This window comes from Kitasatospora sp. NPDC001539 (assembly GCF_040298565.1).
Classification (GTDB): Bacteria; Actinomycetota; Actinomycetes; order Streptomycetales; family Streptomycetaceae; genus Kitasatospora.
This window is the reverse complement of sequence record NZ_JBEPAK010000001.1, coordinates 56,612-112,916: the sequence shown is the minus strand read 5'-3', so window position 1 is coordinate 112,916 and position 56,305 is coordinate 56,612. Positions and strand designations below refer to the sequence as shown.

General features: G+C 74.1%; 47 protein-coding genes, 1 tRNA gene and 2 pseudogenes. 23 read left to right on the top strand and 27 right to left on the bottom strand.

Translation table 11 applies throughout. The features are described 5' to 3' along the window. The first annotated feature begins 52 nt into the window (after positions 1–52). The gene (locus ABT247_RS00500) at positions 53–670 is read left to right on the top strand and encodes a TetR/AcrR family transcriptional regulator (RefSeq protein WP_350735609.1); all 618 of its coding nucleotides are present in this window, start codon (positions 53–55) and stop codon (positions 668–670) included. Between the two features lie 45 nt (positions 671–715). Here the strand turns inward: ABT247_RS00500 and ABT247_RS00495 are convergent, their stop codons facing one another. From ABT247_RS00495 to ABT247_RS00480, 4 genes are read right to left on the bottom strand one after another with little or no spacing between them, the layout of a single operon-like run. After that, positions 716–1,534 carry a methyltransferase domain-containing protein gene (locus ABT247_RS00495; RefSeq protein ID WP_350735606.1) on the bottom strand — a complete coding sequence of 273 codons (819 nt, stop codon included), beginning with the start codon at positions 1,532–1,534 and terminating at the stop codon, positions 716–718. Between the two features lie 25 nt (positions 1,535–1,559). Beyond that, positions 1,560–2,402 carry a carbohydrate ABC transporter permease gene (locus ABT247_RS00490; RefSeq protein ID WP_350735603.1) on the bottom strand — a complete coding sequence of 281 codons (843 nt, stop codon included), beginning with the start codon at positions 2,400–2,402 and terminating at the stop codon, positions 1,560–1,562. Beyond that, entirely contained in the window at positions 2,399–3,340 is a 942-nt protein-coding gene (locus ABT247_RS00485) for a carbohydrate ABC transporter permease (RefSeq protein WP_502892355.1), read from the bottom strand. Before ABT247_RS00485 ends, ABT247_RS00490 begins: the two co-directional genes overlap by 4 nt. After that, positions 3,337–4,596, bottom strand: coding sequence for an extracellular solute-binding protein (locus ABT247_RS00480; protein WP_350735600.1), 1,260 nt, complete (start codon positions 4,594–4,596; stop codon positions 3,337–3,339). Before ABT247_RS00480 ends, ABT247_RS00485 begins: the two co-directional genes overlap by 4 nt. 675 nt (positions 4,597–5,271) lie before the next feature. Here ABT247_RS00480 and ABT247_RS00475 point away from each other — a divergent pair. The 5 genes and pseudogenes from ABT247_RS00475 to ABT247_RS00455 all read left to right on the top strand — a co-directional run. Further along, positions 5,272–7,485: pseudogene (locus tag ABT247_RS00475) on the top strand (glycoside hydrolase family 31 protein); the annotation flags it as partial. Positions 7,486–7,681: 196 nt separating this feature from the next. After that, positions 7,682–8,554 carry an SIS domain-containing protein gene (locus ABT247_RS00470; protein WP_350735597.1) on the top strand — a complete coding sequence of 291 codons (873 nt, stop codon included), beginning with the start codon at positions 7,682–7,684 and terminating at the stop codon, positions 8,552–8,554. A gap of 22 nt (positions 8,555–8,576) precedes the next feature. Further along, the gene (locus tag ABT247_RS00465; protein WP_350735594.1) at positions 8,577–9,425 is read left to right on the top strand and encodes a class II fructose-bisphosphate aldolase; all 849 of its coding nucleotides are present in this window, start codon (positions 8,577–8,579) and stop codon (positions 9,423–9,425) included. A 48-nt stretch (positions 9,426–9,473) separates the two neighbouring features. After that, complete coding sequence (locus ABT247_RS00460) at positions 9,474–10,232, top strand: DeoR/GlpR family DNA-binding transcription regulator (protein WP_350735592.1); 759 nt, start codon at positions 9,474–9,476, stop codon at positions 10,230–10,232. A gap of 213 nt (positions 10,233–10,445) precedes the next feature. After that, positions 10,446–12,260: an alkaline phosphatase family protein gene (locus ABT247_RS00455; RefSeq protein WP_350735589.1), complete on the top strand. Its 1,815-nt coding sequence runs from the start codon at positions 10,446–10,448 to the stop codon at positions 12,258–12,260. Between the two features lie 76 nt (positions 12,261–12,336). On the opposite strand, the gene ABT247_RS00450 is transcribed toward ABT247_RS00455, so the two are convergent. Beyond that, a complete protein-coding gene (locus tag ABT247_RS00450) occupies positions 12,337–12,537 on the bottom strand; it encodes a hypothetical protein (RefSeq protein WP_350735587.1) in 201 nt (66 codons plus the stop codon). 122 nt (positions 12,538–12,659) lie between these two features. Then, on the bottom strand, positions 12,660–13,082 hold the full coding sequence (locus ABT247_RS00445) for a hypothetical protein (RefSeq protein ID WP_350735584.1): 423 nt from the start codon (positions 13,080–13,082) through the stop codon (positions 12,660–12,662). 212 nt (positions 13,083–13,294) lie between these two features. Here ABT247_RS00445 and selA point away from each other — a divergent pair, with 212 nt between their 5' ends. Beyond that, on the top strand, positions 13,295–14,827 hold the full coding sequence (gene selA, locus ABT247_RS00440) for an L-seryl-tRNA(Sec) selenium transferase (RefSeq protein WP_502892354.1): 1,533 nt from the start codon (positions 13,295–13,297) through the stop codon (positions 14,825–14,827). Further along, positions 14,818–16,506: pseudogene (locus tag ABT247_RS00435) on the top strand (GTP-binding protein); the annotation flags it as partial. The gene selA and the pseudogene ABT247_RS00435, both read left to right, overlap by 10 nt. A gap of 83 nt (positions 16,507–16,589) precedes the next feature. Here ABT247_RS00435 and ABT247_RS00430 read toward each other — a convergent pair. After that, a tRNA-Sec gene (locus ABT247_RS00430) sits at positions 16,590–16,685 on the bottom strand. Between the two features lie 122 nt (positions 16,686–16,807). On the opposite strand from ABT247_RS00430, the gene selD reads away from it, so the two are divergent. Further along, positions 16,808–17,812 carry a selenide, water dikinase SelD gene (selD, locus tag ABT247_RS00425; protein ID WP_350735578.1) on the top strand — a complete coding sequence of 335 codons (1,005 nt, stop codon included), beginning with the start codon at positions 16,808–16,810 and terminating at the stop codon, positions 17,810–17,812. Between the two features lie 35 nt (positions 17,813–17,847). Here selD and fdh read toward each other — a convergent pair whose 3' ends face one another. The 3 genes from fdh to ABT247_RS00410 all read right to left on the bottom strand — a co-directional run bounded on the left by fdh (position 17,848) and on the right by ABT247_RS00410 (position 22,982). Beyond that, positions 17,848–21,090: a formate dehydrogenase gene (gene fdh / locus ABT247_RS00420; protein ID WP_350735575.1), complete on the bottom strand. Its 3,243-nt coding sequence runs from the start codon at positions 21,088–21,090 to the stop codon at positions 17,848–17,850. A gap of 66 nt (positions 21,091–21,156) precedes the next feature. Beyond that, positions 21,157–22,065: an NrfD/PsrC family molybdoenzyme membrane anchor subunit gene (nrfD, locus tag ABT247_RS00415; protein ID WP_502892353.1), complete on the bottom strand. Its 909-nt coding sequence runs from the start codon at positions 22,063–22,065 to the stop codon at positions 21,157–21,159. A 47-nt stretch (positions 22,066–22,112) separates the two neighbouring features. After that, positions 22,113–22,982 (bottom strand): 4Fe-4S dicluster domain-containing protein, encoded by an 870-nt coding sequence (locus ABT247_RS00410; protein ID WP_350735700.1) that lies wholly within the window; start codon positions 22,980–22,982, stop codon positions 22,113–22,115. 179 nt (positions 22,983–23,161) lie between these two features. Here ABT247_RS00410 and ABT247_RS00405 point away from each other — a divergent pair, with 179 nt between their 5' ends. Continuing rightward, positions 23,162–23,485 carry a hypothetical protein gene (locus ABT247_RS00405; protein WP_350735569.1) on the top strand — a complete coding sequence of 108 codons (324 nt, stop codon included), beginning with the start codon at positions 23,162–23,164 and terminating at the stop codon, positions 23,483–23,485. A 26-nt stretch (positions 23,486–23,511) separates the two neighbouring features. On the opposite strand, the gene ddaH is transcribed toward ABT247_RS00405, so the two are convergent. Both ddaH and ABT247_RS00395 read right to left on the bottom strand, forming a co-directional pair. Further along, complete coding sequence (gene ddaH, locus ABT247_RS00400) at positions 23,512–24,339, bottom strand: dimethylargininase (protein WP_350735566.1); 828 nt, start codon at positions 24,337–24,339, stop codon at positions 23,512–23,514. A gap of 105 nt (positions 24,340–24,444) precedes the next feature. Next, positions 24,445–25,914, bottom strand: a complete 1,470-nt coding sequence (locus ABT247_RS00395; protein WP_350735563.1) for an MFS transporter — start codon at positions 25,912–25,914, stop codon at positions 24,445–24,447. 332 nt (positions 25,915–26,246) lie between these two features. Here ABT247_RS00395 and ABT247_RS00390 point away from each other — a divergent pair, with 332 nt between their 5' ends. Continuing rightward, a complete protein-coding gene (locus ABT247_RS00390) occupies positions 26,247–27,308 on the top strand; it encodes an iron-containing redox enzyme family protein (protein ID WP_350735560.1) in 1,062 nt (353 codons plus the stop codon). Here the strand turns inward: ABT247_RS00390 and ABT247_RS00385 are convergent. The 5 genes from ABT247_RS00385 to ABT247_RS00365 form a co-directional block, all read right to left on the bottom strand. After that, positions 27,282–27,554 (bottom strand): CDGSH iron-sulfur domain-containing protein, encoded by a 273-nt coding sequence (locus ABT247_RS00385; RefSeq protein WP_350735557.1) that lies wholly within the window; start codon positions 27,552–27,554, stop codon positions 27,282–27,284. The genes ABT247_RS00390 and ABT247_RS00385 overlap by 27 nt on opposite strands. A 16-nt stretch (positions 27,555–27,570) precedes the next feature. Further along, the gene (locus ABT247_RS00380; RefSeq protein WP_350735555.1) at positions 27,571–28,227 is read right to left on the bottom strand and encodes a HemK2/MTQ2 family protein methyltransferase; all 657 of its coding nucleotides are present in this window, start codon (positions 28,225–28,227) and stop codon (positions 27,571–27,573) included. Between the two features lie 125 nt (positions 28,228–28,352). Further along, entirely contained in the window at positions 28,353–30,923 is a 2,571-nt protein-coding gene (gene lanL, locus ABT247_RS00375) for a class IV lanthionine synthetase LanL (protein ID WP_350735552.1), read from the bottom strand. A gap of 1 nt (position 30,924) precedes the next feature. Next, positions 30,925–31,092: an SflA family class IV lanthipeptide gene (locus ABT247_RS00370; RefSeq protein ID WP_350735549.1), complete on the bottom strand. Its 168-nt coding sequence runs from the start codon at positions 31,090–31,092 to the stop codon at positions 30,925–30,927. Positions 31,093–31,336: 244 nt separating this feature from the next. Beyond that, positions 31,337–31,972 carry an NAD(P)-dependent oxidoreductase gene (locus tag ABT247_RS00365; protein ID WP_350735546.1) on the bottom strand — a complete coding sequence of 212 codons (636 nt, stop codon included), beginning with the start codon at positions 31,970–31,972 and terminating at the stop codon, positions 31,337–31,339. A gap of 90 nt (positions 31,973–32,062) precedes the next feature. Here ABT247_RS00365 and ABT247_RS00360 point away from each other — a divergent pair, with 90 nt between their 5' ends. Further along, a complete protein-coding gene (locus ABT247_RS00360) occupies positions 32,063–32,755 on the top strand; it encodes a TetR family transcriptional regulator (protein WP_350735543.1) in 693 nt (230 codons plus the stop codon). A 19-nt stretch (positions 32,756–32,774) separates the two neighbouring features. Here the strand turns inward: ABT247_RS00360 and ABT247_RS00355 are convergent, their stop codons facing one another. After that, positions 32,775–33,266 carry an Lrp/AsnC family transcriptional regulator gene (locus tag ABT247_RS00355; protein WP_350735540.1) on the bottom strand — a complete coding sequence of 164 codons (492 nt, stop codon included), beginning with the start codon at positions 33,264–33,266 and terminating at the stop codon, positions 32,775–32,777. 162 nt (positions 33,267–33,428) lie between these two features. Here ABT247_RS00355 and ABT247_RS00350 point away from each other — a divergent pair, with 162 nt between their 5' ends. Further along, the gene (locus tag ABT247_RS00350; protein ID WP_350735537.1) at positions 33,429–35,120 is read left to right on the top strand and encodes a PLP-dependent aminotransferase family protein; all 1,692 of its coding nucleotides are present in this window, start codon (positions 33,429–33,431) and stop codon (positions 35,118–35,120) included. Positions 35,121–35,345: 225 nt separating this feature from the next. Beyond that, positions 35,346–36,278, top strand: coding sequence for a LysR family transcriptional regulator (locus ABT247_RS00345; RefSeq protein ID WP_350735535.1), 933 nt, complete (start codon positions 35,346–35,348; stop codon positions 36,276–36,278). Between the two features lie 121 nt (positions 36,279–36,399). Here the strand turns inward: ABT247_RS00345 and ABT247_RS00340 are convergent, their stop codons facing one another. The 3 genes from ABT247_RS00340 to ABT247_RS00330 form a co-directional block, all read right to left on the bottom strand. Continuing rightward, positions 36,400–37,632, bottom strand: a complete 1,233-nt coding sequence (locus ABT247_RS00340; RefSeq protein ID WP_350735533.1) for an MFS transporter — start codon at positions 37,630–37,632, stop codon at positions 36,400–36,402. Positions 37,633–37,760: 128 nt separating this feature from the next. Beyond that, a complete protein-coding gene (locus ABT247_RS00335; RefSeq protein WP_350735530.1) occupies positions 37,761–37,973 on the bottom strand; it encodes a hypothetical protein in 213 nt (70 codons plus the stop codon). A gap of 195 nt (positions 37,974–38,168) precedes the next feature. After that, the gene (locus ABT247_RS00330; RefSeq protein WP_350735528.1) at positions 38,169–38,849 is read right to left on the bottom strand and encodes a LuxR C-terminal-related transcriptional regulator; all 681 of its coding nucleotides are present in this window, start codon (positions 38,847–38,849) and stop codon (positions 38,169–38,171) included. 166 nt (positions 38,850–39,015) lie between these two features. Between ABT247_RS00330 and ABT247_RS00325 the strand changes: the two genes are divergently transcribed. After that, positions 39,016–42,186: a bifunctional cytochrome P450/NADPH--P450 reductase gene (locus ABT247_RS00325; protein WP_502892352.1), complete on the top strand. Its 3,171-nt coding sequence runs from the start codon at positions 39,016–39,018 to the stop codon at positions 42,184–42,186. Positions 42,187–42,269: 83 nt separating this feature from the next. Here ABT247_RS00325 and ABT247_RS00320 read toward each other — a convergent pair whose 3' ends face one another. Next, positions 42,270–43,208, bottom strand: a complete 939-nt coding sequence (locus ABT247_RS00320; protein WP_350735525.1) for a S1 family peptidase — start codon at positions 43,206–43,208, stop codon at positions 42,270–42,272. A gap of 632 nt (positions 43,209–43,840) precedes the next feature. After that, the gene (locus tag ABT247_RS00315; protein WP_350735523.1) at positions 43,841–44,404 is read right to left on the bottom strand and encodes a GNAT family N-acetyltransferase; all 564 of its coding nucleotides are present in this window, start codon (positions 44,402–44,404) and stop codon (positions 43,841–43,843) included. 296 nt (positions 44,405–44,700) lie between these two features. Between ABT247_RS00315 and ABT247_RS00310 the strand changes: the two genes are divergently transcribed. From ABT247_RS00310 to ABT247_RS00295, 4 genes are all read left to right on the top strand, one after another. Next, entirely contained in the window at positions 44,701–45,591 is an 891-nt protein-coding gene (locus tag ABT247_RS00310; protein WP_350735520.1) for a S1 family peptidase, read from the top strand. A 220-nt stretch (positions 45,592–45,811) separates the two neighbouring features. Then, entirely contained in the window at positions 45,812–46,468 is a 657-nt protein-coding gene (locus ABT247_RS00305) for a hypothetical protein (protein ID WP_350735517.1), read from the top strand. A 50-nt stretch (positions 46,469–46,518) separates the two neighbouring features. Continuing rightward, positions 46,519–47,253: a ribonuclease H family protein gene (locus tag ABT247_RS00300; RefSeq protein WP_350735514.1), complete on the top strand. Its 735-nt coding sequence runs from the start codon at positions 46,519–46,521 to the stop codon at positions 47,251–47,253. A 136-nt stretch (positions 47,254–47,389) separates the two neighbouring features. Further along, positions 47,390–47,620 carry a hypothetical protein gene (locus ABT247_RS00295; protein ID WP_350735512.1) on the top strand — a complete coding sequence of 77 codons (231 nt, stop codon included), beginning with the start codon at positions 47,390–47,392 and terminating at the stop codon, positions 47,618–47,620. Positions 47,621–47,686: 66 nt separating this feature from the next. On the opposite strand, the gene ABT247_RS00290 is transcribed toward ABT247_RS00295, so the two are convergent. After that, positions 47,687–49,042: a hypothetical protein gene (locus ABT247_RS00290; protein WP_350735509.1), complete on the bottom strand. Its 1,356-nt coding sequence runs from the start codon at positions 49,040–49,042 to the stop codon at positions 47,687–47,689. 257 nt (positions 49,043–49,299) lie between these two features. On the opposite strand from ABT247_RS00290, the gene ABT247_RS00285 reads away from it, so the two are divergent. Together ABT247_RS00285 and ABT247_RS00280 are read left to right on the top strand one after the other, a co-directional pair. Further along, positions 49,300–50,082 (top strand): hypothetical protein, encoded by a 783-nt coding sequence (locus ABT247_RS00285; RefSeq protein WP_350735506.1) that lies wholly within the window; start codon positions 49,300–49,302, stop codon positions 50,080–50,082. Between the two features lie 144 nt (positions 50,083–50,226). Next, a complete protein-coding gene (locus ABT247_RS00280; protein ID WP_350735503.1) occupies positions 50,227–50,937 on the top strand; it encodes a hypothetical protein in 711 nt (236 codons plus the stop codon). A 103-nt stretch (positions 50,938–51,040) separates the two neighbouring features. Here the strand turns inward: ABT247_RS00280 and ABT247_RS00275 are convergent, their stop codons facing one another. After that, positions 51,041–51,472, bottom strand: a complete 432-nt coding sequence (locus ABT247_RS00275; protein WP_350735500.1) for a hypothetical protein — start codon at positions 51,470–51,472, stop codon at positions 51,041–51,043. Positions 51,473–51,778: 306 nt separating this feature from the next. After that, positions 51,779–53,080: an MFS transporter gene (locus ABT247_RS00270; RefSeq protein WP_350735497.1), complete on the bottom strand. Its 1,302-nt coding sequence runs from the start codon at positions 53,078–53,080 to the stop codon at positions 51,779–51,781. A 72-nt stretch (positions 53,081–53,152) separates the two neighbouring features. Here ABT247_RS00270 and ABT247_RS00265 point away from each other — a divergent pair, with 72 nt between their 5' ends. Beyond that, positions 53,153–54,037, top strand: a complete 885-nt coding sequence (locus tag ABT247_RS00265; RefSeq protein WP_350735495.1) for a winged helix-turn-helix transcriptional regulator — start codon at positions 53,153–53,155, stop codon at positions 54,035–54,037. 72 nt (positions 54,038–54,109) lie between these two features. On the opposite strand, the gene ABT247_RS00260 is transcribed toward ABT247_RS00265, so the two are convergent. Then, the gene (locus ABT247_RS00260; protein WP_350735492.1) at positions 54,110–54,811 is read right to left on the bottom strand and encodes a hypothetical protein; all 702 of its coding nucleotides are present in this window, start codon (positions 54,809–54,811) and stop codon (positions 54,110–54,112) included. A gap of 295 nt (positions 54,812–55,106) precedes the next feature. Here ABT247_RS00260 and sph point away from each other — a divergent pair, with 295 nt between their 5' ends. Then, positions 55,107–56,084, top strand: coding sequence for a sphingomyelin phosphodiesterase (gene sph, locus ABT247_RS00255; RefSeq protein ID WP_350735489.1), 978 nt, complete (start codon positions 55,107–55,109; stop codon positions 56,082–56,084). Positions 56,085–56,305 lie beyond the last annotated feature (221 nt).

Genomic DNA, 56,305 nt, shown 5'->3' with positions numbered 1-56,305 from the left:
TACGCCAATGCATCCGATCGGCCTTCTTCTCGAGCGAACGGGGACACCACCGATGCCCAAGGGCGAGACCAAACGGCGGCCGCGCACCCGGGCGGCCCTGCTCCAGGCGACCCTGGAGACCTTCGCCGAGTCCGGTTTCCACGCCGCGACCATCGAGCAGATCTGCGAACGGGCGGGCTACACCCGGGGCGCCTTCTACTCCAACTTCAGCAGCAAGGAGGAGCTCTTCCTCGCGCTCTTCGACGCCCACAGCGAGCGGATCGTCCAGCGGATGACCGCGCTGGTCGACTCGATCGCCAGCGAGGACCTCACCCTGCGGGCCCTCGTCGACGTCCTCTGCGAGGTCGAACCGGCCGAACGCGAGTGGTACCTCGTCACCACCGAGTTCACCCTGCGCGCCATCCGCGACCCCCAGGCCGCCTGGGTGCTCGCCCAGCACGACGCCCGGCTGCGGGCCCAACTCGCCCGCGCCCTCACCGAGCACCTGGCCCGGGCCGGCCGCACCCTCACCGTGGAGGCCGACGAACTCGCCCGGCTGCTCATCGCCATCCGCGAGGGAGGCCTCGCCCAGAGCTACGTCGAACCCGACGAACTCCCCCCGGGCCGGCTCGAACAGCGCTTCCTGGAACCGCTGTTGACGGCCCTCACCGCCGACTCCCGGACGGCCTGACGCGCTCCGGGCAGTGCCGCGCCGCGCGGACGGCCCCCCGGGCGGTCAGGCGGGGCGGTGGGCGACCACGGCGAACATCGTCACCGACAGGTGGAAGGCGCCCCGTTCGGCGGCGGCGGTGAGGCCGGCGTGCAGCCGGTCGCGCTGCTCCTCGGAGATCAGGCCCTTGCCCAGGGCGGCGGCCGCCAGGCCCCGCACGATGGGCAGGCTGACTGTACGGGGATCGTGCAGCAGGACGTCGGCGCCGGCGTGGTCGACGCTCAGGCCCGCTCCGGTCAGCCACGCCGCGAGGCGGCGCCCGGCGTCCGGCGTGGCCGCGGCGCTCCGGGTGACGGCGGCCAGCGCGGATCGCACCGCCGGCTCGGCCGGGTGGAGCACGAAGGTGGCCCAGTCCGTGTCGAGCAGGGCGACCCGGCCGCCCGGCCGCAGCACCCGGGCGATCTCGGCGACGGCCCGGTCCGGTTCGGTCAGGTGCTGGAGGACCCGCTCGCACCACACCGCGTCCACCGCGGCGTCGGGCAGCGGCAGGGCGAGCGCGTCGCCGTCGAGGAAGACGGCCCGGCTGCCGGCCTCGGCGGCGCGCCGTTCGGCGACGGCGCGCAGGCCGGGGTGGGGCTCCAGGCCGGTCGCCGTGCCCTCCGGGCCGACGGCCTCGGCGAGCACCACGGTCTCCGAGCCGGTGCCGGCGCCGACGTCCAGCGCCCGGTCACCGGGGCGTACGGCCAGGCTCGCGTGGGCCCACTCGCGCAGTCGGCGCACGCCCGGGTTGGCGGCCTGGACGTCCAGCGCGGCGGTCAGCCGGTCGGTGACGGCCGGGTCGGCGTTGGCGGCGTGGAAGCCCGAGGTGGGGCGCTGGTCCGTCATGGCGCCACTATAGGCGGGTCGGTGGTCACCTGACCGAGCCCGCCGTCAGCCCGGAGACGACGTGGCGTTCGATCACCGCGAAGAGGACGATCACCGGCACGATGGCCACCACCGAGGCGGCGAAGACGTAGTTCCACTGGACGCTGTAGGCGCCGATCATGTTGTTGATGCCGACGGTGAGCGGCTGGCGGTCGGTGGAGGTGGTCAGGGTGAGGCCCATGACGAACTCGTTCCAGGCCGCGATGAAGGTGAAGATGACCGCCGTCACCACGCCCGGCATGGCGAGCGGCAGGGTGACGCGGAACAGGGCGCCGATCCGCCCGTTGCCGTCGATCTGCGCGGCCTCCTCCAACTCGACCGGGATGGCGGCGATGTAGGCGCTCAGGATCCAGACCGCGAACGCGAGGTTGAACGCGGCGTTGGCGAGGACGAGCACCAGGACGGTGTCGAGCAGATCGAGCGTGAAGAACTCGCGGTACAGCCCGACCTGGAGCGCGGTGGGCTGGAACATCTGGGTGACCAGCACCAGCAGCAGGAAGGCCTTGCGGCCGCGGAAGTCGACCCGGGCGGTGTAGTACGCGGCGGGCAGCGCGACCGCCAGCACCAGCAGGGTGGAGCCGAGCGCCACCACCAGGGTGATCCGGAGGTTCTGCGCCAGCGTGGTGTCGGACCACACCCGGACGAACGAGGACCAGTCGAAGTGCCCGGGCAGGTACCCGCTGTCGCGCAGTTCGCCCGCCGGGCGTCCGGCGGTGACCACCATCTCCAGGTAGGGGAGCAGGAAGATCGCGGCCAGCGCCCAGGCCGTGGCGGTGACCAGCACGGTGCGGGCGGCCGGCGGCTTCGCGCGGTGTCCCTGGCGGCTCATCGGCTGTCCTCCCCGTTCCGGCCGCTGACCCGGAGGAAGAGCAGCACCATGACGATCACGACGGCGAAGTTGACGACCGACATCGCCGCCGACTCCGCGACGTCGTAGCTCCGCAGCGTGTACATGAACACGGTGGTGGTGGCGGTGTCGGTGTTGGGGCCGCCCTGGGTCATGCCCCAGATGACGGGGAAGGAGTTGAAGACGTTGATCAGGTTGACGACCAGGGCGACCAGGAACGCCGGGCGCAGCAGCGGCAGGGTGATCCGCCGGTAGGTCTGCGCGCGGGACGCGCCGTCCACCCGGGCCGCCTCGTACACCTCGGCGGGTACGGACTGCAGGCCGGCCAGCAGGGTGTAGGTGGTGAACGGCAGCGAGACGAAGACCGCGACGAGCACCAGCCAGGGTTTGGCGTGGGCGGCGTCGCCCAGCCAGGCCTGCGGGCGGTCGATCAGACCGAGGTCCAGCAGCAGGCGGTTGAACACCCCGGCGACCTGGTCGAGCATCCAGCGGAAGCCGATCGACGTCATCAGCACGGAGGCGGCCCAGGGCGCGATGAGCGCCCAGCGGGTGATCCGGCGGCCGGGGAACTCCCGGTTGAACAGCTGGGCGAGCGCCAGGGAGATCACCATGGTCAGGCCGACCACGGTGACCGTCCACACCACGGTCCAGGTGAGGACGTCGGGCAGGCGGGGGTCGGCGAACAGCTTGCGGTACTTGAGCAGGCCGGCCGCACCGTGGTCGGTGCCGGTCGTGTCGACGCGGCGCAGCGAGGTGCGCACCATCTCGACGACCGGCCAGACGACCACGCCGAGGATGAGCAGGACGGCCGGTGCCAGCCAGGGCAGCGGGCCCAGCCTGCGCAGCAGCGACCGGTGCCGGGTCGGGGGAGCCGGGGACCGGACGGTGTCGAGCGTCTTGCCGGGGGCCGTCGTCGTCACTGCGCCGCCTGGACCGCGGCCTGCTGGAGGGCTGCCAGGCCCTTGGCGGGGTCGCTGACCGCGGCGCCGATCTGCGTCTTGACCTGGGCGGAGACGCCGGGCCAGGTCGGGTCGCTGAGCGGGTAGAAGGAGGCCGAGGGCAGGATCTTGAGGAAGGGTTGGAGGGCGGTCTCGTCGGGATCGGACTTCAGGGCGGTCAGCGCGGACTCGGTGACCGGCAGCAGGTGGTACTCCTTGGCGAACCTGACGGTGTTGTCCTTGCCGTAGGCGAAGTCCAGGAAGGCCCTGATCTGGTCCTTGTGACCGCGCTTCTTGAAGGCCATGACCCAGTCGGCGACGCCGAGCGTGGCGGGGGACGGGCCGTCCTTGCCGGGCATCGGGGCCCAGGTGACGTCCATGCCCTTGACGTCGTTCAGCTGGCCCGGGAAGCCGTTGAGCATGCCGACCTTGCCGGAGGCGAAGTCCTTGGTGAGGTCGGTGCGGTTGACGGAGGCGGGGCTCTGCTCGGTCAGGCCGGCGTCGACCCAGGCCTTGAGCTGGGTGAAGGTGGCGACGTTGGCCGGGGAGTCGATGGCGTACTTGCCGTTCGCGTCCTGGTAGCCGCCGTGGTTGCCCAGCATCCAGATGAAGGACTCGCCCTGGGCCTCCTCCTTGCCCAGGGGTATGCCGAGCGGGACGTCCACCCCGGCCTTCCGGAGGGCGGTGGCGGCGGCGGTGACGTCGTTCCAGGTCTTGGGAGGGTCGGCCGGGTCGAGGCCGGCCTTGCGGAACAGGGTGTTGTTGATCAGGAACATCCGGGCGCTGGAGACGAACGGGATGCCGTACTGGGTGCCGCCCTGGACGCCGGCCTTGGCGAGCGCGGGGACGAGGTCGGCGGCGGTCGCCGGGGAGAGGACGTCGCCCGCGGGGTACAGCATGCCGTTGGCGGCGTAGTCGGCGTAGCCGCCGGTCTGCAGGATGTCGGGCTGGTTGCCGTTCTGGACCATGGTCTTGACCTGGGTGTCGAGGTCGTTCCAGTTGATGACCTGGAGCTGCACCTTGATCCCGGGGTTGCGTTGCTCGAAGGCGGAGATGACGTCCTGCCAGTACGCCTGGGTGGGGTTCTCGCCGTTGGAGCCGTAGTCGGCCGCGACGAACCTGATCACGGTGGCGCCGTCGGCCGAGGTGGAGTCGGATCCTGAGCCCTTGCTGCACGCCGACAGGGCGAGCGCGCCGGCCGTGGTGGCGGCGGCGAGGGCGAGGAGTGGGCGCTTCATCTCAGTACCGCCTTCGCGGAGGGGGCCGGTGCCAGCCGGCCCCGGTGTCGGGAGGAGCGAGTTTTCTGCGTGAAGATGCAGAAGTCAATCGCAGAGCAAGCATGGTCGGACACCCATGTCCCCAGCTGTGCGCATTCTTAACCATTGAGTGAGCAGAAGTGAACTGATAGGGTCCTGCGCCGCACACCACCCTGACCTCCGTTGAATGGTGGCATGCTCATGCCCATCCCTAGGCGTTTACCTCCACCCCGCCCCCGGAGCATCCTGGTCGCCGTCGTCGCCCTGCTGTGCGGCCTGCTCGGCACCGCCCCGGCGGCCCGCGCCGCGACGCCTCCGAGCGGCGCGCTCTCCACGGCCCACCCCGCCGTCAGCTGGCAGTCCCCGACCTACGCGCAGGGCTCGGTGCCCGACCCCAAGCACTGCCCGAGTGCCGCCGAGGACCCGCAGGGCAAGGTCTGCGGGCGCTTCGACCTGACCGTCGACGTCCCCGCCGGGTACTGGCGGGACAACCCCGACGGCGGCGTCCCCGTCTCCGTCACCTGGCCCGACCCGGCCATGGAGTTCGACCTCTACGTCTACGACAGCACCGGCCGGGAGGTCGCCGAGGACGCCTCGGGCGCCGACCCCGCCTCCGCGGTGATCCCGGACGCCTCGGGCACGTACCAGGTCCTGGTCGTGCCGTACCACGTCACCGACGCCTCCTACACCGCCACCGCCCGGCTGACCAGGCCCACCACGGTCGGCGACGCCACCGGCATCAGCCGCGACGGCGACGGCTACCTGATCCGGGCCGCCGGCGGCGCCCAGGCCCGGGTCGACTTCACCACCGAGGACACCTTCCGTCTGCGGTTCTCCCCGGACGGCAGCTTCACCGCCCCGCCCGTGGGCGAGATGATCGCGACCACCCCGCCCGTCCTGAAGACCGTCCGGCAGAGCGACGAGGGCGACTACTGGGCGATCAGCTCCCGGGACGTGACGCTGCGCGCCTACAAGCACCCGCTGAGGTTCGCGCTCTACGCGGACGGCGACAGCAGACTCGTCTGGCAGGAGACCCGGGGCCTGACCTGGACCGAGGACGCGACGGCCCAGACCCTGGCCCGCGGACCGCAGGAGCAGTTCTACGGCGTCGGCGAGCAGAACGGCTCGTTCTCGCACCGCGGCCGGACCGTCCACGCCGCCAACGACTTCAACTGGAACGAGGGCGGCTTCAACAACTCCCAGCCCTTCTACCTCTCCTCGGCCGGCTACGGCGTCTTCCGGCACACCTACGCGCCCGGCACCTACACCTTCGGGGACCCGGTCACCACCGCCGAGCGCGAGCGGCGCTTCGACGGCTACTACTTCTACGGCCCGGACCTGAAGAAGGTCATCAGCGCCTACACCGACCTGGTCGGCAAGCCCTTCATGCCGCCCGTCTACGGCCTGGAGCCGGGCGACTCCGACTGCTACCTGCACAACGCCAACCGCGGTGAGCGGCACACCCTGGACGCACTCCAGGTCGCCGACGGCTACACCGCCAACCAGGACCCGCTGGGCTGGATGCTGGTCAACGACGGCTACGGCTGCGGCTACGAGAACCTCCAGCAGACCGGCCAGGGCCTGCGGGACCAGCACGCCCAACTGGGCCTGTGGACGTCCACCGGCCTGCCCAACCAGGACGAGGAGGTCAAGGCCGGCGTCCGGGTGCGCAAGCTGGACGTCGCCTGGGTCGGCCCCGGCTACAAGTTCGCCCTCGACGGCTGCCGGACGGCCTACGACGGCATCCAGCGCAACAGCGACGCCCGCGGCTTCGTCTGGCTGCCGGTCTCCTGGGCCGGCGCCCAGCGCTGCGGCGTGCTGTGGAGCGGGGACCAGAAGGGCAGCTACGACTACCTCCGCTGGCAGATCCCCACCTACGCGGGCGCCACCATGTCCGGCATCGCCTACGACACCGGGGACGTCGGCGGGATCTTCGGCAGCGACCCCAAGGTGGGGACGCGGGACCTGGAGTGGAAGACCTTCATCCCCACGATCATGACCATGGACGGCTGGGCCGCCGCCGACAAGCAGCCCTGGCGGGCGGGCGAACCGTACAGCTCGATCAACCGGCGCTACCTGCAGCTGAAGGAGCGGCTGCTGCCCTACTTCTACACGCTCGCCGCCGAGGCCCACCGGAGCGGCGTGGGCGCGGTGCGGCCGCTGGTCCTGGAGTACCCGGACGATCCCAACACCTGGGGTGACGCGGCCAAGTACGAGTTCCTGAGCGGCAAGGACTTCCTGGTCGCCCCGGTCTACGAGGACTCCGCCGTCCGCAACGGCATCTACCTGCCCGCGGGCACCTGGGTGGACTACTGGACGGGCCGGACGTACCAGGGGCCGACGACCCTCAACGGCTACCAGGCGCCGCTGGACACCCTGCCGCTGTTCGTCCGGGCCGGTGCCGTGGTGCCGATGTGGCCCGAGGGGACGCTGTCCTGGCAGACCCGCGACACCGCCCGCCTCGACTACGACGTCTACGCCAAGGGTTCGTCCTCGTACACCCTGTACGAGGACGACGGCACCACCCGCGCCCGCGAGCAGGGCGCGTCCGCGACCCAGGCCGTCACCGTCCGCTCGGTCGGTCGGGGCCACGGCATGACCACCGTCGAGGTCGGGCCGAGCGTCGGTGACTACACCGGCAAACCGGCCGCCCGGGCCTACGGGTTCACCGTGCACACCGGCGCGGGGCCGGGCGCGGTGCTGCTGGACCACCGCGCGCTGGACGGCTTCGACTCGCGGGCCGCGTTCGACGCCGCGCCCTCGGGCTGGTGGTACGACGCGGCCGCCGGCGTGGTGCACGTGAAGACGCCGCAGCAGTCCACCGCCAGCGGGTTCTCGTTGCTGCTGGCCGGGGCCGGCCCCATCGCGGGCTGACGCGTCCGAGTCACCCGGGGACGGGGGCCTGCGCCCCCGTCCCCGGGTGACGTCGCTGCCCCCGTGCCGTCCCTGCGCGAGGACCGCGATCGGTGCGCACGGTTGATCGATCCGCGGCTTCCGTAGTAAGAAGTAAGCAGTATTGCTCAGTATCGAGCATCCGAGGCGCAGTTTTGCGCACCTAAGGAGCGTCATGAGCCACGTCGAGCAGGAGATCGCCAGCCAGCCGGAGTGCTGGCGCCGGGCCCTGGAGCTGGAGCCGGCCGGACTCCCCGAGCGCGGCGAGCGGGTGGCCGTGGTGGGGTGCGGCACCTCCCTGTACGTCGCCCAGGCGTACGCGGCGCTGCGCGAGGCCGCGGGCCTGGGCGAGACCGACGCCTTCGCCGCCTCGGAGTTCCCGGCCACCCGCGACTACGACCGGCTGATCGCGATCAGCCGGTCCGGGACGACGACCGAGGTGCTCGCCGCACTCCGGCGCGCCCGGCACCTGCCCAGCACGGCGCTCACCGGCGATCCGGACACGCCGATCCGCGCGGACGCCGGCACCGTGGTCGACCTCGCCTTCGCCGACGAGGAGTCGGTGGTGCAGACCCGCTTCGCGACCACGGCGCTGACGCTGCTGCGCGGCCACCTCGGCCTCGCCCCGGCCGATCTGCCCGAGCAGGCCGAACGGGCGCTGGCCGAGGAACTGCCCGAAGGGGCCGCCGCCGCGGCCCAGTTCACCTTCCTCGGCACCGGCTGGACGGTCGGCCTCGCCAACGAGGCCGCCCTCAAGCTCCGGGAGGCCGCCGGCGCCTGGACCGAGTCCTATCCGGCGATGGAGTACCGGCACGGCCCGATCAGCATCGCCGCCCCGGGCCGGGTGGTCTGGTTCCTCGGCGAGCCGCCCGCCGGGCTGGTGGGGGAGGTGCGGGCCACCGGCGCGGCCGCCTCGGTGAGCGGGCTCGACCCGCAGGCCGACCTGGTGCGCGCCCAGCGCCTGGCGGTACGGCTGGCCGCGGCGGCCGGCCTGGACCCCGACCGCCCGCGCAACCTGACCCGCTCGATCGTGCTGACCAGGCCGTGACGGCCGGGAGCAGGAGGCCCTGATGCCCCAGACCGGAACCGGCGCCATCGTCACCCCCGCCGCGAGCGCGGCGCGCGGAGTCGGCGCCTTCAACGTCATCCAGCTCGAACACGCCCAGGCCGTCGTGGCCGGCGCCGAGGCCGCGGGTGCCCCGGTGATCCTCCAGCTGAGCGAGAACGCCGTCCGCTACCACGGCGCGCTCGCGCCGATAGCGGCCGCCGTGCTGGCCGTCGCCCGGGCCGCGGCCGTACCGGTCGCGGTGCACCTGGACCACGCGACCTCCGCCGAGCTGGTCGCGGACGCGGTCGAACTGGGCTTCTCCTCGGTCATGTTCGACGCCTCGGCGCTGCCGTACCGGGAGAACGTCCGGGCCACCGCCGCGGTGGTCGAGCGCTGCCACGCGGCGGGCGTCTGGGTGGAGGCCGAGCTCGGCGAGGTCGGCGGCAAGGACGGGGTGCACGCCCCCGGCGCCCGGACCGACCCCGGGGAGGCCGCCGACTTCGTCGCCACCACCGGCGTCGACGCCCTCGCCGTGGCCGTCGGCACCTCCCACGCCATGGCCACCCGGGACGCCGTCCTGGACTTCGAGCTGATCGCCCGGCTGCGCGCCGCCGTCCCCGTCCCGCTGGTCCTGCACGGCTCCTCCGGCGTGGCCGACGGCCACCTGGCCCGGGCGGTGGCGCACGGCATGACCAAGGTGAACATCTCCACCCAGCTCAACCGGGTCTTCACCGGGGCCGTCCGGCACGTCCTCGGCGCCGATCCCGGGCTGGTCGACACCCGCCGCTACCTCGGTCCGGGGCGGACGGCGGTGGCCGCGGAGGTGACGCGCCTGCTGGGGGTGCTCGGGGCCGCCACCGTTCGATCTTGACTGAACATGGCAAGTCCGAGCAGCTGTGGCCGGAGATACAATCCGACCATGCTCAAAGCTGATCGCGCCGCCCGGATCCTGTCCCACATCGCGGAAGTGGGCAGCGCCGACGTGCACGCGCTCGCCGATCTGCTGGGGGTGTCGGGCGCGACGGTGCGGCGCGACCTCCAGGAGCTGCACGACCAGGGACTGCTGCACCGCACCCGCGGCGGCGCGGTGACCGGGGCCGTCAACCTCGAACTCCCCTTGCGGCACCGCAGCGAGAAGCAGCAGGAGGAGAAGCGCCGGATCGCCCGGGTGGCCGCCGAACTGGTACCGGACGGTGCGGTGGTGGGCCTCACCGGCGGCACCACCGCCACCGAACTGGCCCGGGTGCTGGCCGAGCGGGGCAAGGTGACGGTGGTCACCAACGCCGTGAACATCGCGGCCGAGCTGATCGTCCGTCCGGAGGTCCGCCTGGTCGTGATCGGCGGCATCGCCCGCTCGGCCAGCTACGAACTGGTCGGCCCGGCGGCGGACGCCATGCTCCAGCGCTACCACCTCGACCTCGCCTTCATCGGCGTGGACGGCCTGACGGTGCAGGAGGGCTGCACCACCCACGACGAGATGGAGGCCCAGACCGACCGGGCCTTCCTGCGCAGCAGCGCCCGGTCGGTCGTGCTGGCCGACCGGACCAAGATCGGCCGGGTGACCTTCGCCTCGATCTGCCCGCTCGCCGAGGTGCACGACCTGGTGACGGACTCGGGGGTCTCCGCCGAGCAGGAGCGGGCGATCGCCGACGCCGGCGTCCGGGTGCTGCGCGCCTGAGCGGCGGTCCGACCGCCCCGTCGCCTCGTCGTCGCGCCGGGGCGGGGCAAGGGCAAGGGCGAGGTGGGGCCGGGGGTGTAGCGCACGCGCGAAGTTGTCTGGTCAAGTTCGACCGGCGTTCTTCCGCCGGACAGTGCCGACCGGTACCTCTATGTCGCGCCCATGGCGGACAGCCATGGCACCCACCCTCACCAACGGGACGAGGTACCCCCCATGCGACTGCGTCGGAGCCCCCTCGGCGGAATGCTCGCCACCCTGCCCCTCCTCGGCGCGCTGGCCGTCGCCGCGCCCGGCACCGCCACCGCGGCGGCCACCAGCGGCAACCTGATCGTCAACGGCGACGCGGAGGGCGGCGGTTACTGCACCACCGACTGGAGCGCCGCCAGCACCGTCCCCGGCTGGACGGTCCAGGCCGGCGGCATCAACCAGATGTGCCACTCGGTGGGCTCCTTCGGCCTGCCCTCCGACGGCCGGACCCCCGGCAGGGCCTTCTTCGGCCCCGGCAACTTCGGCGACGGCGCGATGTCGCAGACCGTCGACGTCTCCTCCGCGGCGGGCGCGATCGACGGCGGGGGAGTGCACTACAACCTCGCGGCCTGGCTCGGCGGTTGGACCACGTACGGCGGCTACGCCGCGGTCAGCCTGCACTTCCGGGGAGCCGACGGCAACCCGCTCGGCGCGACCGCCAAGCTGCCGACCGTCTCCGCCACCGACCGCGGCCTGAGCACCGCGTTCCTCTCCCGCAGCGCCACCGGCGCCGTCCCGGCCGGCACCAGGTCGATCCAGGTCGAGGTGCAGTTCCTGTCCACCTCCAACGAGACCGGCTACCTGGACAACCTCTCCCTCACCCTCGACACCCCGGTCAACGCGCCCGCCCCGCTCACCCCGCCCGCCTCCGCCGTGCCGGGCTACGACCACGTGTTCACGGTCATGATGGAGAACACCGACTACTCCCAGATCATGAACGACCCGGCGGACACGCCGTACATCCACAGCCTGATGGCCCAGGGCGCCACCCTCACCGACGCCCACGGCGTCTACCACCCGAGCGACGAGAACTACCTCGCGATCGCCGGCGGCGACACCTACACGAAGGGCGCCACCTACTGGCCCAACATCAACTCCCCGCAGCGCAACCTCGGTGACACCATCGAGGACGCCGGCAAGACCTGGAAGGCCTACGAACAGGGCATGGGCACGCCCTGCAACACCAACAAGAACTACGACAGCTCCTACATGCCCGACGACGCCCCGTTCATCAACTACACCGACATCAGCGGCAATCCGGCCCGCTGCGCGGCGCACCTGTTCGACACCTCGCAGCTGACCGCCGACCTGAAGTCCGCGGCCACCACGCCGAACTTCTCCTGGATCGCCGCCGACGACTACTACGACGGCGAGGGCTCCGGCAACGGCAACGCCACCAGCCTGAAGACCCAGGACGGCTGGCTGCGGCAGACCCTCGCCCCCGTGCTTGCCTCCCCGGCGTGGACCCAGCAGCGCTCCCTGCTCCTGCTCACCTGGGACGAGAGCGAGAGCGAGGGCTACAACCACCTCGCCACCGTCGTCGTCGGCTCCCAGGGCACCGTGCCGGCCGGCACCAGCAGCCCGCTGCACTACGACCACTACGGCATCGGCCGCACCATCGAGTCCGCCCTCGGCCTGCCCGGGCTGACCGGCAACGACACCTACGCCACCCCGCTGAACGCCGCCTTCGCCCCCTCCAGGGCCGCCGGCCCGACGCTGACCGGCGACCTCGGCGCGGTGGCCAACGGCGGCAACGTCACGCTCCGCTACACCCTGCCGACCGCCGCCCAGGCCGGCCCCAAGAACTGGGTCGGCATCTACCCGGCGGGCGTCACCCCCGGCTCGCGCTCCGCGCTGACCTGGGCCTACACGCCGAACCAGAGCGGCGCGGTCACCTTCTCCACCGGCAAGCTGAACGGCGCGGGCGCCTACGACGCGTACTACCTGGCCAACGACGGCTACTCGGTGCTGGCCGGCCCGTTCCGGCTGACCGTCGGCTGAGGCCGGCCCCCGGCGGGTCCGTCGGCGGCCCGGTGCGGTGGAGTCCCACGGACCCAGCCGCACCGGGCCGCAGCGCTCAGCCCGGACGCGCCGCGCTGGGCCCGGTCGCCGGGTCCGGACCGAGGCCCTGCAGAAAGGCCGGCCGTGCGGCCAGCTCGTCGTCCCCGGCCCAGCCCCGGGCACGGAGGTCCGAGACCAGCCGTTGGGCCGGCGCCGCCGCACTCGGCAAGCGGCGGACCACCGCGTCGCCGACCTCGTCCGTGACCTGCTGCAGCACCTCCACCGCCGGCGCCGGCCACTCACCGGCCGCCCGTGCCGTTGCGCACCCGCCTCGCGTACTCGCCGCCCCACCTCCCCGCCACGGCTCCCGCCGTATCCGGCCCCGCACACGCGTGGACGTCAGACCAGGACCCTCCGGTGCGCGCGCAGGAGCGGGACGACGGCCACGGCGGCGACGCCCTGGGCCACCGCGGCGACCACCTTCTCGGTGAACCAGACCGGTTCGTACATGTCCGGCAGCGGCCCGATCGACCCGACGTCGACGTAGCGGTACAGCAGCAGGAGCACGAGGCCGCCCGCCGCGACCAGGAAGGCGAAGGCCAGCGCCGACAGGCGCGGGCGGATCAGGACCAGCAGCGCCGCGAGGGCCGCCAGCCCGGCCTCGGCCCGGAACAGGTCGCCCTGGCTGATCGGGTTCGCCACCGGGTCGTACCGGTCGGCGAGATCGGCGTGGACGTAGGCGTCGACCGCCAGCCCCGCCACGGTGAGCCATCGGAGCAGGTCCAGACCCGGCCGTCTGGTGGTGTACGGCGGGAACGGCATCGCAGCCACCTCGCATCGGCCGAAGCAACAGGGTCCCGCCCCGCCTCCAGTGTGCTCGCCGGGCGTCGCGGACGGAACCCGCGGCCGGGCACCCGCGGCGGGCGGGGCCACGCCGTTTCGCCGCTCCCCAGCGTGTCGGTGGGCGAAGCCGCAGGGCCGAGCGGTCAGGCTGATCCCCACGTGACCGCCAGCCCGAAGGCCGAGACAGATCGATGCACCACGGCTCGACGCACTCCGGATCGACGCACCGCGGACCGACGTACCGCGGATCGACGCCCGACGGTTCGACGCCCGACGGTTCGACGCCCGACGGATCGACGCACGGTGACCGGGCGTCGGATGCCGCTCGACCCGCGGCCGGAGGAGCCGGCGGAGGACGCGGACCCGATCCGCGCCGGGCGGTGCTCCGCACCGATGCCGTCCTGGCCGACCCCCGGTTGGCCGAGGCCGTCGGACGCCTCGGCCGGCCGATCGTCAAGGCCGCCGTGACGGACGCCCAGGAGCTCGCCCGGCAGGGGCTGATCGGCCCGGCCGAGGTCGCCGAGACGGCCCTCGGGTCGCTCCCGCACAGCGCCACCGCCCTGCGCCCCGTGCTGAACGCCACCGGCGTGCTGCTGCACACCAACCTCGGGCGCGCCGCACTCTCCGAGCCGGCCCGGCAGGCCGTCCTCGCCGCGGCCGGCGCGACCGACGTCGAGTTCGACCTCGCCTCGGGCGAACGGGCACCCCGGGGCCGCTCGACCGTACGGGCCCTGCTCGCCCGCGTCCCCGCCGCCCAGGCCGCACACGTGGTGAACAACGGCGCCGCCGCCCTCGTCCTGGCGGCCACGGCGCTCGCCCAGGGCCGGGAGATCGTCGTCAGCAGGGGCGAGCTGGTGGAGATCGGTGACGGCTTCCGCCTGCCGGACCTGCTCTCCTCGACGGGCGCACGGCTGCGCGAGGTCGGCACCACCAACCGGACGACCGTCGCCGACTACGCCGCCGCGATCGGGAGCGACACCGGGTTCATCCTCAAGATCCACCCCTCGAACTTCCGCATCACCGGGTTCACCGGAGCGGTCGGCGTCGCCGAACTCGCCGCGCTCGGCCCTCCGGTCGTCGCCGACATCGGCTCCGGCCTGCTGGAGCGCGAACCGCTGCTCCCGGACGAACCGGATGCCGACAGCTGGCTGCGGGCCGGCGCCGACCTGGTCACCGCGAGCGGGGACAAGCTGCTCGGCGGCCCGCAGTGCGGCCTGCTCCTGGGCCGCGCCGACGCAGTCCGGGCCCTCGCCCGGCACCCGCTGGCCCGGGCGCTGCGCGTCGACAAGCTGACCCTGGCCGCCCTGGAGGCCACCCTCACCACACCCGACACGCCCACCCGCCGCGCCCTGCACGCCGGGGAGCGCGAACTGCGCACCCGCGCCCAGCGCTTGGCCGGGGTGCTGTCGGCGGAGGGCATCCCGGCCCGGGCGGTCAGCAGCCGGGCCGTGGTCGGGGGCGGCGGAGCGCCCGGCGTGGTGCTGGCCAGTTCGGCGCTCGCCCTGCCGGAGGAGTTCGCTGTCCTCCTGCGGCAGGGGCCGACGCCCGTGGTCGGCCGGACCGCCGACGGCTGCTGCCTGCTCGACCTGCGCACCGTCGCCCCGGAGGCCGACGACCGGCTCGCCGGGGCCGTCCGCGCCGCAGCCGGGGAACGGGGTCGCCGCGCCGGAACGCCACCGCGGGCCGCCGCCCGGAACCAGGCGCCGGAGCGGCCGTGCACGTGATCGCGACCGCCGGCCACGTGGACCACGGCAAGTCGGCCCTGGTCCGCGCGCTCACCGGGATGGAACCGGACCGCTGGGCCGAGGAGCGCCGCCGCGGCATGACGATCGACCTGGGCTTCGTCTGGACCACCGTGCCCGAGGCCGGCGAGACCGCCTTCGTCGACGTGCCGGGCCACGAACGGCTGGTGACCACCATGCTGGCCGGCGTCGGCCCCGTCCCCGCCGTGCTGTTCGTCGTCGCCGCCGACCAGGGCTGGCAGGCCCAGTCCGAGGAACACCTCGCCGTCCTCGACGCCCTCCGCGTCCGGCACGGCGTCCTCGCCGTCACCCGCAGCGACCTGGCCGATCCCGCCCCGACCCGGGACCAGGCCCTCGCCCGACTGGCCCGCAGCTCCCTGGGCCGGGTCGAGCCGGTGGCCGTGAGCTCGCTGACCGGAGCCGGGCTGCCGGAGCTGCGGGCCGCGCTGGCCCGTCTGACGGCCCGGCTGCCCCCGGCCGACCGGACCGGTGACGTCCGGCTGTGGGTCGACCGGACGTTCACCGTGCGCGGCCACGGCACCGTGGTGACCGGCACCCTCGCAGCGGGCACGATCTCCGTCGGCGACCGACTGCTCGCGGTGACCGGCCCCGGTGAAAGCCGGCTGCTGCGCGTCCGCGGCCTGGAGAGCCTCAAGCAACCCCGACCGGCCGTCGGCGCCACAGCTCGGGTGGCGGTCAACGTGCACGGCCCCGGGGCCGCCGACCTGCGGCGCGGCAGCGCCCTGCTGACCCCGGACCGCTGGCTCACCACCGACACCGTCGACGTCCGGCTCCGCGTGGACGCCGCCGCCGACCTGCCGCGGCGGCTCACCCTGCACCTCGGCACGGCCGCCGTCCCGGTCACCGTCCGCCCCCTCGGCACCACCACCGCCCGACTCGCCCTCGACACCCCGCTCCCGCTGCGGATCGACGACGTGGCACTGCTCCGCGACCCGGGCCGGCACCGCATCGCGGGCGCGGCCACCGTCCTCGACCCGCGCCCGCCCCGGCTGACCCGCCGGGGCGCGGCGGCCGACCGGGCCCGCGAGCTCGACGGGCACCGGGGCGTGCCGGACGCCGCCGCGCAGCTGCGCCGCCGCGGCCTGATCCGCCGCCAGGAGTTCACCGCGATGGGCCTCACCCCCGCCGCACCGCCCGTCACCGCCGACTGGCTGTGCGACCCGGCGCACTGGTCGCGACTCCAGCGGCGGCTGTGCGAGGCCGTGGAACGCCATGCGGCCGAACGCCCGACCGACCCGGGCCTGCCGGTCGAGGCGGCGCGCCGCCAACTGGAGCTGCCGGACCGCGCCCTGGTCACCGCGCTGGTCCGGGCGCTGGCCGGCCGGCTCGACCAGCGTGACGGCCGGCTCTACGGCAGCGTCACCGCGCCGGTCCTGCCGCCCGCCGTGCGGCAGGTGCGGGACCGGCTCGCCGCCCGGCCGTTCCACGCCCCCGAGGCGGCGGAGCTCACCGCGCTCGGGCTGACGCCGCAACTGGTCGCCGCCGCGGCCGCCTCCGGCGAGCTGCTGCGGCTCCCCGACGGCATCGTGCTGCTCCCGGACGCCGACCGGCGGGCGGCCGCCGCGCTGGCCCGGCTGGCCCAGCCGTTCACCACCAGCGAGGCCAGGATCGCCCTGGACACCACCCGGCGGGTCGTCATCCCCCTGCTGGAGCACCTGGACCGGCGCGGCTGGACGGAACGGATCGACGCCGTCCACCGCCGCTGCACGGCCGCTGCGGCAGGTGGCGGAGACGGACGGGAATCGAACCCGCCTGTCCGAGATCCTCGGACACCTCGGTTTTGAAGACCGGGAGGGCCACCAGGCACCCGCACGTCTCCGCGTCAGCGCCCATGCAAGCGGGTGGGGCGCCGCGGATCAACGCACCACACCGGCCCGCCCGCCCGGACCGCCTGCACCGACCTGCCGCACCGACCCGCTGCACCGACCCGAGGGAACCGTCATGACCACCCGAGCCCCGATCCGACTCACCGGCTACGCCCGGGGCGGCGGCTGCGCCTGCAAGATCCCGCCGGGCGAGCTGGAGGCCGCGCTGTCCGGGCTGCTCCCGCCCCCGGCCGCCGGGGCGGCCGACCTGCTGGTCGGCCTGGAGAACGGGGACGACGCGGCCGCCGTCCGCCTCCCCGACGGCGGTCCCGCGGTGATCGCCACCGCCGACTTCTTCACCCCGGTCGTCGACGACCCCTTCGACTGGGGGCGGATCGCCGCCGCCAACGCTCTCTCCGACGTCTACGCGATGGGCGGCACCCCGCTGGTCGCCGTGAACCTGCTCGCCTGGCCGCGCGGGACCCTGCCCTTCGAGCTGGCCCGGGAGGTGATGCGGGGCGGCCTGACGGTCGCCCGGCAGGCGGACTGCCACCTGGCCGGCGGGCACAGCATCGAGGATCCGGAGCCCAAGTACGGCATGGCCGTCACCGGCATCGCCGACCCCGACCGGCTGCTGCGCAACGACGCGGGCGGCGCCGGGCTGCCGCTGTCGCTCAGCAAGCCGCTCGGCACCGGTGTGCTGAACAACCGTCACAAGGCGACCGGCGAGCACTTCCCCGAGGCCGTCGAGACCATGGCCGCCCTGAACCGCGACGCGGCCCGGGCGGCGCTCGCCGCCGGTGCCCGGTGCGCCACCGACGTCACCGGGTTCGGCCTGCTCGGCCACCTGTACAAGCTGGCGCGGGCCTCGGGCGTGACCGCCGTGATCGACACCGCGGCGGTGCCGTACCTGGCGGGCGCCCGGGAAGCGGTGCGCGACGGCTTCGTCAGCGGCGGTACGCGCCGCAACCTCGACTGGGTGGCACCGCACACGGACTTCGGCCGGGTGGCCGAGGCCGACCGGCTGCTGCTGGCCGACGCCCAGACCTCCGGCGGACTGCTGGTCGCCGGGGAGGTGCCCGGCGCGCCGGTGATCGGGGAGCTGGTGCCGCCGTCCGGCCGCGCCCTGGTGCTGCGCTGAGCGCGGCGCGGCACGTACGAGCCGCCGTGCGCCGGTCACGGCTCGGTGCCGGTGCGCTCCGTGATGCCCGCCCGCCGGCAGTACTCCCGGACCAGTTCCACCGCGGCGGCCCCGCGCGGCCGCCGGCCGGGCCGGATGTCGCAGGCCATCGCCTTGGCCTCCTGGATGTGGACGTTGGGATCCAGGGACAGGTGCAGCAGCTCGTTCGCCGCGTCGCCGGTGGTGCAGCCGTTCGGGCCCCAGTGGTAGGGCAGCCCGACCTGGTGCAGCGTACGGCCCTGGACGCGCAGCGGCACCATGCGGTCCGTGACCAGCACCCGGGCCTCGATCACGCCCCGCGCCGTCACCACCGTGGCCCAGCCCAGGTGCTCCAGCCCGCGCTCGGCCGCGAGCCCGGGCGACACCTCGCAGAACATCTCGGGCTGCAGCTCGGCCAGGTACGGCTGCCAGCGCGACATGCCGCCCGCCGTGTGGTGCTCGGTGAGGCGATAGGTGGTCGCCACGTACGGGAAGACCTCCGAGCCGGGTTCGCTGCCGCTCGGCTGGTACCGGTTGTCCGGCAGCGAGGGCATCAGGTGCCGGACGGGGTTGCGCTGCCGGCCGTACAGCGCGTTGTCGAACGGCGAGTCCTGCGGCTCGTAGTGGGTGGGCAGCGGTCCGTCGGTCAGTCCGGCGGGGGCGAACAGCCAGCCCTTGCCGTCCGCCTGCATCACGAAGGGGTCGACGCCCGAGAGCGCGTCCGCGGCCCGGGCCCCCGGCGGCGGGCGGTAGGAGGGCGCCCGGTCGACGGGGAAGTCGGGGACGTCGTGCCCGGTCCAGCGGCCGGCCTCGGCGTCCCACCAGACCAGCGCCTTGCGCTCGCTCCACGGCCGGCCCTGCGGGTCGGCGGAGGCCCGGTTGTAGAGGATCCGGCGGTTGGCCGGCCACGCCCAGCCCCACTCCTTGGCCACCCAGTCCTGCTCCGCGCCGGGCTTGCGCCGGGCCGCCTGGTTCACCCCGTCGGCGCGGACGCCGCAGTAGATCCAGCAGCCGCACGCGGTGGAGCCGTCGTCCTTGAGCTGGGTGTACGAGGACAGCGGGCGGCCCCGGGCGTCCCGGCCGTTGATCTCGGCGAGGACGGCCTCGGCGTCCGGCTCGTCGAGCGGACCGCGGGTGGGGTAGTCCCAGACCAGGTCGAGCAGCGGACGGTCCATCTCCTCGGTGGAGGCGGCGAGCTTCTCCCGGATGATCCGGCCGAGGTGGAAGGTGAACCAGAGGTCGCTGCGGGCCTCCCCGGCGGGCTCCACGGCCGCGTGGTGCCACTGGAGCATCCGCTGGGTGTTGGTGAAGCTGCCGTCCTTCTCGGTGTGGGCGGCGGCGGGCAGGAAGAAGACCTCGGTGCCGATGTCCGCGGTCCGCAGCTCGCCGCTCGCGATCTCCGGCCCGTCCTTCCACCAGGTCGCGCTCTCGATCAGCGAGAAGTCGCGCACCACCAGCCAGTCCAGGTTGGCCATGCCGAGCCGTTGCAGCTTGGTGTCGGCCGAGCCGACCGCCGGGTTCTCGCCGAACAGGAAGTAGCCCCGGCAGGTGCCCTCCCGTTGGGCCAGCACCGTCTCGTAGGTGCTGTGCGAACCGGTCAGCCGCGGCAGGTAGTCGAAGCGGAAGTCGTTCTCCGGCTGCGCGGCCTCGCCCCAGTACGCCTTCAGCAGGCTCACCAGGTAGGAGCGCATCTCGCCCCAGTAGCCCTTGTGGGCGGCCTCCGCCTTGACGAAGCTGTCCAGCGTCTCGTCGGGGTGGGCGTACGGCATCGGGATGTAGCCGGGGAGCAGGTTGAACAGCGTCGGGATGTCGGTGCTGCCCTGGATCGAGGCGTGTCCGCGCAGGGCCAGGATGCCGCCGCCGGGGCGGCCGATGTTGCCGAGCAGCAGCTGCAGCACGGCGGCGGTGCGGATGTACTGGGCGCCGACGGTGTGCTGGGTCCAGCCGACCGCGTACGCGAAGGCCGTGGTCCGCTCCCGTCCGGAGTTCTCCGTCACCAGCTCGCAGACCTGCCGGAAGACGTCCTGCGGCACGCCGCAGACCCGCTCCACCAGCTCCGGCGTGTAGCGCGCGTAGTGCCGCTTGAGCACCTGGAAGACGCAGCGCGGGTGGGTCAGCGTCTCGTCCCGCTCGGGCTCCTCCTCGCCGATCGGCGCGCCGCCGGAGCCGTGGGCCTCGCCGCGGCCCATGCTCTCCGTCCGCCGCTCGTACTGCTCGTCACGCTGCCCGGAGGCCGCCTGCACCTCCAGCCCCCGGTACTGCCAGGTCGCGGGGTCGTAGGTGCGGGCCTCGGGATCGAACCCGGAGAACAGCCCGTCGAGGTCCTCGGTGTCCCGGAAGTCCTCGCGCAGCACCACCGGCGCGTTGGTGTACGCCACGACGTACTCGCGGAAGTACTTCTCCTGGCGGAGCACGTGGTTGACGATGCCGCCGAGGAACGCGATGTCACTTCCGGCGCGCAGCGGCACGTGCAGGTCGGCCAGGGCGCTGGTCCGGGTGAACCGCGGGTCCACGTGGACCACCTTGGCTCCGCGCGCCTTGGCCTCCATCACCCACTGGAAGCCCACCGGGTGGCACTCGGCCATGTTGGAGCCCTGGATGACGATGCAGTCGGAGTGCTGCAGGTCCTGCTGGAAGGTCGTGGCACCGCCGCGGCCGAACGAGGTCCCCAGACCGGGGACGGTGGAGGAGTGTCAAATACGGGCCTGGTTCTCGATCTGCACCGCACCCAGCGCGGTGAACAGCTTCTTGATCAGGTAGTTCTCCTCGTTGTCCAGCGTCGCGCCGCCCAGGCTGGCGAAACCCATCGTGCGGCGGGTGCGCGCCCCGTCGACCTCCCACTGCCAGCCGGACCGGCGGGCCGCGATCACCCGGTCGGCGATCATGTCCATCGCGGTGTCCAGGGGCAGCGGCTCCCAGTCGGTGCCGTGCGGGCGGCGGTACAGCACCCGGTACTCGCGGGCCGCCCCGGTGGTCAGCTGGAGGGTGGCCGAGCCCTTCGGGCACAGCCGGCCCCGGGAGACCGGCGAGTCGGGGTCGCCCTCGATCTGGGTGACCCGGCCGTCCTCGACGTACACGTCCTGGCCGCAGCCGACCGCGCAGTACGGGCAGACGGACTTGACCACCCGGTCGGCCGTGTCGGTCCGGGGGGCGAGGGCCTCGGTGCGGGCGCTCCTGGCCGCCTCGCCCCGGCCCAGCGGGTCGGTGCCGGTCAGCTGCCGGTAGACCGGCCAGGAGTCGATCCAGGTCAGTACGCCCACGACGGGACCTCCTCGTGCCGGGCGCCCGCTCGCGGGCCGCCGACTCCCATCATCACCACGTGCACCTCATCCCGCAGCCCGGTGTTCGGCGTCCAGGCGCTCCCGCTGGGGGAGGACGGTGTACTTGGGATCCTCGGCGGACCGCACGCCGCCGAGGAAGACCCCGAACCGCAGCGCGGCGGATCCGGCCAGCAGCGCCGCCCCCGCGGCCGCAGCCACCCGCCGGTCCCGGTGCCCGGCGCCGAGCGCGAGCGCCGTCCCGAGACCGGTCAGCAGCTCCGCCGCGCGCATCAGCCGGCCGGGTCGCCCGGTGTGCAGCGGCTCGGCGCTCAGCCCGAGCCGGCGGGTCATCAGCCGGGTCGCGCCGATCTCCAGCGCGGCCCCGAAGGCGGCGGCGCGCCGGGCCGGCCCGTTCTGGGCGACCGGCGCGGCCAGCAGGCCGAGGCCCGCCGCTGCGGACACCGCGGACCCGCCGAAGACGAACGGCAGCTCCCGGTGGCCGTCGTGCCAGGTCGGCACCGCGGTGTCGCTGATCAGCACGGCCGTGTAGGTGCACACCGCCGGCCCCAGCAGGGCGGCTCCCGCCCCGGCGGCCCGGCCCACGCGCGGCAGCCGGCCGCTCAGGGCGCTCGCGGCGGCGGCGCCCGCCAGCGGCGCGTACCCGGACAGCAGCCAGGAACCGATGCTCATCGGCGAGGTCGGCTTGACCACCCGCAGCATGTTGAGGAAACGTCCCGGGCGGCCGAGGTCGTGGACCAGCGCCACCAGCGACAGGGAGATCGCCCCGAACGCGCCCACCTGCAGCGGTCGCGCGAGCGCGCCGTGCCCGGACGCCCCGGCGCCGGCGGCCAGCACCGAGGAACCGCCGGCGAGGCCGCCGAGGAACAGGTAGCCGGCGATGTCCAGCGGCTTCCAGACCGGCCGCTTCAGCACCGGCCGGCCGTAGTACGAGCCGAACTCCGCCGGCGGCACCATCGCCCGCTCCCCACGGGTCCGTCCGCCCCGCCCTGCGCGCGCCCCGCTCATCGGGCCCTCCGCAGACAGCACGCCGCCACGCCGGCGGCCACCGTGACGGCCGCGAGCGCGGCCCGGCGCCACATGGCGGGCAGGTCACGGGTGGTCACCACCGGGCGGGGCGGCAGGCCGTACACCTCGGGCTCGTCCAGCAGCAGGAAGAAGGCGCCGTCCCCGCCCACGCCGTCCTGCGGGTCGTGGCCGTACAGCCGGGCGCCCTCGACCCCGGCCTCCTGGAGCACCCGCACGCGCTCCGCGGCCTGTTCCCGCAGTTCCTCGAGCGGCCCGAACCGGATCGAGTCGGTGGGGCAGGCCTTGGCGCAGGCCGGCTCCAGCCCGGAGCCCAACCGGTCGTAGCACATCGTGCACTTCCACACCCGCCCGTCGTCCGGCCGCTGGTCGATCACGCCGTACGGGCACGCCGGCACGCAGTAGCCGCAGCCGTTGCAGACGTCCTGCTGGACCACCACCGTGCCGAACTCGGTCCGGAACAGCGCGCCGGTGGGGCACACGTCCAGGCAGCCCGCCCGCGTGCAGTGCTTGCACACGTCGGAGGACATCAGCCAGCGCAACTCGGTCCGCCCCTCGGGGGCGACCGGCGCGATGCGCTCGCCGTCCCCGGCGGGGCGGCCGAGGCGCTGCGCCTCGGCGAAGACGTCGACCCGGCCGTGGTCGGCGACCGTCCAGACGCCGCCCGGGGGCCTGCTCTGCTCGATGAACGCGACGTGGCGCCAGGTGTCGGCGCCCAGGCCGCCGGTGTTGTCGTAGGACATCCCGGTCAGTTCGAGGCCGTCCTCGGGGATCGCGTTCCACTCCTTGCACGCCACCTCGCAGGCCTTGCAGCCGATGCACACCGAGGTGTCGGTGAAGAAGCCCATCCTCGGCGGATGCCCTGGTCGCTGCTCCACAGCCGGTCTCCTTCCGTGGAGGCGGAAAACCGTGCACGCCTCCCGATCCACGAGACCGTCCGGGGCCCGGCCCCGCGAGCCGGGGGCACCCGGGCGGGTGCCGGTTACGCCCGGGCGGGCTGGGCAGCCGCCCGGTGGAGGTGTCGGCGATGGACGGGCCGGAGCTCTCCCGCCGGGAGCAGCGCATCCTGGCGGAGATCGAGGAGACCCTGCGGGCGGACGGCCGACTGGACCGTGCGCTGCGGACGATGCGGCGCGGGCCCCGTTGGGTGCTGGGCGGTGTCCTGCGGGGCGCCGTACGCGTGCCGTCCGCCGTCCTGGCGCTGCTGGTGGCCCTGTCGACCGGTCTGCTGCTGGTCAGCGCGGACGTCCACTCGCCCGGCGTGCTGGCGGGCTTCGGCGTGGTGTGGGCCCTGACGTCGCTGCTCGCGGGGCTGCGCCTACTGGGGCGCCACCGGGGCCTGCGGCGCTGATCCACCGCGGCCGCGGGGCGGCCCGGTCACGCCGGGCGCAGTTCGAGGGTGCAGCACTTCGGGCCGCCGCCGCCCTTGAGGAGTTCGGGCAGGTGGACCGGGACGGGGACGTACCCCTCGGCGCGCAGCCGGGTGGCGAGGCCGTGCGCGGCGGCGGGGAGCACGACGTGCCGGCCGTCGCTGACCGCGTTCAGGCCGAGGACCGCGGCGTCGTCCTCGGTGGCGAGGAGGGCGTTCGGGTAGAGCCGGCGCAGCACCCGCCGGCTCTCCGCGGAGAACGCCGGGGGGTAGTACATGATCAGGTCGTCGTCCAGGACGGCGAGCGCGGTGTCGAGGTGGTAGAACCGCGGGTCGACCAGCGTCAGCGTGACCACTTCGCGCCCCAGGAACCGCCCTGCCTCCCGGTGCGCCTCGCGGCTGGTGCGGAAGCCCGTCGCGGCCAGGATGCGGGAGCCGGCGAGCAGGAGGTCGCCCTCGCCCTCGTTCACCAGGCCGGCCGTCCGGACGGGGTGGTAGCCCGCGGCGGCGAACCAGCGGCGGTGCGCCTCCGCCTCCGGCGCGCGCTCGCGGTGCCGGAAGCGGGCCACCAGGGCCCGGCCCTGCACCACCGTCGCCCCGTTGGCGGTGTACACCATGTCGGGCAGGCCGGGCTGGGGGTCGATCAGTTCCACCTGGTGACCGAGGCGGCGCAGGACCGTGCACAGGTGGGTCCACTGGTGCAGCGCGGCCGTGCGGTCGACGGGCCTGCCCGGGTCCATCCACGGGTTGATGGCGTAGTCCACGGAGAAGTGGACGGGCGGGCAGAGCAGGTAGCGGCGCCGGCGGGCGGTTCGCGTCGGGGGAGGCCTGTCCATGCCGCCGCGCGTGCCCGGTTCGGACGGGTGGAAACACCGCGCCCCGCAGCCCGCCCGACCGGCCGGCCGAACGCCCGTCCGACCAGTTGGCCGGACGCCCGTCCGTCACACGGCCGGGCTGAGCCCTTCCAGGTCCCGGGGCCGCTCGGCGGAGCGGCGTCGCAGCGCGGCGGCGCCGCCCACCGTGCCGCTCACCAGCAGACCGCCGGTCAGCAGCGCGCCGCGTGCGCCGAGTACCTGGATCGACGCACCGAGCAGCGGCGGCCCGGCCAGGCCCCAGACCGTGCTGACGCTGCGCCAGGCGCCCTGGACCCGCCCGCGCAGGTGGTCCGGCGGGTCGGTCTGGAGGACGGTGGTCACGGCGGTGTCGCTCAGCGACTCCAGGACGGCCATCGGAACCACCAGTACGGCGAGGACCAGCAGGGTCGGTGACAGCGCCGCGAGGGCCTGGAGCACCCCGCCGGCCGCCGTCAGCACGGCCACCAACCAGACGGAGGGGTTGCGCAGCCGGCCGGCCAGCACGGCGCCGGCGGTGCCGCCGACGGCCAGGATCGTGGCGATCAGCCCGTATTCCCGGGCGCCGCCGTGCAGCGCGCCGTTGACGAAGGCGGCGAGGGTGAGCCCGTAGTTGCGGCCGAGCAGCGAGCCCAGACCGGTGAGGCAGGCGACCGCGACCAGCTGGCGCCGGCCGCAGAAGAAGACGATCCCGTCCCGGACGGTCTGCCGGGCCGGCGCCGCCGGCGAGCCGTCGGCCGTGTCGGCCGCGGTGGCCGCGCCGGCGTCCGCGGCCGGTCGCAGGAACGGGATGACGAGCGCGACCAGCACGAAGGAGAGGCCGTTGGCCAGGTAGGCGCTCGCCATGCCGAACAGTCCGACCGCGACGCCGGCGACGGCGGTGCCGGCCAGTCGGCCGACGCTGTGCACCACCGAGCCCACGGCGATCGCCGACGGGACGTCCTCGCGGGGCACCAGGTCGTTGCCGAGCAGGGCGCAGGCCGGGCCCTCGACGGTGGCGATCAGCCCGGTGAGCACGGCCAGCACCAGCAGGACGGGGACGCTCAGCGCGCCCAGGGCGACCAGCGCCGCCGTGCCGAAGGCGATCAGGGCCAGCGCCGCCTGGCTGACGGCGGCGGTGGTCTTCCGGGGCCACCGGTCGACCGCCGCGCCGCCGACCAGCCCGAGCAGCAGACCGGGCGCCACCTGGAGGGCCAGCGACAGCCCGGTGACGGTGGCCGAGCCGGTGAGCTGGAGGACCAGCAGGTTCTGGACCGTCAGCTGCATCCAGGCACCGGCGTTCGAGACCAGGTTCGCCGCCGACCACCAGCGCATGCTGCGGTGGCGCAGCGAGCGCCACGGCGCGCGGGAGCCCGGCCGCTCGGCGCCGGGCCGGACCGGCGTGTCCGGCGCGGTGGTGTGCGACGCGGTGGTGTGCGCCGGGGCGGCGGCGGCGGGCGCGGGGCCGGCGGGCGCGGGGGCGGTGTCGGGGGCAGCGGTGCCCGGACGGGTGGACGCGGACCGCTGGGCGGGCAGGAGGCTGGGCCGGTCGAGCGGCGACAGGACGGATTCGGGCAGCACGTTTCACAAACCGAGGGGCGGGACCGGCAGCGGGTCGGTCCGGGTGCACGACCTGTCGTGCACGGACCATGGCCGCGGGTGCCGGGTTCCGCAGCGGCGTCGTCCATCGTCACAGCGCCCGGCGGGTTCTCAAACGGTGGGCCCCGTCACACCCCCTCCCGGACCCCCTTCGCACCGCGCTGACCTGCGGATTCCATCCGCCGGTGGTCTTCCTCACACGGCCCGTCGGCAGCCCGGGCGGCGGCCGGTCCGCCGCCCGGGCCGGTTTGCCGCGGGGGCCCGGGGGCACGCGCCTGGGCGGGATACCGGGCGACGTCGGGAGGATGCCGGTGATGGCCAGCGGGACGACGGGCAGCGACGGCGAAGGGAAGTCGGACGTGGTGCGGACACAGCCGGGCAGGACGAGCCCGGTCGGGGCGCGCGGGCCGATCTCGGCCGCGGTGCTGGAGCTGGCCACGGCCGGGCCGCCCGGCACCGGGCGGCTGGTCGCGCCGCCGGGCCCGTTCACCGACCCGTGGGGCGAGGACCACCAGCTCGCGCTGCACCTCTGCTACGAGCTGCACGACCGGGGCCTGCCCGGGGTCCGTCCCGAGTGGGAGTGGGACCCCGAGCTGCTCCGCCTGCGAGGGCAGCTGGAGGAGTCCTTCCTCGCCGCGGTGCGCGCCGAGGTGCCCTCCCCGCCGCCGCTGCGGGAGGCGCTGGAGCGTCTGCTGGTGGAGGCGCCGGAGGGCACCGGGCCGTCGCACTTCCTGCTGGCCGAGGGGGAGCGCGGCCACGCCCGCGAGTACCTGGTGCACCGCTCGATCTACCACCTCAAGGAGGCGGACCCGCAGCTGTGGGTGCTGCCGAGGATCCACGGCCCGGCCCAGGCCTCGCTGATGACCATCGCGTACGACGAGTACGGGGCCGGGCGGCCGGACCGCGCGCACACCCTGCTGTTCGCCAGGATGATGGCCGCCTTCGGTCTCGACCCCGGCTACGGCCACTGCCTGGACCTGGTTCCCGCCCCGACGCTGGCGGTGGTGAACCTGATGACGCTCTTCGGACTGCACCGGGCGCTGCGCGGCGCGGCCGTCGGCCAGTTCGCCGTCATCGAGATCACCTCGTCGCCCGGCTCCGCGCGACTGGCGAAGGCCCTGGAGCGGCTGGGCGGCGGGCCGGACGGCACCCTGTTCTACCGCGAGCACGTCGAGGCGGACGCCGTCCACGAGCAACTGGTCAGGCGCGGGGTAATCGAGGAACTGATCGCGACCGAGCCGGAGCTGGAGCAGGACATCGCGTTCGGCATCGCCGCGGCGGAGATGGTGGACGCCCGCTTCGGCGAACACCTGCTCGGCCGGTGGCACGCCGGGCGGACCTCGCTGCGCTCAGCGCTTGCCGACGAACCCGTCTGAGTCCGCTTCCGGGGGGTGGGCGTCGGTGTCCGGCGTGTCCCGCGTGCGGCTGTCCGGCTGCTGGACGTCGCGCCCGGGGCGGCGGGCGCGACGGCGGTGGCTGGTGTCGCAGAACGGGTAGGTCCGACTCCGGTGGCAGGCGCAGATCGCCACCACGGGACGTTCGGCGGCCCGGACCGTGCCGTCCGGCAGCACCACCTCGATCGGGCCCTCGATCAGCAGCGGACCGTTCGCTACGACCGTCACCCGGGTCGCGCCCCGGTCACTGTTCCCGGACACCGCGCACCACCACCAGTTCCTCCTCGTACTCGCCGGGCCGGATCAGGCCGCGCCGCTCGAACAGGGCGGCCCGGGCCGCCATCACCGGCCCGAAGGCCAGGCGCCGCCGGGCCGCCACCTCGGTGGCCAGTCCGGCCCGGCGCAAGGCCGCCAGGGTGGCGGGAACGTCCGCGAGCGAGGACTGGACGATCAGCAGCACGCCGCCGACCGGCAGCAGGTCGGGCGCCCGGCGGCAGAGCCGGTTCAGCACGAACCGTCCGTCCGGCCCGGCGTCCCAGGCCAGGGCGGCGCCCCGGCCCGGCCGGTCGGTGGCGGTCGGGGCCGGTACGTAGGGCGGGTTCGCCGTGATCAGGTCGAAGGTCTGCCCGCTCACGGGTGCCAGCAGGTCGCCGCGGAGCAGCCGGATCCGGCGGTGGTGCAGCCGGGCGTTGAGCCAGGCCGCGGCGACGGCACGGGTGGACAGGTCCACCGCGGTGACCCGGGCGCCCTTCCGGGCGGCGACGAGCGCGACGGCGCCCGTCCCGGTGCAGAGGTCGAGCACCCGGCTGGAGGCGTCCAGGCGCTCGCGGTCCACGCACGAGGCCAGCAGCTCGGTGTCGTCCTGGGGCGCGTAGACGCCCGGGGGCCTGATCAGCATCATGCCGGGCGGTTGCCCGGATCGGCGCGGTCCACACCCGTGCCACCGGGGCGGGCCGTCCCGGGGCCGAGCCGCCGGCCCGCCGCGCCGACCCGGTCCGGCAGGGTCCCGTCCCGGCGCGGCCCGGCTCAGTCCAGCAGGCCGAGGCGCGGGCCGCCCCGGTCGTGCAGGCGCCGGAGGAACGCGAGCACGCCGGCCGAGCCGCCGGCCCAGGTGGCGGAGGAACGGGTGAGGCCGGTGTCCGGGAACACCGGGCGGGCGGGCGTGCCGCCACTGCGGCACAGGATGATCGCGGCGACGGTCTCGGCGGCGTCCCAGAACTCCGCCTTCCCGGAGGCCACCGCGACGTCCACCATCAGCTCGCCGACCCCGGCCAGCCCGCAGCACTGGGTGACCAGCGGCATCCGGGGCGCCAGGTCGGCGCAGCGGCGCGCGGCGTCCTCGGCGAGGGCGAGGTACTCGGGCGCGGCCAGGCGGTCGGCGGCGCGGACGAGCACCGCACCGATCCCGGCCAGGCCCCGGCACCACGAGCCGTAGCGGCGGGTCGCTCCCGGCGCGGCCGAGGCGGCGAGGACGTCCGGAGTGACGGCGGCGAGGCGGGCGCAGGCCGTCCGGGCCCGGCGTACCGCGGTCGGGTCGCCGGTCGCATGGCCGTACTCCAGCAGGAAGTAGGCGACGCCGGCCTCGCCGTGCGCCAGCCCCTCGGCCAGGGCGGCGCGGCCGGCCGGATCGGTGCGGGACGGTGTCAACCGGGCGGTGCCCGCGGCCAGCATCCGGGCGCATGCGGCGGCCACGGCGAGGTGCCGCTCGGCGTGGCCGCCCGGTGTGCGGGCGTCGCCCGCGGCGGCGTGCCGGGCGAGCAGCAGGCGGCCGACGCCGATTCCGGCGACGCCCTCGATCAGGTCCGCTTCGGGTGGTCCGCCGCCGGGCCCGGAGACGGGCAGGGCGGACGGGCTCGTCGCGTCGGTGTCCGCCGGCGCGCCGACCGGGTCGAGGTGCGCTCCGGCGAGGAAGAGTTCGACGCCGGTACGGCCCGAGTAGAAGCCGGGGGAGAGGTTCCGGGACTGGCCGGCCGTCCAGTGCGCCAGCGCCTCGACGGCGTCGCGCACCCCGGGCCGGTGCCGGTGGTGGAGGAGTTCGAGGCCGAGGCCCGAGCTGCCGCCGTAGACGTCGATCGGGGTGGGCACGGCGGCGCGTGCGGCGGCCGTGGGGTCGGTGATCCGGTGGGCCTCGGCCACGCAGAACGCGGTCGTGTGGTCGATGATCTCCGTGAGCAGGCCGTCGTCGAGGCGGAACCGCCGGCCTGGCGCCGGTCCGCTGCCGGAGCAGGGGGCGCTGCCGGCGGAGTGGCCGGTGCCGGGCGCGTGCGTTCCGGTGCGGAGGCGCTCGGCGCCGGCGGCTCGCACCTCCGGGTCGAAGCTCATCAGGTCGCCGACCAGTGCACGGAATGCGCGGTGTTCCGGACCGGGCAGTGCCCAGCCGAGGCCCAGCAGGGTGCGGTCCCGGTTGACGGCGGGATCGGTGTCGACGAGCACCGGGTCCAGGCCAGTGGCGGCGAAGCAGAGGGTCGCGCCCAGGGCGTAGTAGTCGTCGGCGGCCTCGGCCGCCCCGGCACCGCGCCGGACCGGACCGCTGTAGCCGGGGGTCGAGCCGTCCGGGGCGGCTCCGTCCAGTGCGCTGATGCCGAAGTCGACCAGCCGGCAGCGGAGCGAGCTGTCCAGCACGACGTTGTCGGGCTTCAGGTCACGGACCACCACGCCCCGGCGGTGGACGTCGTCCAGGACGCGCAGCAGCCGCGCGGCGAGATCCTGGAGCGCGTCGTCCCGGTACGGGCCGTCCTGCTGGACGGTGCGCCGCAGGTCGCGTGCGCCGCAGTCGGTCATCACCAGGTACTCGTCGGTGCGGTGGCGGAAGTAGTCGAGTGCGCGGGGCACGCCCGTGACGCCGTCGAGGGCGCGGAGGATCCTCCGCTCGTTGCGCAGCCGGTCGCGGGTGTCCGCTCCGGACTCGTCCTCGGCCACGAAGGCCCGGGCCTGTTTGACGACGACCGGTGCCCGGGTGGCCCGGTCGAGCGCCCGGTAGACGTTGCCCTGCGGCTTGCGCGCGATGCCGCCGGTGACCAGGTAGCGTCCGCCGCCGAGTCCGGCGCCGGTGCGCGGGCGGGCCCGGTGCTCGAAGGGGTCCTCGGCCCAGGGCGGTCGGCGGTAGGAGGCGCCGGCGAGACCGTCGAAGAGCTGTCCGTCCGGGCCCGTCATCACCGATTCGAGCCGCCCGCTCCGGCCGGTCCGGTAGTCGCCGGTGAAGGGGCCGTAGCGGTAGTAGACGGGGGCGTGGGGATCGACCCGGCGGTCGCTGACCACCGGCGGACCCTCCCGCCCGCGCAGCACGGCGACGAGTTCGTCCGCGAGCGCCACGACGGTGCCGGGCGCCGGGTAGACGGTGATCGCCTTTCCGACGGAACCGGCGCTCTTGGCCCCGGAGTTGAGCTCCCGGAGGATCTCCGGGTCGCCGGCCCACTTGGCGTGGCAGACGTGGCGTGCCAGCACCGGCAGGACGAGGGCGACCACGGCCTCCAGCTCGCCGGGGCGGGCGGAGACGTGCAGCTTCCAGCCGTGTTCCATCGCCGGCATCCGCGGGTCGTTCAGGAACGACCAGGTGTCGTCGGACCCTCCGCTGCGGCCGGCGATGGAACCGGTCACGTCAGGAGTTGAAGTCGCAGGCGAAGCGGGTGGTGGCGGTGACCCACGGGTCCGCCAGACACGCCGTGGCCTCGTGGCCGCCGCGGTCGTCGTCCTCGAAGGCGATGGCCTCGTCGTCGACCACCAGCGGGCCTGCGTCGCGGATCTCGTCGATCATGGGTACGGGCATGTGACGCCTCCAGGTCTGGTCGTGCCTCGGGCGATGGCGACGCCGCGGATCGCGGCCGTCGCGAACCGACCGGCCCGATGGGGCCGGGGTTCCTGGACCATGAAGGTAGGGAGGAACGGTGGGCCTGGCAAGGGGTCCGGACCGATCGACTCCACTCGTCGGACACAATCGTGGAGGAATCGTGGCTCCGCTTTCCGCCGTGCGCGGCCCGGTTTCTGACGTCTGATCAGCAAATGGCGCAGGGTCAGGAGCTGACGCCGACCGCGTGCCGGAAGCTCGCCCGGTCCGTGACCAGGTCCAGCATGGCCCGTGCGACATCGGCGCGGGGGACGGTGACCCCGGCCGGTCCGGTCTCGACGGCGTGCCGGTAGCGCCCGCTCCCCGGGCGGTCGGTCAGTCGCGGCGGCCGGACGGCCGTCCAGTCCAGGTCGCTCTCGGCCAGGACGCCCTCCATCGCCGCCAGGTCGGTGTACACGTCCCGGAGTGCCGCCCAGAGCAGGGGGCCGAACACCTTGGCCGCGAGGAAGGGCTGCCCGGTGCCGGCCCGGTTCAGCGGCGCGGCGCTGACCACGAGGATCCGGCGCACCCCGACGGCCGTCATGGCGGCGGCCGCCGCGCGGGCGGAGGTCGAGGCCGGCTTGAGCGGGTCGGTCCGGCCGGCCTGGCCGATGCCGGAGAGGACGGCGTCGGCGCCGTCGATCACCGGCTCCAGCGAGGCGGGGTCGAGGGCGTCCGCCCTGACCACGGTCAGCCGGTCGTGCCGGACGGGCAGCCGGGCCGGGTCCCGGACGGCGGCCGTGACCCGGTGCCCGTCGGCGAGGGCGTGGGCGACCAGGTGGCGGCCGATGCCGCCGGTGGCGCCCAGAACGGCGAGTTCCATGACCCCTCCCGGGGGTGGGTGAGTGCTCACTTCCTTCTTCTTCCGATGGTGAGTGAGTGCTCACCCACCTGTCAAGGTAAGCTGGCGCCCATGACGACCGAGGGCAAGCGCGAAGGCACCGGCGAGGGCGCGGGGGAAGACCGCAGCGCGGGGCACCGGCCGCTGACCGGTGGCGCACTGACCAGGGCTCGGGTGCTGGACGCCGCAGCCCGGCTGATCGGCACGGTGGGGCTGGTACGGGCCACCACGAAGGAGATCGCCCGGGAGGCCGGCTGCTCGGAGGCCGCCCTGTACAAGCACTTCCGGGACAAGGAGGAGATCTTCGTCCGGGTGCTGCGCGAACGCGCCCCGCGCCTGGCCGACGCCGTCGCCGAACTGCCCGCGCGCGCCGGGGAGGGCGCGGTGCGGGAGCACCTGGAGGCGGTGGTCGAGGTCGCCGTGCCGTTCTACCGGCAGTCCTTCCCGATGGCCGGAGGCCTGCTCGCCAGCCCCGAACTGCTCGCCGCCCACCGCCGCAAGCTCGACGACGCCGGTCCGCACCAGGTGAGTTCGCACCTGGCCGACTACCTGCGGGCCGAACAGCGGCTGGGCCGCGTCGCCGCCGGCATCGACCCGGACGCGGCCGCGGTGCTGCTGGTCGGCGCCTGCTTCCACCGCGCCTTCCTGGAGGTCTTCTACGCCGGGGAGGCTCCCGCCGAGGCCCTGCGCCCCGCCGGCCTGGCGGAGTTCGCGGGCGCGACCGTCCGGGCGCTGCTCGACGGCGTCGGAGCTCCCGGGGCCTGAGCCGCGCCAGGCCGCGCGGTCAGCGCCCGGGCGCGAGGTAGCGGCGGCCCGGTATCTGCTCGAAGATCAGGTTGGTCCGGGTCTGGGCGACCGCCGGGTGGGTGGTGAGGTGGTCCACCACGAAGTCGCGCAGGGCCTCGGGGCCCGCCACGCCCACGTGGAGCAGGTAGTCGTCCGAGCCGGCCATGTGGAACACCGCCAGCACCCCGGGCAGGTCGGGTGCGGTGCTGCGGAAGCTCTCGTTCTGCTCCCGGGTGTGGGCGCGCAGCCGTACCGAGATCATCGCCTGGAGCGGCAGCCCGATCGCGGCCGGGTCGAGTTCGGCGCGGAAGCCGCGGATGATGCCGCGCTCCTGGAGCGCGCGGACGCGGGCCAGGCAGGTGGAGGGGGCGATGCCGACGGCCGCGGCCAGGGCGTTGTTCGGCAGGCGGGCGTTGTCGGCCAGGACGCGGACGATCGCCCGGTCCACCTCGTCGACGGGCGCGCGCCGGGCCTGCGGATTGTTCGGCATGACTGCCAGGATCCCAGCCCGGCCCGCAGATTCGCAAACCTGATCGGCCCCGGACCGAATGTTCTTCGGACGGCCTTCCCGGTCGGCGACGAAAGTTCCATCCTTGCCGCGGGTGACGAACGTCCGTCCCCGTCCGCAGCGACCCCCCGGAGCGCCCCGTCCATGAGCCCGACCGCGTCCGCCGCCCTCGTGCCGTCCGCAGCCCCGTCCGCAGCGCCGTCCGCGGCCCCGTCCGCGGTCGACCCGGGCCCGGAGCTGGACGGCCGGGACTTCGCGCTCCCCGCCGACGGCCTGGACGACGGGCAGCGGCTGCGCGCACTCGACGCCGTCGACGAGTACCTGACCCGCAAGCGAAACCACCTGGTCGGCTACCAGGCCACCCAGGACATGCAGGGCACCGCGCTGGACCTGGCCCGGTTCATGCCGAACAACATCAACAACCTCGGCGACCCGTTCCAGAGCGGCGGCTACAAGCCCAACACCAAGGTCGTCGAGCGGGCCGTCCTCGACTACTACGCGAAGCTCTGGCACGCGGAACGCCCGCACGACCCGGCGGACCCGGAGTCCTACTGGGGCTACATGCTGTCCATGGGCTCGACCGAGGGCAACATGTACGCCCTCTGGAACGCCCGGGACTACCTCGGCGGCAAGGCGCTCATCCAGCCGCCGACCGCCCCCTTCGACGCGCTGCGCTACGTCAAGGCCGCGCCCGACCGGCAGAACCCGAACGCCCACCACCCGGTGGCCTTCTACTCCGAGGACACCCACTACTCCTTCGCCAAGGCCGTCCGGGTCCTGGGCGTGGAGACCTTCCACGCCGTCGGACTGGAGAAGTACGCCGACGAGTGCCCGCTGGTCGACCCGGTGACCGGCCTGCGCACCTGGCCCACCGAGGTCCCGTCCCGCCCCGGCCCCTCCGGGCTGTCCTGGGACGGCCCGGGCGAGATAGACGTCGACGCCCTCGCCGTACTGGTCGAGTTCTTCGCCGCCAAGGGCCACCCGATCTTCGTCAACCTCAACCTCGGCAGCACCTTCAAGGGCGCCCACGACGACGTCCGCGCGGTCTGCGAGCGCCTGCTGCCGATCTTCGAGCGGCACGGTCTGGTCCGGCGCGAGGTCGTCTACGGCACCGACCCGCGCACCGGCGAGCCGCTGGTCGACCTGCGCCGCGGCTTCTGGATCCACGTGGACGGCGCGCTCGGCGCGGGCTACGCGCCGTTCCTGCGGCTGGCCGCCGAGGAGCCGGAGGAGTACGGCTGGACGCCGGAGGTGGACCTGCCGGAGTTCGACTTCGGGCTGCGGCTGCCCACCGAGCGGCACGGCGAGGTTGACATGGTCTCCTCGATCGCGATGAGCGGCCACAAGTGGGCCGGTGCGCCGTGGCCGTGCGGCATCTACATGACGAAGGTGAAGTACCAGATCTCGCCGCCGTCCCAGCCGGACTACATCGGCGCACCGGACACCACCTTCGCCGGATCCCGCAACGGCTTCTCGCCGCTGGTCATCTGGGACCACCTGTCCCGCCACTCCTACCGCGACCAGGTGGAGCGGATCCGCGAGGCCCAGGAACTCGCCGCCTACCTGGAGCGCCGGCTGGCCGCCATGGAGCAGGAACTCGGCGTCGAGCTGTGGCCCGCCCGCACCCCGGGGGCCGTGACGGTGCGCTTCCGCAAGCCGAGCCCCGAGCTGGTGGCCAAGTGGTCGCTGTCCTCGCAGGACGTGCTGATGGTCCCGGGCGACGAGACCACCCGGCGCAGCTACGTCCACGTCTTCGTGATGCCCTCGGTCGACCGGGCCAAGCTCGACGCCCTGCTCGCCGAACTCGCCCGGGATCCGGCGATCCTGGGGCGGTGACGGGCCCGCGCCGCCCCTGAGGACCCTTCAGGTCCGGCCTACTCCGATCAGGGGTGGGGCCGGGCCGCGGTGCGTCCGCGCCCGGGGTTGCTGCGCGCCCGCGCCCCGGGGCGAGCCGGGGCCGTTGTCCTTGATCGTTGCCACACCGCATCATGGGGACAGGACCGGCCGCCGGGGCCGGCCCCACCGTTCCCGATCGGTGAGGCGTTGACGGAGACCGTGCAGATGGAGCGCATCGACCCAGGGCCGGGGCTGCCGGGGCTGCCAGGGCTGTCGGAGTTGCCGGAGCTGCCGCTCCGGGAGCTCGAGTGCTTCTCGGTGCTGGTCCACCACCTCCACTTCGGGCGCACGGCCGACGTGCTCGGCGTCTCCCAGGGGCGCGTCTCACAGATGATCAAGCGCCTGGAGAGCCGGGTGGGCGCCCCGGTCTTCGAGCGCACCAGCCGCCGTGTCGAACTGACCGCTCTGGGACGGATGCTGGCGGACCAGGTGGTGCCCGCCTTCCGCCGGCTCCGCGAGGGCTTCGACGCTGCCCGTGCCAGCGCGGTGGCGGCGGACCGGCCCCTGCGGATCGGCTTCCAGGGCGTCGTCCACGAGCCGGTCGCCAAGGCGATAGCGGGCCTTCCCGAGCACGCTGCGCACCTCGTGGAGCTCCCCTGGGGGGACCCGTTCACACAGCTGCTCCGGGGGGAGGTCGACGCGGCCATCGTCCTTGCTCCCTGTCACGAGAAGGGCGCTCGCGTCGTGCTGGAGTTCTCGCGGCAGCCGATGTGCGTGGCCGTGTCCAGCACGCACCGCCTGGCACGCGGGACGGCTGTCTCCGCCGGTGAGCTGTCCCGTCTGGGGTTGATCGAGCCGCTCGGGCCGGCACCCGACTACTGGCGCCAGGTGAACGCGCCGAGGAGGACGCCCGGTGGGCACGAGTTGACCTACTCGGCGGGCGCCGGGACGATCCAGGAGGCGCTCACGACCGTGGCGAGTACGCGGCTGGGCCTGTTGCTGTGCGAGGCGAGCACCCGGTACGTCCGGCGCCCGGACATCCGCCACCTGCCGGTTCCCGACCTGGAGCCGACGAGCCTGCTCCTCCTGGAGAACGAGCGGAAGCCGCACGGCCTGACCGGCCGGTTCGCCGAACTCCTGGTGCGGAACACCGGCTGAGACGTCGCCACCGAGACCGGCAGCCGCTCGCGTCGGCGCGTCCCGACGGGCGCGCCGGTCTGCCGCGAGCGGCCCAGGCCGGGGCCTGGGCCGCTCGGGCTTCGGGCGGTTGGAGGTGGCCTCAGCCCGAGCAGGCCGGGGCCTCCCGCTCCTCGCGCCGGGAGCGCGCAGCCGCCGGTCGCGGACGTGAACCGAGCGCGATGACCAGTGCGATCAGCGTGACCAGCGACGCGGAGAACAGGACGGCACGGCTCCCTGCGCCGTCGATGACGAGCCCACCGGCGAGGGCGCCCACGGCGATGCTTGCGTTGAACACACCGGCCCACAGCGCGGCCGACGCCTCGACGCGTTCCGGAGCGGCCTTGCGGACCCAGCTCTGCGTCGACACCGAGACGCCGCCGTAGGAGAAGCCCCAGAGGACGAGCGCGAGCAGGACCGTGCGGGTGCTCACCGCGGCGAACGGCAGCAGCACGGTGGCCAGCGCTATGCCGGCCAGTGCCACGGACACGGCTGCTCCGGTGCGCCGCCCGGCCAGCGGGCCGATGGTGAAGTTCCCCGCGACTCCTGCCAGGCCGTAGGCCAGCAGTGCGACCGCGACCGCGCCCGCGCTCATGCCGGCGTCGAGCTCGAGCACCGGGCGGACGTACGTGTAGCCGGTGAAGTGGCCGAGCACCACGAGCGCCGTGATCGCCAACCCGATGGCGACACCGCGGTTGCGCAGGGCGTCGACGATTCCGTCCGCGCTGCTCCGCCGGCGCACGGGGAGCGCCGGGAGCGCGACGGCGAGGGCGGCCGCGGCGGCCGTGCCGAGGAGCCCGAGCGCCCAGAAGGCGGCACGCCAACCCAGGTGCGCCGCGAGGTACGTCCCCAGCGGAACACCGAGGACCGAGGCGATCGAGACTCCGGAGAAGATGAGTGTGGTGGCGAGGGCGACGCGGGGACCGTCGGCGAGTCTCGGGCCCAGTCCCGCGGCGAGTCCCCATACGACGCCCATCGAGACTCCGAGGAGGATCCGGGCGGCGGCCAGCACCGGGAAGCTCGGTGCGAACGCGGTCAGGGCGTTCCCCAGGGACAGCAGGCCCATGAACGCAACGAGCACCCACTTGCGGTCGCGGAGGCCGATGAGCGCGGGGACGAAGGGGGAGACGACGGCTGCGACGATCCCGGTGACCGAGAGGGAGAGGCCGGTGACCCCGTCCGAGACGGAGAACGTCTTCGCCATCGGGGTCAGCAGGCCCACCGGCATCATCTCGGAGGAGACGACCGTGAACGTGGTCAGCGCTACAGCGATCACCGGTGCCCGGCGGTACGCGATCCCGGTCGCCGTCCGGTCGACCATGTCGGAACTGTTCATGCAGTCAGCTCATCAGCGCCGACCGGGCGCAACAAGATCGTTCACCTCAAGCTTCGATTAGCCCGGGTAATGGAACGGCTCCGAGGCCGTGTCCCGCGGAGGGGAGCGGCGCACGCGCCGGGCGGCCGCTACGCGATGCCCTGCCCGTCGATGTCCGCTCCCCACTGGTCCTCACCGACCGCGCCCACGCAGTAGCCGCCACCCTGCACGGTGCCGCCGGCCTCCTGGCACTGCTCGGCGGTGACGTCGTGCCGGAGCGCCCAGGCCGGGGCGGAGGCGCCGAGGACGAGGAGGACGGCGGTGAGGGGGGCGGCCAGCCGGGCCGGCGATGAAGTGATCATGTGTCCTACGGCAGCACGCCCCGAGGACGGCGGCGAGTCCTGTGCCGCCGTTCGCGGACTGCCAGGGCGGCTTTCCGGGCTGCCGGGTGGTGCCGGGCTGCCGGGTGGCGCTGCGGGCTGCCGGGGCGGTTCTCCGGGGTGACGGGCGGAACGCCCCGCGCCCTCCGACGCGGCATCGGCGGGAGCGTCGCCCAGTCACCCCGGCCCGGCCACCTCCGGGGGCCAGGCGCCGGGCACGAGGACACCGAGGGCGTAGGCGCGAGCGACCAGAGCGGTGCGGTTGGGCAGCTGCCAGCGGCGGGCGAGCCGGGCGAGGTGGTAGTTGACGCCGTCCGCGGTGAGCCCGATCTCCTTGGCGATCCGGGCGGTGGTCGCGCCCCGAGCGGCCGCGGCGAGGATGCGGGCCTCGATCGGGCTGGCGCCGGCGCCCGGGCCGGCCGTCTGCGCCGCGGGCCGGGCGGGCGGCTCGTCCAGGGCGCGCAGCGACAGCAGCAGGTTCGGGGTCTGCTCCGGGGTGTCGGCGACCAGGTCGACGGTCATCTCGCCGTGGCGCTCGCCGCCGTCCACGGGAGTCCAGGACACCCGGGCCGGGTACTGCGAGCGGCGGTGCAGGCGGACGGCGTCGGCGAGCGCCTGCAAGGTGGTGCTGTCCCGCAGGCTGAAGTACTCCAGGATCCGGCGGTCGCGCAACTGCCCCGGCAGGACGCCGAACTCGGCCGCCATCGCGCGGTTGACGATCAGGATCCGGCCGCCGAACTCCACCACGGCTATCGGCAGCGGCACGTGGTCCAGCAGGCGCAGCGCCCGGTTGCGCCAGATCACCGCGGCGTCGAGCCGGGTGCCGGCCGCCGGACCGCAGCCGTCGGTCGGTCGCATGCTCCGCACTCCTCCCGCGGCACCCGCCCGCATCAGATCTGACGGGTCGTGGGCAAGTCTCCGGATGCCGCAGGCACTACACAATCATGTAGTGATCGCTGCCGTGCGCACCTCCCGGGGGCGCAGAGTGGAGGAGTCGAGAACTTTCCCAGGGAGGGACCAAGCGATGACCGACACCATGACCGAGGCCGTGCCGGCTCCACCGACCGTGCCGCCGGCGCCGGCCGGGACCGTGCCCCTGGTGGACATCTCCGCACTCCCGCCGGTCTCCGCGCCCGTGCTGCGGACCATGGAACTGGTCAGAGAGCACGGACCGGCCTACGTCCAGCGGCTGCACGGGCGCGACACCCTGGTCGTCGGCAGCCTGGACCTGGTGGAGGAACTGGCCGACGAGGAGCGGTTCCGCAAGGCCGTCGGCCCGGCGCTGGAGAACGTCCGCGAGTTCACCGGCGACGGCCTGTTCACCGCCTACAACGAGGAGCCCAACTGGGCCCGGGCGCACGACATCCTGATGCCCGCCTTCGCGCTCGGCTCGATGCGCACCTACCACCCGGTGATGCTGCGGGTGGCCCGCCGGCTGATCGAATCCTGGGACCGCCGCGCGGCCGCCGGGCTGACGGTGGACGTGCCCGACTCCATGACCCGGATGACCCTGGACACCATCGGGCTCGCCGGGTTCGGCTTCGACTTCGGCTCCTTCGAGCGGGACGACCTGCACCCCTTCGTCGAGGCGATGGTGCGCTGCCTGGAATGGGCGATGACCAGGCTCACCCGCGACCCGGAGCTCGACCACAGCGAGCGCGACGCCGCGTTCCGGGCCGACGCCGACTACCTGGCCGGGGTGGTGGACGAGGTCATCACCGCCCGGGCCGCCGGCGGCGGACAGGGGCCGGCCGAGGACCTGCTCGGCCTGATGCTGGACGCGGTGCACCCCGTGGACGGCACCCGGCTCGACATCGAGAACATCCGCAACCAGGTGATCACCTTCCTGATCGCCGGTCACGAGACCACCTCGGGCGCGCTGTCCTTCGCGCTGTACTACCTGTCCAAGCACCCCTCCGAACTCCGGCGCGTCCAGCGGGAGGTGGACGCGCTCTGGGGCGACCGGCCCGACCCGGAGCCCACGTACGAGGACGTCGGGCGACTGCGCCGCACCCGCCAGGTGCTCAACGAGGCGCTGCGGCTGTGGCCGACCGCTCCCGCGTTCAGCCGGGAGGCGCGCGAGGAGACGCTGCTCGGCGGGCGGATCCCGGTCCGGCCGGGCCAGCCCGTCTTCGTGGTCACGCCGATGCTCCACCGCGACCCGGCCTGGGGCGACAACCCGGAGCTGTTCGATCCGTCCCGGTTCGACCCGGAGCGCGAGGCGGCCCGCTCGCCGCACGCCTTCAAGCCCTTCGGGACCGGCGAACGCGCGTGCATCGGAAGGCAGTTCGCGCTGCACGAGGCCACCATGCTGCTGGCCATGCTGGTCCACCGCTACCGGCTGATCGACCACGCCGACTACCGGCTGACCCTCAAGCAGACCCTCACCATCAAGCCCGACGGCTTCACCCTCGCCCTCGCCCCGCGCACCCCCGCCCCGACGGCGCAGCCCGTCCGCGGCGCGGCCGGCGCCGCCGAACGCTCCGAACTGCCCGGCCGGGTCCGACAGGGCACCGGCCTGCTGCTCCTGCACGGCTCCAACTACGGTGCCTGCCGCGAGTTCTCCCGCCACCTCGCGGAGGCGGCCGCCGAACTCGGCTGCGCCACCGAGATCGCCCCGCTGGACGCCTACGCGGACGGGCTGCCCACCGACCGGCCGGTGGTGATCACCGCCGCCTCGTACAACGGGCAGCCGACCGACGACGCCGCCGCCTTCGTCCGCCGGCTGCAGGAGGACGGGAGCGCGGTCGGGGTCGAGTACGCGGTGCTCGGCATCGGCGACCGCACCTACGCCGCCACCTACCAGCGCGTCCCCGCCCTCATCGACGACCGGCTCGCCGCCCTCGGCGGGACCCGGCTGCTCGCCCGCGCGGAGGCGGACGCCTCCGGCGACCTGTCCGGCACGGTCGGGGAGTTCACCGAGGCCCTGGGCACCGCCCTGCTGGAGCGCTACGGGGACGCCGACGCCCCGGCCGCCCCCCGCCAGGAGGAGGCCGGGTACACCGTCACCGAGCTGGTCGGCGGCCCGCTGGACGCGCTGGCCGCCCGGCACGGCATGGTCGAGCTGACCGTCACCGCCGTCGAGACCCTGACCGACCCGGCGTACCACCGGGTGAAGCGGCTGGTCCGGCTGGCGCTGCCGGAGGGCGTGGAGTACCGGACCGCCGACCACCTCACCGTGCTCCCGGCCAACGACCCCGACCTGGTCCGGCGGGCCGCCGACCTGTTCGGCGTCGACCTCGGCACCGTGCTCTCCGTGGTGGCCCACCGGCGCTCCGGCCTGGCCCTGGACCGTCCGCTGACGGTCCGCGAACTGCTGACCCACCACGTGGAGTTGCAGGACCGCCCGAGCGCCGCGCAGCGCACCGTGCTGGCCGGACTCAACCCCTGCCCGCCCGAGCAGGCCGCGCTGCGGGCGCTGCCGGCGGACGACCCGCGGACGCTGCTCGACCTGATCGAGGACCACCCGGCGCTGCGCGGGCGGTTGAGCTGGCCGGTCCTGCTGGACCTGCTGCCGCCGATGCGGCCGCGGCACTACTCGATCTCCTCCTCGCCCGCCGCCGACGCCGGCCGGGTCGACCTGATGGTCTCGGTGCTCAGCGCCCCGGCCCGGTCCGGACGGGGAACCTTCCGCGGGACCGGCTCCGGCTACCTCGCCCGGCTGGCCGTCGGCGACACCGTACGGGCGCGGGTGCAGCCGTGCCGGGAGGTGTTCCGGATCGGCCACGACACCCCGGTGATCATGATCGCGGCCGGCACCGGCCTGGCCCCCTTCCGCGGCGCGGTCGCGGACCGGTGCGCGCTAGCCGGGGGAGGGGCGGAGCTGGCCCCGGCGCTGCTGTACTTCGGCTGCGACGACCCGGAGGCGGACTACCTGCACCGGGCCGAACTGGAGGCGGCCGAACGGGCCGGTGCGGTCTCGATGCGGCCGGCGTTCAGCGAGCGGCCGGTGCAGGGGCGGCGCTTCGTCCAGGACCGCATCGCCGTCGAGGCGGCGGAGGTCTGGGGACTCCTGGAAGCCGGCGCGCGGGTGTACGTGTGCGGTGACGGCGCCCGGATGGCGCCGGGCGTGCGGGAGGCCTTCCGGACGCTGTACCGGGAGCGCACGCCGGGGGCGGACGAGCAGCGGGCCCAGGACTGGCTGCAGGGGCTGGTCGAGTCCGGCCGCTACGTCGAGGACGTGTACGCGGGCTGACGGGAAGCGGGCCCGGCAGGCCGGAGCCCGAGCCGTCCCGGCTGCCGCACCGTGCGGCGGGCCGGACGGCTCGGGCTCGCGGATCAGTACACGTTCACGTGGTAGTTGGCGAGCGCCGCGTTGACCGGCTGGAAGAAGGTCGTCCCGCCGACGGTGCAGTCGCCGCTGCCGCCCGAGGTGAGGCCGAGCGCCTTGGAGCCCTCGTACAGCGGGCCGCCCGAGTCGCCGGGCTCGGCGCAGACGTTGGTCTGGATCAGGCCGGTGACGGTGCCGCCGCCGGAGTAGCGCACGGTGACGTTGAGCGCGGTGACGGTGCCGGTGTGGGTCCCGCTGGTCGAGCCGGTGCGCGTGACGTGCTCGCCGACGTAGGCGTTCGGGGCGGAGGTGAAGCCGCCGGGGTTGCTCAGCGCGAGGTTGTCGTACCGGACCAGCGCGTAGTCGTGGCCGGGGAAGGTGGAGCTGACGGTGGGGCCGATCGGCGTGCTGTGGGCGCGGTCGGTGTACCAGCTGCTGGCGACGTTCCCGCAGTGCCCGGCGGTCAGGAAGTAGTGGGTGCTGCCGCTCACCACGTTGAAGCCGAGCGAACAGCGGTACTGGCCGCCGTAGATGGCGTCGCCCGCGGCGAGCAGCGGGGTGAACGCCCCGGCGACCCGGTGGATGGTCAGGGTGGCGGCCGCCGGGCCGGCGGCGCGCATGATCCTGGCGAGTCCTTCGGGGGACACGGTGCTGTCGGCGGTCACCACGACGCGGCCGGCCGCCTGGTCGACGTACCAGGCCGTTCCGTCCACCGCGGCGTTCATGACGGCGTCGCTGACGGCCGCGAGCTGTTCGGGGGCGGCGGTGTTCAGGGGGGTGGTGGTGTCCGCGGGGGTGGTCGTGTGGACGGGGGTGGTGGTGTCGACGGGCGCGGCCGCGGCGCCCGGCACTGCGACCGCGGTGGCGGTCAGCAGGCCGAGGGCCACGGCGAGCAGGCGGGTGCGGCGTGTGGTGCCGGTGCTGGGGGTCCTGCGCAAAGTCCTCACCGATCTCCTCCTGGGAGTGGGAGGCCCCGGGGGTCGGGGGCCGTGAGGCGCGGTCAGGAGACGGGCGGACACCTGCCGGTGCTGTCCGGAAGCACGGAGGATGATCTGCCCCTGACAGGCGCTGTCCGGAAGTATGAGGAAGCGGAAGTTCCGGTACAAGCTTTCTGACCTGGTGTCGGCGGACCCGCTCGCCGTCGGCCGAACCCGCCGATCCGCCGTTCGGAGACTGCGGCCTCGCCCGCTCACCCGGTTGCCGCGCCCGGCGCTTCGTGGGCGTCCCGGATCACCGGGGGCTGCCGATCGATCGGTCGGAAGGCGGCGGAAGAAAGTGTTATCGCCCGGGGTGCCGGACGGTCTCCTGGGCACGGGAACGGACGCGCGACGCCGCGGCAGAGGGACCGCGGCCGGCACGCGGGGTTCGAGATGGGGCGCTCCGTGCGGAGATGAGGTCTCCGGCCGCGTCCGTTCCCACGGCGTCCGACCGGATCGTCCCGTCCGGCGGCGCCGCCCGGCGGTCCGCACGCACCCCACGGCAGTGGACCGCCGGGCCCGTGCGGCGGTCCACCACCCGTCGGCCCGGTCCGTCAGCCCGTCGAGCCGCCAGGCTGTTGGGGCCTCGGGCTGTCAGAGGCTCAGGTGGCCAGCTCAGCCCATCGGGCGCGCTCCAACCGCCAGACCAGTTCCTCGCCGGTCTCGGCCGGGGCGAGCGCCTCGGCGGGACGGCGCAGGTGCTCGGAGAAGCCGAGCCGGGCCGGAACGGCGGCGCTCGGCAGATTGGCCGGGTCGTGCACGATCTCGATGAAGTCCACACCCGGCAGGCGGAAGGCCTGCTCGGCCAGCGCCCGCGCGGCCCGGGTGGCGATCCCGCGGCCGGTGGCGCCGGGGTGCAGCCAGTAGCCGATCTCCCGACCGTTCTCCGCGGTGTCCGAACGCCGGAACAAACCGCAGGCGCCGACGATCGCGCCGTCCAGCAGGATCGCGAAGCTGAAGTCCCGGCCGCTCTCCCACAGCCCTGGCCGCTCGGCCAGGAAGGCGGTCGTGCTGGCCAGGCTGTGCTCCGCGACCCACGGCATGAACGGCCGCAGGTGCTCCAGTGACTCCTCGATGACCCGGAAGTACTCGGGGAGGTCCGCCTCGCCGCGGAAACGGCGCAGCGTCACCTCACCCAGCGGGATCTCCTGCTCTGCCAGCTCCATCCGTGGAGGATTCCCGCTACCCCGCCGTGCCCGCAACCCGATTACGGCGGATCCGCGGCCGGTTCGGTCCGCATGGCGGTGCGGACCGCCGGGCCGGTCGGGGCCGCACGGCCGCCGGCGCCGGCCCGACGAGTCCGGTCGGCGACCCGCGGAATGTCGCCGTGGTGGCGGAAAGTGACCGAGGCGATACTGTTCGTCCACGGTCCAGTGGCTCCGCGCACCTCCCGGACGCCGCCCGTGGCCGCCCTCCGATGACGGCCCCGGCCGTCGACCCGCGCCTGCGACAGGGAATCCCCATGCTCTTCCGCGCCGCCCGTGGCCGCCTGCGCCACGCCATGACGATCGGCCTCACCGCGGCCGTGGTCGCCGCCCTCCTGGGAGCCGGCACCACCGACCCGCCTCCCGCCCGGCTCGCGGCGGAGACCGCACCGCGCGCCCGGATCATCGGCGGCAGCGAAGTCGCGGACGACGCCTACCCGTTCATGGCCGCGCTGCTCCTCCAGAACCCCGCCGCCAACGACTACCGGAACCAGTTCTGCGGCGGCAGCCTGATCGCCCCCGACTGGGTGCTGACCGCCGCTCACTGCGTCTGGGGCTGGGAGCACGAGGGGTTCGACGTCGTCGTCGGCCGTACCCAGCTGTCCGACACCGGAAAGGGCCAGTTCCGGCACGTGGAGGACGTCAGGATCCACCCCCTGTACGACCCGGAGAGGGGCGACTACGACGTGGCGGCCGTGCAACTGGAGGAGGCGGTGTACGGCATCACACCGGTGCGGCTGCCCACCAGGGGCACCGACGCGGGGCTGCGCCCCGGCCAGGCGGCCACGGTCCTCGGCTGGGGCCTGACCGATGACGTGCTCTTCCACAAGCCCGACCGGCTGCACCGGGTGGAGGTGCCGCTCCTCGCCCACGAGGAGTGCTCGATCGCGGGCGGGTTCGACCCGGCGACCATGGTCTGCGCCGGCCGCGAGGGCCGGGACGCCTGCCAGGGCGACAGCGGCGGCCCGCTGCTGCGCACCGTGCCCGGTCGTGAGGTCTTCTACCAGATCGGCGTCGTCCACGGAGGCTACGGCTGCGGCGCGCAAGGCGGCCCGGGCCTCTACATGTCGACCGGTTCGGCGAGGCTGATGGACACCTGGCCGGACTTCCCGCTCGCCGAGGACCAGGACGCCGCCGCGGGCTCCTGAGGCCGGGGACCGTCGGCCCCTGGGCGCCCGTCGAGTCGGGGCACGCTGGAGGCCAGGGCCGGCACGGCGGTGCTCCCGGTGTACGCCGGACAGGCGCCGGCGATCCCTCGGGCGGGGACCCGGCTGCGGTGAGGCCCCGCGGCGTTCGCGCCGTCCGGGCGGGGGCGGCTGTCGGAGGGGGCGGGCAGGATGGGGGCCGGACCGGCAAGGGGAGGCGGAGTTGAGCGCCACGGGCGTGTGGGTCGTCGGCACGGTGACCGACGAGGAGCTGCGTGGCCTGCTGCCCTCGGCGGCGGATCGGGCGGCGGCGTCGCCGTTCCCGCCGCCGTCGGCGCCGGCCGGCTGTGCGGCGGAGCTGGACTGGTGGCGGGGGCGGGCGGGGGAGTCCCTGTTCGCCAGGTCGACGGACGGCCACGGGGAGTGGACCGCCACGGAGGACGCCCGGCGGCTCTGCGCGTTCTTCGACGGCTGCCGCGACGGGGCCGAACCGGTCGAAGACCTGCGCGACGCCGTGATGGAGCGGTTCCCACCCGAGGACGAGGAGGGGCTGTTCGCGGCAGCCGCCCGCAAGGCCAACCCGTTCTGGGCCCTGGCCTACGCGCTGGGGCCGGAAGCGACGCTGCGACTGCCGGGCTGGTTCGGTGACGTCCTGCTCGACTCCGCCGGGCTGCGCGCCTGCCTTCCCGTGGCCGAGGAGGCCCTGACCCTGACCGGTGCCCGGCGCCGGGACGCGATCGAACGGATCCACGCCTGGATGACCGGCCTCGGTGACGCTCCCGACCACGACGCCGATGCCCTGCTCGACGGCCCGCTGCGCGTGCTGCGGCACGCCGCCCGCACCGGCCGGGGCGTGGCCGCGTTCACCAGCTGGTACTGACCCGGGCTGCGGCTTTGGCGACCGACCGCCTGACCAGGCATGATCGGGGCATGGTGGAACGAGTCATTGCAGCGTGTGACGGAGCGGCGAAGGGCAACCCGGGCCCGGCGGCCTGGGCCTACGTGGTCGCGGACGGCGCCGGGAGGCCCCAGCGCTGGGAGGCCGGGCCGCTCGGGCACAGCACCAACAACATCGGTGAGCTGACGGCACTTCAGCAGCTGCTCGCCGCCACCGATCCCGCCGTGCCGCTGGAGGTCAGGCTCGACAGCACCTACACCCGTGACTCGGTGACCAAGTGGCTCAAGGGCTGGAAGCGCAACGGCTGGAAGACGGCCGCGGGCAAGCCGGTCGCCAACCGCGAGCTGATCCAGCGGATCGACGAGCTCCTGGAGGGCAGGGACGTCGTCTTCGTGTACGTCCCCGCCCACCAGGTGGACGGGGACCCGCTGAACGCCATCGCCGACAAGGCAGCCAGTGACGCCGCCCGCACCCAGCAGGCCGCCGCCGGGACCGCCGTCGACCTGCCGGTGCCCGACCCGGCCCCGGCCGCCCGGGCGCCCCGGGCGCGCAGCCCGCGGGCCGCCACCACGACCGGCGCCGGTGCCATGGGGAGCGCCGGCGGTACCGGCGGTCCCGGCGGCAGCGTGAGGCGCAGCGGCTCGCGCACCCTGAACGCCCGCTTCCCCGGCACCTGCCCGTGCAGCCGCCCGTATGCCAAGGGGGACAAGATCGCCAAGGTGGGCGGCAGCTGGGGCCACCCGGAGTGCGCCGCCGCCCACGCCTGACCCGGCGCTTCGCGGGCCGCTTCCCGGGGGTGGGCACCCGGGGAGCGGCCCGCGCGCGGCGACCTCGCCCGGCATCTGAGTCGACCGGTGCCCGCGCACCGTACTGATCGGTGAGGCACGAGGGAAGGTGAGTGCGGTGATCGTCTCCGAGACGCCGGAGTTCCACGTCGGGGACCAGGTGTGGGTCTACCGCGACTCCTCCTACGGCACGGTCGAGAGCGCCGTCGTGGTGGCCGCCCCGGCCGACCGCAGCCTCCGGCTGGAGTTCGCCGACGGCCACCGCAACCACCTGCGCCGCGGCCGTGTGGAGCTGCACGTTCCTCGTGGGAGACGAGGAATGACGGGGCGTCAGGAGAAGCCGGACTGACCTGCCGACCGGTCCGGCCGCGGCCCTGCGGGCGGCCGCGGCCGGACGGTCATCGGCGTCGGAGGATCACTTCTCCTGGGCGATGGACTTGATGTCCTCGAAGCTCATGCCGAGCTTGTTGAAGGCACGGGCCTGCGCCTCCGGCACGCCGAGGCCGGCCAGCTCCTTGAGCTGGGCGTCGGTCAGCGGCGCGGCCTCGGTGGCGGGCGGGACGTCGTCCGGTCCGGTGCCGTCCTCGGCGCCGCCGGCGGCGAGGGTGAGGAAGGTCTTCATCAGGTCCTCGCCGGTCATCTTCACCGCGTCGGCCGGGGCCTGGACGTTCGGCGCGGCCTGGTTGAAGGCGAGCTTCACGGGGAGGTTGACGCCGGGGCCGGCCTTGCGGTCCAGCTGCGCCAGGTCGAAGGTGGCCGAGGAGAACGCGCCGTCCTTGAGGAAGAGGTCCACGCCGACCTTGGTGTCCGGCACGTCCTTCGGGGCCTCGGTCGGGAGGTTCTTGAACTGCTGCGGGAACTTGCCGGCCAGGGGCTTGATCGCCTTGTACAGCTCGTCCACCGCGGTGCGCGCGGGGGCGCTCATCCAGATGTGCTCGGTGCCGTCCTTCTTGCCCTTGTCCTCGAAGGTGACGGTCCGGTTGAACACGTCCTTCAGGGAGTTGAGGAGCTGGTTGCCGGCCTCCGGGTCGACCGAGGGCACGGCGGCGGGGTTGTCGCCCTTGCCGCCGTCGGTCTTCTTGGCCTCGTCCGCCAGCTCCTGGAGGTCGAACGAGACCCACTTGCCGTTCAGCACGGCCTTGGCGCTGCTCAGCTCCGGGGGCAGGTCCTGGGCGGCGGTGTCGACCTCGGACGGGTCCTGGCCGGTCAGCTTGAGGACGCTCTTCACGTCGGCGTGCAGGTACGCCTTGGCGTCGAGCTGGCGGTACTCGAGGAGCGGAGTGCCCTTGCGGTCAGCGAGGACGTAGGAGACCCGCACCGACTTGTCGAGCGTGAGGTCCTTCTTCTCGTCCGCCTTCGGGGTCTTGAAGGCGTCGACCTCCTTGAGCGGCTTGTCGGCCGCGACGGCGACGGAGAGGGACAGCCCGGACAGGGCGCGGGCGCTCGTCTCGTCGGCCGCCTCTCCGGTGGCCTTGGTGAAGGCGATGACCTGCTCGGGGGTGGCTTCCACGGAGAGCGTGAAGCCGGCCGACTTGCCGTCACCCACCTTGTCGAAGGCCTTGGTGACCTTCTGGGCGGCCGAGAGCTGCTCGGCGGTGCCGCAGGCGGTCAGACCCGCGGCGAGGACGGAAGCGGTGACCGCTACGGGCAGCGCGCCGTTGGCGGCCTTGCGGATGACGGTGTTGATGGTGCTTCTCCTGTGTGACAGGGCCTGATCGATCGGGTCAGGCCAATCCCTCCCCTGCGGCGCAATGGGCCACAGCGCATACACAGGTGATCACATTATCAGCAAGATGACACGCCATTTTTTGACCCTCCTTTTAACGGATTCTGTCGTGGTCGTGACCCGGGCAGGAGGAGGCCGCAGTCCAGGCGGCGGCGGGTCGGTGACCTGGGCGGGGGCGACCGCTCGGGGCGGAACTTCGGCCGCCCAGGGTGCTGTTCGAAGCCTCATCACCACCTGCTAATCTCAGCCGATTTCCCGCCGCGAACGGTCGGCGGACAAGACGGGGTAAGAGGGACGAACACATGGCAATTCTCCGGGCCAAGCAGAAGGCCCAGGTCATAGAGAAGCTCTCGCAGGTGGCGCCTCCTGGGGAGACCTTCATCGCCTGCGTGCATGCGGAGAGCGGCCCCAGCCCGTGGCTCAACGGTGTCTTCGGCGAGATCCCGCTGCTCGGCCTGATCATCATCCTGACCCGCCGCTACTACTTCCTGACGCTCACCAACACCCACGTGGTGGTCAACGCGGCCAGCCGCTGGACGAACCGCCCCGGCGACGTCGTCGCGGCGTTCCCGCGCACCGCCTTCCCGGTCAGCCGGGTCAAGCGCGCCAGCATCTGGAGCTCGATGTACCTCCAGATGCCGGGTGACGCCAAGCCGATGCGCCTGAACATCCACCGCATCTGGCGGGCCGAGATGGACCAGCTGAGCGCGGCCTTCCCGCCCGGGTCGATCGACCCGTCCTCGCAGCCGTTCGACACGCCGCAGGGCCAGCCGTACCCGATGGCCGGCCAGCCGGTGCCGGGGCAGCCGATGCTGCCGCAGCAGCAGGGGTACGCGGCGCCGCAGGCGCCGTACCCGCCGCAGGGCCAGCCGCACCCGCAGCACCAGCCGCACCCCCAGCCGCCGGCCAACCCGTACCCGGCACCCCAGGGCTACCCGGCGCCGCAGGGCTACCCGGCTCCCCAGGGGCAGCCGTACCCGCCGCAGCCGGGCGCCCCGGTGCCGCCGCAGGCGCAGCCCTACCCGCCGCAGGTCCCGAACGTGCCGTACCCGGGCCAGCCGGGAGGCTACCCGGGTCAGCACTGACCCGAGCCGAGTGCGCTCCGGCCCCGACTCCCGCCCGGGAGTCGGGGCCGCCTGGTTCCAGGCCGGGCCGGGCCCGACGCGACGAGCCGGACCGACTCTGCGAGGCTGAGAGAGCAGCTACCTCGACCGAGGAGGCCGGCACCGATGTCAGCGCAGAACCCGGAGCCGTCCCGACGGAGGGCTCGCGCCGCCGCGCTCCGGGCGGCCGAGGTCCGCCACCAGCGGCGACGGCGATGGCTGGTGGGCGGGCTGATCGGCCTGCTCGTACTCGTGGCGGTCGGCGGGATCGCCGTCGTGATCGCGACGAACCAGAGCTCGTCCCCGCCCTCCGGGGTGCCGGCGCACCCGCGCACGACCGCCGAGGGCCGGACCACCCCGCCGCCCTGGGACGCGCCCGCCGACGTCGCGGCGGCCGTCAAGGCGGCCGGTCTACCGATGCTCGGGGCCGAGGGCACGGCCCTGCACATCCACGCGCACCTCGACGTGTACGCCGACGGACAGGCCGTGACGGTGCCCGCGTTGATCGGCATCGACGAGAACGCCCAGCGGATCAGTCCGCTGCACACCCACGACACCACCGGCGTCATCCACGTCGAATCGCCGGTGAACGCCGACTTCACGCTGGGCCAGTTCCTGACCGAATGGCAGGTCTCCGCCTCCGCCGACCACCTCGGCGGCCTGCGCACCGACGCCACCCACTCGCTGACCGCGTACGTGAACGGCAAACCGGTGGCCGGCGATCCGGCGGCGATCACGCTGCACGCCCACGACGAGATCGCCCTGGTGTACGGCACGGCGGCGGAGAACGCCTCCGTGGCCGTGCCGAGCAGCTACAACTGGCCGAGTGGCCTGTAGGGGGGAGTCCTGCCCAGGGGGTCTCCGGAGGTGCGCCGCAAGCCCCCGCCTGCGGAGCACCTCCGGAGAGGACCCGGTACGCCGCGCGTTCCGTGCCGTGGGGCTACTGGGGGTTCTCCAAGATCTCGATCTCCCCGCCGCACTTGCCCCCGACGGCATTGCCGGCGACGCAGAACCTGATCACGACGCTCTTTCCGTGGGTGGGGCTGAAATAGCCCGTACCGAATACCAGCCCGTACACCCGGCGGAACTTTCCGTCGGAGGGGTCGTCCTCTCCCGGGCGGATGTAGGAGGTGCGCCTGATTTCGCTTCGGCCACCACCGTATTCACGGGACCAGTGCTCGAGATAGCCGTAGGTGGCGTCCTGCGTGTAGAGCAGTTCGACGTCCGCCGTGACCTCGTAGCTGTCGTTCCCGAACCGGACCTCGCCATGGCGGGCCTGGGTGCTGAGGCAGGCGGGGAAGAACCAGCCGTTGCAGTGGGACCCCTCGAAGCGCCGCACGGTGTCGGCGTGCGCGGAGGCCGACGTCGTCATGGAGAGCAGCAGAGCGGCTCCCGCGAATCCGATTGTTCTGCACATTTTTCGAAACGTTCTCTTCATGTGCTCCCCACGTATTCGGATGGGGCCGTCGGGCCCGGCCTCCGTCGAAGACGGTATGCCCACGGAATCATCCGGTGAAGCTTTTCCGGCGGGGAAAAATGAGGGTGAACAAAGTAGTCTTGTATTACTCGGCTGCGTCAATGCGAATTCGCTGTCCAGCCATTCCAAGTACCCGCGGATCCTCCGGGCGGCTCGGCGCCCGGCCCGGTCGACGGAGGAGCGGGGCCGGGCCGGCCGGGCTCAGGCCAGGTCGCGCATCCGCCGGATCGGGCTCGCCAGCAGGACGGCGGGGCTGGCCACGCTGCTCACCGCGAACAGCAGCAGCGCCGTACGCGGCCCCCAGGCCGCCGCCGCGGCGCCGGCGGCGAGGGCGCCGACCGGGATCGCGCCCCAGGAGACGAAGCGGACGGTGGCCATCACCCGGGACAGCAGCTCCGGCGGCGTCCTGGTCTGCCGGTGGGTGCGGGTCACGATGCTGGTCACCACGACGCCGGCGGAGAACCCGGCGTTGCCGAGGGCGAAGACCAGCGTCCCCCAGCCTGACCCTGCCAGCGGAAGCAGCAGGGCGAAGGCGGTGGCGACCACCGCGCCCCACCACACCGCGCGACCGGTGCCGATCCGGGCCACCAGTCGGGGTGTGGCGGCGGCGCCGAGCAGGCTGCCGAGGCCTCCGGTGGCCAGCAGGGCGCCGACGGCGGCGGCCGGCGCGTCCAGGGTGCGGACCAGGAACACCGGGGTGAGCGTCATCAGGGCGCCGCAGACGAAGTTCACCGCGGTGGCGTCGGCGACGCAGGGCTTGATCACCGGATGCCGGACGACGAACCGCCAGCCCTCCCGGATCTGTTCCCGCATGCCGGCGCCGTCCGTCCGTTCGGCGGCCGGTTGCCCGGTGCGCGGCAGACTGCCCAGCAGCGCCGCCGAGGCCAGGTAGCTGACCGAGTCCAGCAGCATCGACGCCGCGCCGCCGACCAGCTGGACCAGCACGCCGCCCAGCGAGGGGCCGGCCAGGTCGGTCGCCGCGACGCTGCCGGAGAGCAGGCTGTTGCGGGCGGTCAGCTGCTCCTTCGGGACGACGGTGGGCAGGAAGGTGGAGTTGCCCACGTCGAAGACGACGCTCGCGAACCCGACGACCAGTGCCACCACGACGAGCTGCGGCAGCCCGAGCACGCCGAGGGCCGCCGCCAGCGGCACCGAGGCCACGGCGACGCCGCGGAGCAGGTCCATCGCGACCTGGGTGCCGCGCAGTGGCAGCCGGCGGACCAGCACCCCGGCGGGCAGCCCGACCAGCAGCCAGGCCACGTAGGCCGCGCCCGTGATCAAGCCGACCTGCAGCGCCGTCGCGTGCAGGGTGACCACCGCGATCAGGGGCAGCGCCACCGCCGTCACCTGGTCCCCGAGCCGGCTGACCGTCGAGGCGGTCCAGTAGCGCCAGAACGCCCCCGCCCCGCCGTCCCGGCGCCCGCCGGGCCGCACCGCGTCGACCGCTTCCGCCGGCGCCTGCACGCCCGCGCCGTCCACCGTCTCCACCGGTTCCGCCGTCACGTCCACCCCCTTGTCGCCACCCGGTCCGGGACCGAGTGAGTTCCGTTTGGGAACTCACTATAATCACTGATCATGCGGCACACCGAAGCGGCTGACCCCGACTGCGCGATCTCCCAGGCCCTGAGCGTGGTCGGGGACACCTGGACCCTGCTCCTGATCAGGGACGTGGCCGGCGGCACCCACCAGTTCGACGCGCTGCAGAACGCACTCGGCATCAGCCGCAAGGTGCTCACCGAGCGGCTCAAGGCCCTCGTCGCCGACGGCGTGCTGGAGAAGCGGCTCTACCACCCGCACCCGCCGCGCTACGAGTACCACCTGACCGGAGCCGGACGCGGACTGCTGCCGGTGCTGGTCGCCCTCCAGGACTGGGGCGGACGCTACGTCCTGGGCGACGGCTCGCTCTCCGGCACCAGCGCCGCCGACTCCGCCGAGACCCGCCGGGTCATGGCACTGACCGGCCGCCGACTGCCCGCAATGGAGCTCACCGCCGCCTCCGGCGGGCCGGCCGACCCGGTGGCCGCGGACCGCGCCTGGACGGTGCTGTACTGCTATCCGGGCGCCTACGCGCCGGGCGGTGCGGACTACCCGCCGGGCTGGAGCGGGATTCCCGGAGCGGCCGGCTGCACGCTGGAATCCTGCACCTACCGGGACCGGATGGGAGAGTTCGCCGCCCGCGACGCCGCCGTCTACGGCGTCAGCACCCAGCGGCCGGACCAGCTGGCCGCCTTCGCCGAGCACGCGCGGATCCCGTTCCCGCTGCTCTCGGACGCCGGGCTGGAACTCGCCGCCACCCTCCGGCTGCCCACCTTCCGCGCCGCCGGTGTGGACCGCCTCAAGCGGCTCACCCTGGTCCTCGACGACTCCCGCACCGTCCGCGGCGTGCTCTACCCCGTCACCGACCCGGCGGGCTCGGTTGAGGACGCCCTCGCCCTGCTCGACGGCCTGGTCGGGACCTGACGGACGGCTGCGCCCGGCCCGGTCGGCGACGCAGCCGTCGTCCTCGAGCGGTTCGGACCGCCGGCCCGGCTGCTACTTGCCGCCCTTGCGGCCGCCGCGCCCCCGCAGGGAGCGGTGGGCGGCGCCGAAGGTGAGCGCGGCCCACAGGACGGCAACCGCGCCGGCGACGTAGACACCACTGCTGCGGAAGGAGAGGTCCTTCTCCAGGGTGGCGGGCGGGGCCCAACCGTCCGGGTCGACCACGACGGTCGCGGTGGTGCCGACGGAGCCGCCCGAACAGCCGATGCCCTCGATCGTGCCGTGGGGCAGCGGCCGGTCGTCCTCCCGGCGGACGGTGCAGGTCCAACTGACCTTGCCCGTCTTGTCCTTGGCGCTGTGGGCCGCGGTGATGACCACCTGGGTCTCCACCCCGCGGTGGGAGAGCAGCTGAGCGCGGATGGCGGGCGTGGGGATCACCAGCAGCAGCACGCCCAACAGGACGGCCGGCCAGACCACCCACCCGGTGCTGCGGACCAGCATCAGCCCCACCACGGCCGCCATCAGCACCAGGACCGCGAGGACCGTGCAGCCGACCTGGTAGTCCGGGTTGCTGGCGAGCGCGAGCAGCCCGATGATCAGCACCGGTGCGAGCACCCCGACCAGCACCGCCGTCCGGCGCACGGTGCGCGGCGGCAGCGGGGCGTCCTTGCGCGCCCGCTTGCGGACGGGCTTCGCCGGCCGGGAGGCCCCGGCGGCGAGCGGTCTCTTCGGCTTCCTGTTCCTGCTGCTGGTCATGCTGCCCCCGATCGGTGTGCGCGGTCGTGCCCGCGCCAGTGTGACGGCAGCCCCCGACAGCCGGAAGACCGGGGGTCCGATCGGGCTGACCAGCCCGATCGCCGGGGAGCGGGCCGCCGGAACCGACGCTGCGTCACCGGCCGTCCGCCCCAACGACTCCGACGGTCCCGCCCTCCTGTTCCGGACGAGTTCACCGAATGCTCGCCGGAAGTCTTGCGAGCCGTGCACGCACCGAAGTTGGATGCACAACATCCCGCGAACCGGCGGGTCACCACGTCCCCCACGGAGCCCCCGGATGCCCCTGCCGTCCCCGCGCCGCGCCCTCGCCGCAGCCGCCGCCGCCACCGTGCTCGCCACCCTCGGCACCGCCCCGGCCGCCGCGGAGAGCGCCCCCGTCACCGCGCCGCCGCTGCACGTCCTGACGTACAACACCTTCCTGATGAGCACCTCGCTCTACCCCAACTGGGGCCAGCAGCAACGCGCCCGGGCCATCGCCTCGGCGGACTTCTTCCAGGGCCACGACGTGGTCGTGCTGGAGGAGGCCTTCGACAACGCGGCCTCCGACGCGCTGATCGCCCAGGCCGCGGCCGCCTACCCGTACCACACGCCGGTGGTGGGACGCTCCACCAGCGGCTGGGACGCCACTTCGGGCAGCTACAGCGCCACCACCCCCGAGGACGGCGGGGTCACCCTGCTCAGCAAGTGGCCGATCCTGCGCAAGGAGCAGTACGTCTTCAAGGACGCCTGCGGCTCCGACTGGTGGTCCAACAAGGGCTTCGTCTACGCGGTGCTGGACGTCGACGGGCGCCGCACCCACGTGGTCGGCACCCACCTGCAGTCCACCGACTCCGGGTGCGCGAGCGGGCAGGCCGCCGACGACCGGGCCAGGCAACTCGGCGCGATGCGGGCCTTCCTGGACGCCAAGCGGATCCCGGCCGACGAGCCGATCGCCGTCGCCGGCGACCTCAACATCGACTCGCGCGGATCCGAGTTCCAGGCGCTGCTGGACAACGGCAACCTCGCCCCGGCCTCCGCCCGCACCGGCTGGCCGTACTCCTTCGACACCACCGACAACTCCATCGCCGCCTACCGCTACCCGGGCGAGCCCAAGGAGGACCTCGACCACGTGCTCTACCGGGCCGACCACGCCCGCCCGCAGCAGTACACCAACGAGGTCCTGCGGGTGCACAGCGCGCCCTGGACGGTGAGCAGCTGGGGCAGGAGCTACACCTACACCGACCTCTCCGACCACTACCCGCTCGCCGCGCACTGACCGCCGCTCCGTCGGGGGGCGAGGCGGGCGGTACGGCCTGCGGTGGGCCTGGCCACGGCGGTGCGGGCGGTGACCGTCCGGTCGGGCTCCGGACGCGGCGGTGCGGGACGCGGCGGTGTGGGGCGCGGCGATGTGGGGCGCGGCGGTGTGGGGCGCGGCGGTGTGGGGCGCATCACAACCGCCGGTGCGGTTCGGCCCCATACGATCGTGATCGCGGGCGC

Coding starts and splice junctions, on each gene's coding strand:
- ABT247_RS00500 (WP_350735609.1), top strand. CDS start 53: ATGCCCAAGGGCGAGACCAAACGGCGGCCGCGCACCCGGGCGGCCCTG.
- ABT247_RS00495 (WP_350735606.1), bottom strand. CDS start 1,534: ATGACGGACCAGCGCCCCACCTCGGGCTTCCACGCCGCCAACGCCGAC.
- ABT247_RS00490 (WP_350735603.1), bottom strand. CDS start 2,402: ATGAGCCGCCAGGGACACCGCGCGAAGCCGCCGGCCGCCCGCACCGTG.
- ABT247_RS00480 (WP_350735600.1), bottom strand. CDS start 4,596: ATGAAGCGCCCACTCCTCGCCCTCGCCGCCGCCACCACGGCCGGCGCG.
- ABT247_RS00470 (WP_350735597.1), top strand. CDS start 7,682: ATGAGCCACGTCGAGCAGGAGATCGCCAGCCAGCCGGAGTGCTGGCGC.
- ABT247_RS00465 (WP_350735594.1), top strand. CDS start 8,577: ATGCCCCAGACCGGAACCGGCGCCATCGTCACCCCCGCCGCGAGCGCG.
- ABT247_RS00460 (WP_350735592.1), top strand. CDS start 9,474: ATGCTCAAAGCTGATCGCGCCGCCCGGATCCTGTCCCACATCGCGGAA.
- ABT247_RS00455 (WP_350735589.1), top strand. CDS start 10,446: ATGCGACTGCGTCGGAGCCCCCTCGGCGGAATGCTCGCCACCCTGCCC.
- ABT247_RS00445 (WP_350735584.1), bottom strand. CDS start 13,082: ATGCCGTTCCCGCCGTACACCACCAGACGGCCGGGTCTGGACCTGCTC.
- selA (WP_502892354.1), top strand. CDS start 13,295: ATGCACCACGGCTCGACGCACTCCGGATCGACGCACCGCGGACCGACG.
- selD (WP_350735578.1), top strand. CDS start 16,808: ATGACCACCCGAGCCCCGATCCGACTCACCGGCTACGCCCGGGGCGGC.
- nrfD (WP_502892353.1), bottom strand. CDS start 22,065: ATGGTGCCGCCGGCGGAGTTCGGCTCGTACTACGGCCGGCCGGTGCTG.
- ABT247_RS00410 (WP_350735700.1), bottom strand. CDS start 22,982: ATGGGCTTCTTCACCGACACCTCGGTGTGCATCGGCTGCAAGGCCTGC.
- ABT247_RS00405 (WP_350735569.1), top strand. CDS start 23,162: ATGGACGGGCCGGAGCTCTCCCGCCGGGAGCAGCGCATCCTGGCGGAG.
- ddaH (WP_350735566.1), bottom strand. CDS start 24,339: ATGGACAGGCCTCCCCCGACGCGAACCGCCCGCCGGCGCCGCTACCTG.
- ABT247_RS00390 (WP_350735560.1), top strand. CDS start 26,247: ATGGCCAGCGGGACGACGGGCAGCGACGGCGAAGGGAAGTCGGACGTG.
- ABT247_RS00380 (WP_350735555.1), bottom strand. CDS start 28,227: ATGATGCTGATCAGGCCCCCGGGCGTCTACGCGCCCCAGGACGACACC.
- ABT247_RS00370 (WP_350735549.1), bottom strand. CDS start 31,092: ATGCCCGTACCCATGATCGACGAGATCCGCGACGCAGGCCCGCTGGTG.
- ABT247_RS00365 (WP_350735546.1), bottom strand. CDS start 31,972: ATGGAACTCGCCGTTCTGGGCGCCACCGGCGGCATCGGCCGCCACCTG.
- ABT247_RS00360 (WP_350735543.1), top strand. CDS start 32,063: ATGACGACCGAGGGCAAGCGCGAAGGCACCGGCGAGGGCGCGGGGGAA.
- ABT247_RS00355 (WP_350735540.1), bottom strand. CDS start 33,266: ATGCCGAACAATCCGCAGGCCCGGCGCGCGCCCGTCGACGAGGTGGAC.
- ABT247_RS00350 (WP_350735537.1), top strand. CDS start 33,429: ATGAGCCCGACCGCGTCCGCCGCCCTCGTGCCGTCCGCAGCCCCGTCC.
- ABT247_RS00345 (WP_350735535.1), top strand. CDS start 35,346: ATGGAGCGCATCGACCCAGGGCCGGGGCTGCCGGGGCTGCCAGGGCTG.
- ABT247_RS00340 (WP_350735533.1), bottom strand. CDS start 37,632: ATGAACAGTTCCGACATGGTCGACCGGACGGCGACCGGGATCGCGTAC.
- ABT247_RS00335 (WP_350735530.1), bottom strand. CDS start 37,973: ATGATCACTTCATCGCCGGCCCGGCTGGCCGCCCCCCTCACCGCCGTC.
- ABT247_RS00330 (WP_350735528.1), bottom strand. CDS start 38,849: ATGCGACCGACCGACGGCTGCGGTCCGGCGGCCGGCACCCGGCTCGAC.
- ABT247_RS00325 (WP_502892352.1), top strand. CDS start 39,016: ATGACCGACACCATGACCGAGGCCGTGCCGGCTCCACCGACCGTGCCG.
- ABT247_RS00315 (WP_350735523.1), bottom strand. CDS start 44,404: ATGGAGCTGGCAGAGCAGGAGATCCCGCTGGGTGAGGTGACGCTGCGC.
- ABT247_RS00310 (WP_350735520.1), top strand. CDS start 44,701: ATGCTCTTCCGCGCCGCCCGTGGCCGCCTGCGCCACGCCATGACGATC.
- ABT247_RS00300 (WP_350735514.1), top strand. CDS start 46,519: ATGGTGGAACGAGTCATTGCAGCGTGTGACGGAGCGGCGAAGGGCAAC.
- ABT247_RS00285 (WP_350735506.1), top strand. CDS start 49,300: ATGGCAATTCTCCGGGCCAAGCAGAAGGCCCAGGTCATAGAGAAGCTC.
- ABT247_RS00280 (WP_350735503.1), top strand. CDS start 50,227: ATGTCAGCGCAGAACCCGGAGCCGTCCCGACGGAGGGCTCGCGCCGCC.
- ABT247_RS00275 (WP_350735500.1), bottom strand. CDS start 51,472: ATGACGACGTCGGCCTCCGCGCACGCCGACACCGTGCGGCGCTTCGAG.
- ABT247_RS00265 (WP_350735495.1), top strand. CDS start 53,153: ATGCGGCACACCGAAGCGGCTGACCCCGACTGCGCGATCTCCCAGGCC.
- ABT247_RS00260 (WP_350735492.1), bottom strand. CDS start 54,811: ATGACCAGCAGCAGGAACAGGAAGCCGAAGAGACCGCTCGCCGCCGGG.
- sph (WP_350735489.1), top strand. CDS start 55,107: ATGCCCCTGCCGTCCCCGCGCCGCGCCCTCGCCGCAGCCGCCGCCGCC.